Annotated in this window: 54 protein-coding genes, 3 tRNA genes and 1 pseudogene (1 of these 58 running past the window's edge); 28 read left to right on the top strand and 30 right to left on the bottom strand. The window is 64.0% G+C overall.

Annotated elements, in window-relative coordinates:
- The 4 genes in view from yidC to rpmH are tightly spaced (at most 42 nt apart) and all read right to left on the bottom strand, a layout consistent with a single transcriptional unit that may run on beyond the window.
- Window positions 1-905: the 5' portion of a membrane protein insertase YidC gene (gene yidC / locus CXR02_RS01380; protein ID WP_104060346.1), read on the bottom strand. The gene continues 70 nt to the left of window position 1, outside the view; 905 of the gene's 975 nt are visible here — the first part of the coding sequence; its start codon is at window positions 903-905; its stop codon lies off the left edge, out of view.
- Between the two features lie 16 nt (window positions 906-921).
- Window positions 922-1,317: a membrane protein insertion efficiency factor YidD gene (yidD, locus tag CXR02_RS01375; RefSeq protein ID WP_104060345.1), complete on the bottom strand. Its 396-nt coding sequence runs from the start codon at window positions 1,315-1,317 to the stop codon at window positions 922-924.
- Entirely contained in the window at window positions 1,310-1,720 is a 411-nt protein-coding gene (gene rnpA, locus CXR02_RS01370) for a ribonuclease P protein component (protein ID WP_056342732.1), read from the bottom strand. The genes yidD and rnpA overlap by 8 nt, the downstream gene beginning before the upstream one ends.
- A 42-nt stretch (window positions 1,721-1,762) precedes the next feature.
- The gene (rpmH, locus tag CXR02_RS01365; RefSeq protein WP_003800212.1) at window positions 1,763-1,900 is read right to left on the bottom strand and encodes a 50S ribosomal protein L34; all 138 of its coding nucleotides are present in this window, start codon (window positions 1,898-1,900) and stop codon (window positions 1,763-1,765) included.
- A gap of 469 nt (window positions 1,901-2,369) precedes the next feature.
- Between rpmH and dnaA the strand changes: the two genes are divergently transcribed.
- From dnaA to CXR02_RS01310, 12 genes are all read left to right on the top strand, one after another.
- Window positions 2,370-3,791 carry a chromosomal replication initiator protein DnaA gene (dnaA, locus tag CXR02_RS01360; protein ID WP_104060344.1) on the top strand — a complete coding sequence of 474 codons (1,422 nt, stop codon included), beginning with the start codon at window positions 2,370-2,372 and terminating at the stop codon, window positions 3,789-3,791.
- 528 nt (window positions 3,792-4,319) lie between these two features.
- A complete protein-coding gene (gene dnaN / locus CXR02_RS01355; protein ID WP_056342737.1) occupies window positions 4,320-5,444 on the top strand; it encodes a DNA polymerase III subunit beta in 1,125 nt (374 codons plus the stop codon).
- Window positions 5,445-5,546: 102 nt separating this feature from the next.
- The gene (gnd, locus tag CXR02_RS01350; RefSeq protein ID WP_104060343.1) at window positions 5,547-6,431 is read left to right on the top strand and encodes a phosphogluconate dehydrogenase (NAD(+)-dependent, decarboxylating); all 885 of its coding nucleotides are present in this window, start codon (window positions 5,547-5,549) and stop codon (window positions 6,429-6,431) included.
- 45 nt (window positions 6,432-6,476) lie between these two features.
- Complete coding sequence (gene recF / locus CXR02_RS01345; RefSeq protein WP_104060342.1) at window positions 6,477-7,682, top strand: DNA replication/repair protein RecF; 1,206 nt, start codon at window positions 6,477-6,479, stop codon at window positions 7,680-7,682.
- Window positions 7,675-8,232 (top strand): DUF721 domain-containing protein, encoded by a 558-nt coding sequence (locus CXR02_RS01340; RefSeq protein WP_056342749.1) that lies wholly within the window; start codon window positions 7,675-7,677, stop codon window positions 8,230-8,232. Before recF ends, CXR02_RS01340 begins: the two co-directional genes overlap by 8 nt.
- A 373-nt stretch (window positions 8,233-8,605) precedes the next feature.
- The gene (gyrB, locus tag CXR02_RS01335) at window positions 8,606-10,696 is read left to right on the top strand and encodes a DNA topoisomerase (ATP-hydrolyzing) subunit B (RefSeq protein WP_104060341.1); all 2,091 of its coding nucleotides are present in this window, start codon (window positions 8,606-8,608) and stop codon (window positions 10,694-10,696) included.
- 59 nt (window positions 10,697-10,755) lie between these two features.
- The gene (gene gyrA, locus CXR02_RS01330; protein WP_104060340.1) at window positions 10,756-13,434 is read left to right on the top strand and encodes a DNA gyrase subunit A; all 2,679 of its coding nucleotides are present in this window, start codon (window positions 10,756-10,758) and stop codon (window positions 13,432-13,434) included.
- Window positions 13,431-14,102, top strand: a complete 672-nt coding sequence (locus CXR02_RS01325) for a DUF3566 domain-containing protein (RefSeq protein WP_104060339.1) — start codon at window positions 13,431-13,433, stop codon at window positions 14,100-14,102. The genes gyrA and CXR02_RS01325 overlap by 4 nt, the downstream gene beginning before the upstream one ends.
- 99 nt (window positions 14,103-14,201) lie before the next feature.
- Window positions 14,202-14,275 (top strand) — tRNA-Ile (locus CXR02_RS01320).
- Between the two features lie 69 nt (window positions 14,276-14,344).
- Window positions 14,345-14,461, top strand: coding sequence for a DLW-39 family protein (locus CXR02_RS22550; protein WP_210412373.1), 117 nt, complete (start codon window positions 14,345-14,347; stop codon window positions 14,459-14,461).
- Window positions 14,462-14,533: 72 nt separating this feature from the next.
- Window positions 14,534-14,609: transfer RNA gene (locus tag CXR02_RS01315), tRNA-Ala, on the top strand.
- Between the two features lie 87 nt (window positions 14,610-14,696).
- Window positions 14,697-15,641 carry a DMT family transporter gene (locus CXR02_RS01310; protein WP_104060338.1) on the top strand — a complete coding sequence of 315 codons (945 nt, stop codon included), beginning with the start codon at window positions 14,697-14,699 and terminating at the stop codon, window positions 15,639-15,641.
- Window positions 15,642-15,667: 26 nt separating this feature from the next.
- On the opposite strand, the gene CXR02_RS01305 is transcribed toward CXR02_RS01310, so the two are convergent.
- The gene (locus tag CXR02_RS01305) at window positions 15,668-16,543 is read right to left on the bottom strand and encodes a glycosyltransferase family 2 protein (protein ID WP_104060337.1); all 876 of its coding nucleotides are present in this window, start codon (window positions 16,541-16,543) and stop codon (window positions 15,668-15,670) included.
- A 136-nt stretch (window positions 16,544-16,679) separates the two neighbouring features.
- On the bottom strand, window positions 16,680-17,651 hold the full coding sequence (locus CXR02_RS01300) for a hypothetical protein (RefSeq protein WP_104060336.1): 972 nt from the start codon (window positions 17,649-17,651) through the stop codon (window positions 16,680-16,682).
- 155 nt (window positions 17,652-17,806) lie between these two features.
- On the opposite strand from CXR02_RS01300, the gene CXR02_RS01295 reads away from it, so the two are divergent.
- The 3 genes from CXR02_RS01295 to CXR02_RS01285 all read left to right on the top strand — a co-directional run bounded on the left by CXR02_RS01295 (window position 17,807) and on the right by CXR02_RS01285 (window position 20,371).
- A complete protein-coding gene (locus tag CXR02_RS01295) occupies window positions 17,807-18,352 on the top strand; it encodes a peptidylprolyl isomerase (RefSeq protein WP_104060335.1) in 546 nt (181 codons plus the stop codon).
- Window positions 18,353-18,360: 8 nt separating this feature from the next.
- Complete coding sequence (locus CXR02_RS01290) at window positions 18,361-19,242, top strand: rhomboid family intramembrane serine protease (protein WP_104060334.1); 882 nt, start codon at window positions 18,361-18,363, stop codon at window positions 19,240-19,242.
- 655 nt (window positions 19,243-19,897) lie between these two features.
- Window positions 19,898-20,371 carry a carboxymuconolactone decarboxylase family protein gene (locus CXR02_RS01285; protein WP_104060333.1) on the top strand — a complete coding sequence of 158 codons (474 nt, stop codon included), beginning with the start codon at window positions 19,898-19,900 and terminating at the stop codon, window positions 20,369-20,371.
- Window positions 20,372-20,698: 327 nt separating this feature from the next.
- On the opposite strand, the gene CXR02_RS01280 is transcribed toward CXR02_RS01285, so the two are convergent.
- Both CXR02_RS01280 and CXR02_RS01275 read right to left on the bottom strand, forming a co-directional pair.
- The gene (locus CXR02_RS01280; protein WP_104060332.1) at window positions 20,699-21,331 is read right to left on the bottom strand and encodes a DNA-3-methyladenine glycosylase I; all 633 of its coding nucleotides are present in this window, start codon (window positions 21,329-21,331) and stop codon (window positions 20,699-20,701) included.
- A gap of 18 nt (window positions 21,332-21,349) precedes the next feature.
- Window positions 21,350-21,604, bottom strand: coding sequence for a cell division protein CrgA (locus tag CXR02_RS01275; protein WP_104060389.1), 255 nt, complete (start codon window positions 21,602-21,604; stop codon window positions 21,350-21,352).
- A 175-nt stretch (window positions 21,605-21,779) separates the two neighbouring features.
- Between CXR02_RS01275 and CXR02_RS01270 the strand changes: the two genes are divergently transcribed.
- From CXR02_RS01270 to CXR02_RS01265, 3 genes are read left to right on the top strand one after another with little or no spacing between them, the layout of a single operon-like run.
- The gene (locus CXR02_RS01270) at window positions 21,780-22,580 is read left to right on the top strand and encodes a class E sortase (protein ID WP_104060331.1); all 801 of its coding nucleotides are present in this window, start codon (window positions 21,780-21,782) and stop codon (window positions 22,578-22,580) included.
- A 2-nt stretch (window positions 22,581-22,582) separates the two neighbouring features.
- Entirely contained in the window at window positions 22,583-22,753 is a 171-nt protein-coding gene (locus CXR02_RS22245; protein WP_167349826.1) for a hypothetical protein, read from the top strand.
- Window positions 22,750-23,391, top strand: a complete 642-nt coding sequence (locus CXR02_RS01265; RefSeq protein ID WP_056342783.1) for an aminodeoxychorismate/anthranilate synthase component II — start codon at window positions 22,750-22,752, stop codon at window positions 23,389-23,391. The genes CXR02_RS22245 and CXR02_RS01265 overlap by 4 nt, the downstream gene beginning before the upstream one ends.
- 98 nt (window positions 23,392-23,489) lie before the next feature.
- On the opposite strand, the gene pknB is transcribed toward CXR02_RS01265, so the two are convergent.
- From pknB to CXR02_RS01230, 7 genes are read right to left on the bottom strand one after another with little or no spacing between them, the layout of a single operon-like run.
- Window positions 23,490-25,421 (bottom strand): Stk1 family PASTA domain-containing Ser/Thr kinase, encoded by a 1,932-nt coding sequence (gene pknB / locus CXR02_RS01260; RefSeq protein ID WP_104060330.1) that lies wholly within the window; start codon window positions 25,419-25,421, stop codon window positions 23,490-23,492.
- A 15-nt stretch (window positions 25,422-25,436) separates the two neighbouring features.
- The gene (locus CXR02_RS01255) at window positions 25,437-27,104 is read right to left on the bottom strand and encodes a protein kinase (RefSeq protein ID WP_104060329.1); all 1,668 of its coding nucleotides are present in this window, start codon (window positions 27,102-27,104) and stop codon (window positions 25,437-25,439) included.
- Complete coding sequence (locus CXR02_RS01250) at window positions 27,101-28,561, bottom strand: penicillin-binding protein 2 (RefSeq protein ID WP_104060328.1); 1,461 nt, start codon at window positions 28,559-28,561, stop codon at window positions 27,101-27,103. Before CXR02_RS01250 ends, CXR02_RS01255 begins: the two co-directional genes overlap by 4 nt.
- Window positions 28,558-29,946 (bottom strand): FtsW/RodA/SpoVE family cell cycle protein, encoded by a 1,389-nt coding sequence (locus tag CXR02_RS01245; protein ID WP_104060327.1) that lies wholly within the window; start codon window positions 29,944-29,946, stop codon window positions 28,558-28,560. Before CXR02_RS01245 ends, CXR02_RS01250 begins: the two co-directional genes overlap by 4 nt.
- Window positions 29,943-31,571: a PP2C family serine/threonine-protein phosphatase gene (locus tag CXR02_RS01240; protein ID WP_104060326.1), complete on the bottom strand. Its 1,629-nt coding sequence runs from the start codon at window positions 31,569-31,571 to the stop codon at window positions 29,943-29,945. The genes CXR02_RS01245 and CXR02_RS01240 overlap by 4 nt, the downstream gene beginning before the upstream one ends.
- A 2-nt stretch (window positions 31,572-31,573) precedes the next feature.
- The gene (locus CXR02_RS01235; RefSeq protein ID WP_104060325.1) at window positions 31,574-32,056 is read right to left on the bottom strand and encodes an FHA domain-containing protein; all 483 of its coding nucleotides are present in this window, start codon (window positions 32,054-32,056) and stop codon (window positions 31,574-31,576) included.
- Window positions 32,053-32,796, bottom strand: coding sequence for a DUF3662 and FHA domain-containing protein (locus CXR02_RS01230; protein ID WP_104060324.1), 744 nt, complete (start codon window positions 32,794-32,796; stop codon window positions 32,053-32,055). Before CXR02_RS01230 ends, CXR02_RS01235 begins: the two co-directional genes overlap by 4 nt.
- A gap of 331 nt (window positions 32,797-33,127) precedes the next feature.
- On the opposite strand from CXR02_RS01230, the gene CXR02_RS01225 reads away from it, so the two are divergent.
- Window positions 33,128-33,210: transfer RNA gene (locus tag CXR02_RS01225), tRNA-Leu, on the top strand.
- Between the two features lie 156 nt (window positions 33,211-33,366).
- Entirely contained in the window at window positions 33,367-33,822 is a 456-nt protein-coding gene (locus CXR02_RS01220; RefSeq protein WP_104060323.1) for a UPF0158 family protein, read from the top strand.
- Here CXR02_RS01220 and CXR02_RS01215 read toward each other — a convergent pair.
- On the bottom strand, window positions 33,811-34,515 hold the full coding sequence (locus tag CXR02_RS01215; RefSeq protein WP_104060322.1) for a TetR/AcrR family transcriptional regulator: 705 nt from the start codon (window positions 34,513-34,515) through the stop codon (window positions 33,811-33,813). The two genes, CXR02_RS01220 and CXR02_RS01215, sit on opposite strands and share 12 nt — an antisense overlap.
- 142 nt (window positions 34,516-34,657) lie before the next feature.
- Between CXR02_RS01215 and CXR02_RS01210 the strand changes: the two genes are divergently transcribed.
- Complete coding sequence (locus CXR02_RS01210; RefSeq protein ID WP_104060321.1) at window positions 34,658-36,085, top strand: NAD(P)/FAD-dependent oxidoreductase; 1,428 nt, start codon at window positions 34,658-34,660, stop codon at window positions 36,083-36,085.
- A gap of 72 nt (window positions 36,086-36,157) precedes the next feature.
- Window positions 36,158-37,705, top strand: a complete 1,548-nt coding sequence (locus CXR02_RS01205; RefSeq protein WP_258060654.1) for an APC family permease — start codon at window positions 36,158-36,160, stop codon at window positions 37,703-37,705.
- Window positions 37,706-37,718: 13 nt separating this feature from the next.
- On the opposite strand, the gene CXR02_RS01200 is transcribed toward CXR02_RS01205, so the two are convergent.
- The 6 genes from CXR02_RS01200 to CXR02_RS01175 all read right to left on the bottom strand — a co-directional run bounded on the left by CXR02_RS01200 (window position 37,719) and on the right by CXR02_RS01175 (window position 44,464).
- Window positions 37,719-38,423, bottom strand: a complete 705-nt coding sequence (locus CXR02_RS01200; protein WP_104060320.1) for a FadR/GntR family transcriptional regulator — start codon at window positions 38,421-38,423, stop codon at window positions 37,719-37,721.
- A 10-nt stretch (window positions 38,424-38,433) separates the two neighbouring features.
- The gene (locus CXR02_RS01195; protein ID WP_104060319.1) at window positions 38,434-39,561 is read right to left on the bottom strand and encodes a mandelate racemase/muconate lactonizing enzyme family protein; all 1,128 of its coding nucleotides are present in this window, start codon (window positions 39,559-39,561) and stop codon (window positions 38,434-38,436) included.
- A 97-nt stretch (window positions 39,562-39,658) separates the two neighbouring features.
- The gene (locus tag CXR02_RS01190; RefSeq protein WP_181037091.1) at window positions 39,659-41,992 is read right to left on the bottom strand and encodes a bifunctional diguanylate cyclase/phosphodiesterase; all 2,334 of its coding nucleotides are present in this window, start codon (window positions 41,990-41,992) and stop codon (window positions 39,659-39,661) included.
- Between the two features lie 202 nt (window positions 41,993-42,194).
- Window positions 42,195-43,115 (bottom strand): AEC family transporter, encoded by a 921-nt coding sequence (locus CXR02_RS01185; protein ID WP_104060317.1) that lies wholly within the window; start codon window positions 43,113-43,115, stop codon window positions 42,195-42,197.
- A gap of 87 nt (window positions 43,116-43,202) precedes the next feature.
- Window positions 43,203-43,805 carry a hypothetical protein gene (locus CXR02_RS01180; protein ID WP_104060316.1) on the bottom strand — a complete coding sequence of 201 codons (603 nt, stop codon included), beginning with the start codon at window positions 43,803-43,805 and terminating at the stop codon, window positions 43,203-43,205.
- Between the two features lie 53 nt (window positions 43,806-43,858).
- A complete protein-coding gene (locus CXR02_RS01175; RefSeq protein ID WP_258060653.1) occupies window positions 43,859-44,464 on the bottom strand; it encodes a hypothetical protein in 606 nt (201 codons plus the stop codon).
- Between the two features lie 157 nt (window positions 44,465-44,621).
- On the opposite strand from CXR02_RS01175, the gene CXR02_RS01170 reads away from it, so the two are divergent.
- Window positions 44,622-45,002, top strand: coding sequence for a VOC family protein (locus CXR02_RS01170; RefSeq protein ID WP_104060315.1), 381 nt, complete (start codon window positions 44,622-44,624; stop codon window positions 45,000-45,002).
- On the opposite strand, the gene CXR02_RS01165 is transcribed toward CXR02_RS01170, so the two are convergent.
- From CXR02_RS01165 to CXR02_RS01150, 4 genes are all read right to left on the bottom strand, one after another.
- Window positions 45,003-45,287 carry a DUF3883 domain-containing protein gene (locus CXR02_RS01165; RefSeq protein WP_181037090.1) on the bottom strand — a complete coding sequence of 95 codons (285 nt, stop codon included), beginning with the start codon at window positions 45,285-45,287 and terminating at the stop codon, window positions 45,003-45,005.
- A gap of 53 nt (window positions 45,288-45,340) precedes the next feature.
- Window positions 45,341-45,736 (bottom strand): PIN domain-containing protein, encoded by a 396-nt coding sequence (locus CXR02_RS01160; RefSeq protein ID WP_104060313.1) that lies wholly within the window; start codon window positions 45,734-45,736, stop codon window positions 45,341-45,343.
- Complete coding sequence (locus CXR02_RS01155; RefSeq protein WP_104060312.1) at window positions 45,721-45,990, bottom strand: type II toxin-antitoxin system Phd/YefM family antitoxin; 270 nt, start codon at window positions 45,988-45,990, stop codon at window positions 45,721-45,723. Before CXR02_RS01155 ends, CXR02_RS01160 begins: the two co-directional genes overlap by 16 nt.
- A gap of 143 nt (window positions 45,991-46,133) precedes the next feature.
- The gene (locus CXR02_RS01150; RefSeq protein WP_056347429.1) at window positions 46,134-46,538 is read right to left on the bottom strand and encodes a DUF5997 family protein; all 405 of its coding nucleotides are present in this window, start codon (window positions 46,536-46,538) and stop codon (window positions 46,134-46,136) included.
- 123 nt (window positions 46,539-46,661) lie between these two features.
- Here CXR02_RS01150 and CXR02_RS01145 point away from each other — a divergent pair, with 123 nt between their 5' ends.
- The gene (locus tag CXR02_RS01145) at window positions 46,662-47,411 is read left to right on the top strand and encodes a LysR family transcriptional regulator substrate-binding protein (protein ID WP_104060311.1); all 750 of its coding nucleotides are present in this window, start codon (window positions 46,662-46,664) and stop codon (window positions 47,409-47,411) included.
- Window positions 47,412-47,691: 280 nt separating this feature from the next.
- On the opposite strand, the pseudogene CXR02_RS01140 reads toward CXR02_RS01145, so the two are convergent.
- From CXR02_RS01140 to CXR02_RS01125, 4 genes and pseudogenes are all read right to left on the bottom strand, one after another.
- Window positions 47,692-48,165 (bottom strand): annotated as a pseudogene (locus CXR02_RS01140) (recombinase family protein).
- A 242-nt stretch (window positions 48,166-48,407) separates the two neighbouring features.
- Window positions 48,408-49,955 carry a glycoside hydrolase family 32 protein gene (locus CXR02_RS01135; protein WP_104060310.1) on the bottom strand — a complete coding sequence of 516 codons (1,548 nt, stop codon included), beginning with the start codon at window positions 49,953-49,955 and terminating at the stop codon, window positions 48,408-48,410.
- A 217-nt stretch (window positions 49,956-50,172) separates the two neighbouring features.
- On the bottom strand, window positions 50,173-51,231 hold the full coding sequence (locus CXR02_RS01130; protein WP_104060386.1) for a LacI family DNA-binding transcriptional regulator: 1,059 nt from the start codon (window positions 51,229-51,231) through the stop codon (window positions 50,173-50,175).
- A gap of 20 nt (window positions 51,232-51,251) precedes the next feature.
- Window positions 51,252-52,484 (bottom strand): Gfo/Idh/MocA family protein, encoded by a 1,233-nt coding sequence (locus tag CXR02_RS01125; protein WP_104060309.1) that lies wholly within the window; start codon window positions 52,482-52,484, stop codon window positions 51,252-51,254.
- Between the two features lie 153 nt (window positions 52,485-52,637).
- Between CXR02_RS01125 and CXR02_RS01120 the strand changes: the two genes are divergently transcribed.
- From CXR02_RS01120 to CXR02_RS01105, 4 genes are all read left to right on the top strand, one after another.
- A complete protein-coding gene (locus tag CXR02_RS01120; protein ID WP_104060308.1) occupies window positions 52,638-53,591 on the top strand; it encodes a carbohydrate ABC transporter permease in 954 nt (317 codons plus the stop codon).
- A 12-nt stretch (window positions 53,592-53,603) separates the two neighbouring features.
- Window positions 53,604-54,503: a carbohydrate ABC transporter permease gene (locus CXR02_RS01115; protein ID WP_104060307.1), complete on the top strand. Its 900-nt coding sequence runs from the start codon at window positions 53,604-53,606 to the stop codon at window positions 54,501-54,503.
- 71 nt (window positions 54,504-54,574) lie between these two features.
- Entirely contained in the window at window positions 54,575-55,915 is a 1,341-nt protein-coding gene (locus tag CXR02_RS01110; RefSeq protein WP_104060306.1) for a sugar ABC transporter substrate-binding protein, read from the top strand.
- Window positions 55,916-56,000: 85 nt separating this feature from the next.
- Window positions 56,001-56,222: a hypothetical protein gene (locus tag CXR02_RS01105; protein WP_104060305.1), complete on the top strand. Its 222-nt coding sequence runs from the start codon at window positions 56,001-56,003 to the stop codon at window positions 56,220-56,222.
- Window positions 56,223-56,260 lie beyond the last annotated feature (38 nt).

Here is a 56,260-nt window from a genome sequence, read left to right as displayed (position 1 = left end):
GCAGCTGCCTCCGCTTCGGCGTCGGCCTTCTTCCCGCCCAGAATGGGCAGGACCGGCAGGCCCTTGGCAGCCCGGCGCTCGGCGAGTGCCTTGGCGGCGGGGGATCCCGGCGTCGGCATGCGGCGGATGACGAAGAACTGCTGCGCCATGGTCCAGAGGTTGGTGGTGGTCCAGTAGATGAGGACACCGATGGGGAAGTTGATGCCACCCACACCGAACACGACGGGCAGGATGTAGAGCATCATCTTCTGCTGCCGCATGAACGGGCTGGCCATGGCCTCTTCAGACATGTTCTTGGCCATGATCTGCTTCTGCGTGATGAACTGCGACGCTGTCATGGCCAGGATCATCACGATCGACAGGATCCACACGGCGGTCTGGTTGCCGGCGCCGCCATGCAACAGGGAAGCGGAAAGCGTAGCCCCGAAGATGCTGGAATCGTCGAACTGCACCACTTGCTCGTGGCTCATGGCACCGATGCCGGCGCCCTTGGTTCGGGCCGCTGTGATGCCGGACAGAACCTGGAAGAGCGCGAAGAAGAACGGCATCTGGATCAGCATCGGCAAGCAGGCAGAGAACGGGTTGGTCCCGTGCTTCTTGTACATGGCCATCTGTTCCTGCGCCATTGCCTGGCGGGAGAGCTGGTCGGTCTTGCCTTTGTACTTGTCCTGGAGTTTCTTCAGGTCCGGCTGCAGCAGCTGCATGCCACGCTGCGCCTTGATCTGCTTGACGAATACGGGGATCAGGGCGGCACGGATCACCAGCACCAGCCCGATGATGGACAGCGTCCACGTCCAGCCCGAAGCCTCAGGCAGCCCGATGCTGCTCAGGCCCTCGTGGAAGCCCACCATGATGATGGAAACCAGCCACTTGAACGGAAACATGATTGTTTCAAAGAAGTCCATACGATATCCCTATTCGTCAGGCCGCAAGGCGGCCTTCTCCATCAGTCTGAGCAGCCAGGTACTTGTCCGGGTTGTTCAGCACAACAATTGTGGGGGTCCGGTGATCGGGCCAGTGGCGGTGGCCGGCGGGGACATGGTCCACACCGCCGGCATTCCACGGATGGCAGCGCACAAGGCGACGGGCCGCAAGCCAGCTGCCCTTCACCGCCCCGTGGACAGTGATCGCCTCAAGGGCGTACGCCGAGCAGGAAGGAAAGAAACGGCAGACCTGGCCATACAAGGGAGAAATCACCTTGCGGTAGGCCATCAGCAGCAGAATAAGAATGTTTCTGGGCAGGTTCCAGAGGAAGGTGCCCACGGCGGCAGCAACAGGATGAAGGTAGTGGACGACGGCGGCAGTTACCTTACGCACGCTGTGTCCCTTCCTGTGTTGTACCGGTTGAACCGTTTACAGCAGCCCGCGGAAGGCGGCTGCCCAACCGGCTCATGGTTGATTCCAGTGCGGCGTTGTAGTCCGCCAGCAGTTGATCCCAGCTGGCGGCAGCGGACGCAGGCAGCGCCCGGACCACTATGGCGAACCCGGTACCGTACTCGCGCAGCGAGGCAGCACCGGCTTCTCTCAGTCTCCTCTTAACGAGGTTCCTGACCACAGCGTTCCCGACACCTTTGGAAACGATGAACCCGATCCGGCTGGGTTCGTCGGCAGCAATAGCTGCCGCATATAACACTACGTTCCGGCGTCCATTGCGGACACCGGAACGTACAGTTGTTGAAAAATCGGTTGCAGTCCTCAAACGGTTACGGGTGGCCAGCACCTTTAAACTCGCAAAGAAAAGTTAAACCGACGAGTCAGTTATCTAGGCCGACAGTTCGGTGCGGCCCTTGCCACGACGGGCTGCCAGGATGGCACGGCCGGCACGGGTACGCATACGAAGGCGGAAGCCGTGCTTCTTGGCTCGACGGCGGTTATTCGGCTGAAAAGTCCGCTTGCTCACGTTAGTTACTCCAGTGGATCAAAGGTGCGCCCACCCGATCAGTAAAAGGGGAAGAACTGGCCGACGCTAAGTTTTGTATATGCACGCTTCCCCCGGCTGCTCCAACGCGGTGCGTCAGAGAGATTCAGAAGGGGCCAAAAAGCGTACACAAAGGACTTCACAACGTTAGGGCAAAATGCCTGCCAGAGTCAAACCGGGGTACCCCTGGGTCCCTGTCCCCGGCTGTGGTTAACCTGGCCCCACAGCCTGTGGATGAAGCGGCTCACAGGGCCTGTTTTCGAACCACAACGGTGTAATTATCCACAAGCTACTTCCCAGCTATCTTCTGGCCTTTTGTTCCCCTAGAGTGGCTCAGTAGCCGATTATCCACGGACTGTGCATAACCCTGTGGATGAAGCTGAACCAGCATCCTGGTTCGGGACTTGGGGCTGCACGTAATGCAGGCACGCAAGTTTTGAGGAACTAATTGATGACAGTAGACGAAGCCAACCACGCCAATACTGTCGGAAGTTCCTGGCGTCGAGTTGTGAGCCTGCTCGAGCAGGACGACCGCGTTTCACCACGGCAGCGGGGCTTTGTCATCCTGGCGCAGGCCCAGGGCCTGATCGGTTCCACACTCCTGGTGGCCGTTCCCAACGAACTGACCCGTGAAGTCCTTCAGACCCAGGTCAAGGACGCCCTGGACGACGCCTTGCACAACGTTTTCTCCGAAGACATCCGCTGCGCGATCGACGTGGACACGGACCTGGTGCCCATCCACGTTGAGCCGGAACCCGTCGTCGAGCCTTCCTACTCCGCGGACCAGCTGATCGAACAGAAGCCGCAGCCGATGCTGCCGAGCACTTCCCACGAATTCGGCCGTCTGAACCCCAAGTACGTCTTCGATACGTTCGTGATCGGCTCGTCCAACCGCTTTGCCCATGCAGCTGCCGTGGCCGTGGCCGAAGCGCCCGCCAAGGCCTACAACCCGCTGTTCATCTACGGTGATTCCGGGCTGGGCAAGACCCACCTCCTGCACGCGATCGGCCACTATGCCCGCCGCCTGTACAGCGGAATCCGGGTCCGGTACGTGAACTCCGAAGAGTTCACCAACGACTTCATCAACTCCATCCGCGATGACGAGGGCGCCAGCTTCAAGACCACGTACCGCAACGTGGACGTGCTGCTAATCGATGACATCCAGTTCCTGGCAGGCAAGGACCGGACGCTGGAGGAGTTCTTCCACACGTTCAACTCCCTGCACAACAACAACAAGCAGGTGGTCATCACCTCGGATCTGCCGCCCAAGCAACTGGCAGGTTTCGAGGACCGGATGAAGTCCCGCTTCGAGTGGGGCCTCCTCACCGACATCCAGCCGCCCGAGCTTGAGACCCGCATCGCCATCCTGCGGAAGAAGGCTCTCAGCGAAGGCCTCTCCGCCCCGGACGATGCCCTGGAATACATCGCTTCCAAGATCTCCAGTAATATCCGCGAACTCGAAGGCGCACTGATCCGGGTGACGGCATTCGCCAGCCTGAACCGGCAGCCGGTCGATGTTGCGTTGGCTGAGATGGTTCTGAAGGACCTCATCACGGATGACGGCGCCCAGGAAATCACGTCGAGCCAGATCCTGATCCAGACGGCGGAGTACTTCAAGCTCACTATGGAGGAACTCTGCAGCAAGTCCCGGACCCGCACGCTGGTGACCGCCCGGCAGATCGCCATGTACCTCTGCCGCGAGCTCACGGACATGTCCCTGCCGAAGATCGGCCAGGAACTCGGCGGCCGCGACCACACCACGGTGATCCACGCGGACCGCAAAATCCGTGAGCTGATGGCTGAGCGTCGTGTGATCTACAACCAGGTCACCGAACTCACCAACAGGATCAAGCAGCAGCAGCGCAACTCCTAAGCCGTCGCCTCTATACCTTATTAACAGGTGCATGTGGATAACCCTGTGGATACTTAAGGGGACAACCGAGCTTAATGGGCTTAAAACCCTTAAGCCGCCTGTGGATCCGCGAAAACCCAAAAATTGTTATCCCCATCCACAGCCTGTTTAAAACCTGCGTCACCCACAATCCATGAACAGGGCTTAACCGCTGGATCCTGCGGCCGGATCGAGTTATCCACAGTATCCACAGCAGTTATTAACACTACTAATCCCAAGAAATTGATTTCCCTCAAATAACAATCTCGATCCCCACCCCGAACCGGCCCAGGCCCAAGGGCCTCCGGACCCCAGGCGTCCTGACCGGGGATGGGTTAATCAGCCGTCTTCCGGCTAAGCTGTCAGCAGCGCTCCCATCCTCGGGTTTCTTTGTGGTTCAGCACTCGATGAACCATGCAGGCTCCGTTGTTGGGGCGCCACTACTTTTGGGCTCCCTGTGGGAGTTTCCGGTTCAGACAAGGCAGCAGCAATGAAAGGCGGCACCCTTCCGTGAAGTTCAGAGTCGAACGGGACGTCCTGGCAGAAGCCGTCACCTGGACAGCCCGGTCGTTGTCTCCGCGGCCGCCGGTTCCAGTACTGTCGGGCCTGCTGCTGAAAGCTGAGGCCGGTACGGTCAGCCTCTCGAGCTTTGACTACGAGACCTCCGCACGGCTGGAAATCCCCGCGGACATCACCGCCGAGGGAACCATCCTCGTTTCCGGACGCCTCCTCGCGGACATTTGCCGCAGCCTTCCTTCCGCTCCGGTGCTAGTGGAGACCGACGGCAACAAAGTGACGCTGACCTGCCGACGCAGCAGCTTCCACCTGGCCACCATGCCCGAGGCCGAATATCCGCCGCTGCCTGCGTTGCCGGCCATCAGCGGCACCGTCCCGGGTGACGCGTTTGCGCAGGCCGTGTCCCAAGTCATCATTGCGGCCAGCAAAGATGACACCCTCCCCATCCTGACCGGCGTCCGGATGGAAATCGAGGATGACCTCATCACGCTTCTGGCCACCGACCGCTACCGTCTAGCCATGCGCGAAGTGCCGTGGAAGCCCACCACACCGGGAATTTCCACCAGTGCGCTGGTCAAGGCAAAAACCCTCAACGAAGTGGCTAAGACCCTTGGCAACAGCGGCGACATCAATCTCGCCCTTGCTGACGATGACAGCCGCCTGATCGGTTTCGAAAGCGGCGGCCGCACCACCACGTCACTGCTCGTGGATGGCGACTACCCCAAGATCCGCTCGCTGTTCCCGGATTCCACCCCCATCCACGCAACTGTCCAGACCCAGGAACTTGTGGAAGCCGTCCGCCGCGTGTCGCTGGTGGCCGAACGCAACACACCGGTACGCCTCGCCTTCACCGAAGGACTGCTGCACCTGGACGCCGGCACCGGCGAAGATGCCCAGGCCTCCGAAGAACTCGAAGCCCAGCTCTCCGGTGACGACATCACCGTCGCCTTCAACCCGCACTACCTGGTGGAGGGCCTGAGCGTCATCGAAACGAAGTACGTCAGGTTCTCCTTCACCACCGCGCCGAAACCCGCGATGATCACGGCCCAGGCAGACGCCGACGGTGAGGACCAGGACGACTACCGTTACCTGGTCATGCCCGTCCGCCTTCCCAACTAGGTAGCAGAAAACGTCGTTATGGGCGCTCATAACGACACTTAGTGCGACCTAGTTGGGCTGACCGTTCAGCAACAGCCAACCCCGCGCAGAAAAGAGACCCACGTGCATATTGGACTGATCGGCCTTGGCAAGATGGGTTTCAACATGCGCGAACGCCTGCGCAAGGGCGGCATTGAGGTCACCGGTTTTGACCGCAACCCCGAGGTCACCGATGTTGCCTCCGTGGATGAGCTCATTGCGGCCGTTCCGGCCCCACGGCTGATCTGGGTCATGGTCCCGTCAGGCGACATCACCGATGCCGTCGTCACCGAACTCGGGGACAAGCTCAACGCCGGCGACCTGGTGATCGACGGCGGCAACTCCCGCTTCACCGAGGACCAGAAACATGGTGCCGCGCTGGCTGAGAAGGGGATCCGTTTCGCCGACTGCGGTGTTTCCGGCGGAGTGTGGGGCCTCCAGAACGGGTACGGGCTCATGGCTGGCGGCGACGCCGCCGATATTGAGCGGGCACTGCCGGTTTTTGATGTGCTCCGTCCCGAAGGCGAGCGGGCGGACAGCTTTGTCCACGTCGGCGGAATCGGTGCCGGACACTACGCCAAGATGGTCCACAACGGCATCGAGTACGGCCTGATGCAGGCTTATGCCGAAGGCTACGAACTGCTGGCCGCCAAGGACATTGTTGACGACCTGCCCGGTACGTTCCGCGCCTGGCAGAAGGGCACCGTGGTCCGGTCCTGGTTGCTGGACCTGATGGTCAAGGCGCTGGACGAGGACCCGGGACTGGAATCCATCGATGACTATGTCGAAGACTCGGGCGAAGGCCGCTGGACCGTTGAGGAAGCCATTGCCAACGCTGTCCCGGCACCGGCCATCACGGCTGCACTCTTCGCGCGCTTCTCCTCGCGCGAGGAAAACTCGCCCGCGATGAAGATGGTTTCCGCGCTGCGCCACCAGTTCGGCGGGCATGCCACCCGTCCCGCCAAGTAACATCCACCCCGGGACCTGCGGGTTCCGAGAATTGTCGAACACCGCGTGTACCTAGAACACCTATCGCTCACTGACTTCCGCAGCTACGCCCAGGTTGACCTTCCCCTCGAACCGGGGGTCACCGTGCTCGTCGGAGCAAACGGCATCGGCAAAACCAACCTCATGGAGGCCATCGGGTACCTCGCTACCCTCAGCTCGCACCGGGTCAGCTCCGACGCCCCGCTGCTCCGGTTCGGCACGGACCGCGCGCTGGTCCGGGCCCGCCTGGTCCGCGGCGGCCAGACCACGGTCCTGGAACTTGAGATCAACGCCAGCCGCGCCAACAGGGGGCGGATCAACCGCAGTAATCCCGTCCGTGCCAGGGATCTCCTGGGGATCTGCCAGACAGTGCTTTTCGCCCCTGAGGACCTGGCGCTCGTCAAGGGCGATCCGTCCAACCGCCGCCGGTTCCTCGACGAGCTACTGGTCAGCCTCATGCCCCGGCACTCGGCGACCCGCACGGACTATGACCGTGTCCTGAAGCAGCGCAACGCCCTGCTCAAATCCGCCCGGGCCGGAAAATTCACTGCCGGGCACGAGGCCACCCTCGATGTCTGGGACCAGCACATGGCCCGGGCGGGCGCCGAGCTGCTGCACGCGCGGCTGGAACTGGTGGAACTGTTGAACCCGCACCTGGCCAAGGCGTATGCGCAGCTCACGGATGGGTCCAAGGACGCCAACGCCGTCTACCGGTCCACCCTCCAAAACCTGTTGGACGACGACGACGGCGGCGCGGCAGCGGGTGCCGGTGGCGGTTCGTTGACGGATGGGTCCGCCGCTGCCGAAGATCTGCGGGACCTCACCGTTGAGGACCTCACCGGCCGCTATGTCCAGGCCTTTGCAGCCTCTCGCCGCAAGGAACTTGAACGCGGAATCTCCTTGGTGGGGCCGCACCGGGATGAGCTCGAACTGATCCTCGGCGAAGCGCCCGCCAAGGGGTACGCCTCGCACGGCGAAACCTGGTCGCTGTGCCTCTCCCTCCGGCTCGCCTCCTACTACGTAATGCTCGATGACGCGAGGACCGGTGGGTCTGCACCGATCCTCATCCTCGACGACGTTTTCGCCGAGCTGGATGTGGGGCGCCGGCGTAAACTGGCGGCAATAGTCTCCGGCGCGGAACAGGTCCTGGTGACCGCCGCCGTTGACGCCGATATCCCGGAGGAACTCTCCGGCCGGCGGGTGAAGGTCATCCCGGGAGGAATCAATGAATAAGGATGAAAAGGGCGGGCTGCAGCCCGGCCGGGATCCTGACAACATCGACGCGCCGCAGGCTGCGCTGAACCGCATGCGTGAGGCCGCGGCCGCACGCGGCGAAATCCGCCGGAAGGCACCCCCCAAGGCCGGCGCCGCCAAGACAAAGGGTGGGATCCGGGATACCCGCGGTTTCAGCCAGTTCCATTCCACCGGCCGTGATCCGCTGGGGCTTGGCAAAGTGGTGGGACGCCTCGTGGCCGAACGCGGCTGGAGCTCGCCGGTAGCGGTGGGATCGGTCATGGCAGAGTGGGCCACGCTGGTTGGTCCGGAGATCTCTGCGCACTGCACCCCGGAGAGCTTCACCGATACCACCCTTCACGTGCGCTGCGACTCGACGGCCTGGTCCACGCAGCTGCGGCTGCTGAGCAACAGCCTGCTGGAGAAGTTCCGCACGGAACTGGGCGATGGCGTGGTCACCAGCATCCAGGTGCTCGGCCCGTCAGCACCCAGCTGGCGCAAGGGCGGACGCACCGTCAACGGCCGCGGGCCGCGCGATACCTACGGTTAGCCGCCGCCGTCGACTCTTGAATATTCGTCCGGCGGCGTGTAGGGCGGGCTAACGCCCTTGGGGCGTATAGGAACCCGGAGATGGGACCTCGAGGGCGCCCTAGGCGGGGTCAATGGCCTCGCATCGGCACATCAAGGTCCCGCGACGCCCGCCGGAATGCGGGTTTGCAGCGCATTTCACGATAGAATCGCAGCAGATAACTGGGCGCCGGTGAAACGTTGACTGAGTCCGTTTTCCGCACGCTCTCCGCAGGCGGACTTCGGTCCTGCACGTCGACGTATCCGTCAGTGCCATCAGCTTGTGCCTGTTGGCGGATGCTTTCCCTGGAAGGCCGACGCCGGCCATCATCGAAAAAGAGGAGTCGACAGCACCTGTGGCTAACGACAATACAGATACCCAGGCAGTGGACCGCGCAACGGAGGACGTACCTACCCCCGATACGCCGGCGGAGGCCGTGACACCCCGGGAATACGGCGCAAGCGACATCACCGTACTTGAGGGCCTCGAAGCCGTCCGGAAACGCCCGGGCATGTATATCGGCTCCACCGGGCCGCGCGGCCTACACCACCTGGTCTATGAAGTGGTGGACAACTCTGTTGACGAGGCGCTGGCCGGGTACTGCACGCACATCGAAATAGTCCTGCAGGCCGACGGCGGCGTAAAGGTTGTTGATGATGGCCGCGGCATCCCCGTGGACATGCATCCCACCGAGCACAAGCCCACCGTTGAAGTGGTTATGACCATCCTGCACGCGGGCGGCAAGTTCGGCGGCGGCGGTTACGCAGTCTCGGGCGGCCTCCATGGCGTGGGTATCTCCGTGGTGAACGCGCTCTCCAGCAGGGTGGACACTGAAGTCCGGCGGCAGGGCAACGTCTGGCGGATGTCCTTCGCCGACGGCGGCAAGCCCCAGGGCGGGCTGGTCAAGGGCGAAGAAAGCGCCACCACCGGCACCACCCAGACCTTCTACCCGGACGCGGGAATCTTCGAATCCACGGAATTTGATTTCGAGACGCTCCGCGCCCGCTTCCAGCAGATGGCCTTCCTGAACAAGGGCCTGCGGATCACGCTCACGGACGAGCGCACAGCAGCATCGAACGCGGACGCCAATGAGGACCTCAACCTTGACGTCGTGGTCACAGAAGGCGAAGTCACCGCTGAGCACCGCACCGTGGTGTACCAGTACGACGACGGCCTGCTGGACTATGTGAAGCACCTGAACTCGGGCAAAAAGGTTGATGTTGTCCACGAGGACGTCATTTCCTTCGAAACCGAGGACACGGAACGGCACATCGCGCTGGAAATGGCGATGCAGTGGACCAACGCGTATTCCGAGAGCGTCCACACCTACGCCAACACCATCAACACCCACGAGGGCGGCACCCACGAAGAGGGTTTCCGCGCGGCGATGACCTCCCTCATCAACCGCTACGCGCGGGAGAAGAGCATCATCAAGGAAAAGGACGACAACCTCACCGGTGACGATATCCGTGAAGGCCTCACGGCGGTCATCTCGGTGAAGCTGGCCGAACCGCAGTTCGAGGGCCAGACCAAAACCAAGCTCGGCAACTCCGAGGTCAAGGGCTTCGTCCAGCGCGTGGTCACCGACGGCCTGGGCGACTGGCTGGAACGCAACCCCGGCCCCGCCCGCGATGTCATCCGCAAGGCCATTTCCGCGGCCCAGGCCCGGATGGCCGCCCGGAAGGCCCGTGACAATGCGCGCCGCAAGAGCCCGCTGGAATCCTTCGGGATGCCCGGCAAGCTGTCCGACTGTTCCTCGAAGGACCCCGCCCGCTGCGAGGTGTACATCGTGGAGGGCGACTCCGCCGGCGGTTCCGCCAAGCGAGGCCGCAACCCTGAAACCCAGGCCATCCTGCCGCTGCGCGGCAAGATCCTGAACGTGGAGCGGGCCCGGCTGGACAAGGCCCTGGGCAACACCGAGGTCCAGTCCATGATCACCGCGTTCGGCACCGGCATCGGCGAGGACTTCGACCTCAGCAAGCTCCGGTACCACAAGATCGTGCTGATGGCCGATGCCGACGTTGACGGCCAGCACATCACCACGCTGCTCATGACGCTGCTGTTCCGCTACATGCGCCCGCTGATCGAAAACGGCTACGTGTACCTGGCGCAGCCCCCGCTGTACCGGATCAAGTGGTCCAACGCGCCGCACGACTACGTCTTCAGCGACAAGCAGCGCGATGCCAAGCTCCTGTCCGGGCAGGCCGCCGGCCGCCGTATTCCGAAGGACAACGGCATCCAGCGCTACAAGGGCCTGGGCGAGATGGACTATACCGAGCTGTGGGACACCACCATGGACCCGGACCACCGGACCCTCCTGCAGGTCACCATGGACGATGCCCTGGCAGCGGACCAGACCTTCTCCACACTGATGGGCGAAGACGTGGAGTCCCGCCGAAACTTCATCCAGCAGAACGCCAAGGACGTCAGGTTCCTGGATATCTGACCGGTTCACCGAGTAGATATTCCAAGTCCGACATATACCTGAAACGGAAAATATAAACGATGAGTGACGAGACACCCGAGAACCCGGCGGAATCCGCCGATCTTCCGGAAACCGTTCTTGAAGGCGACGTGCTGGTTGACCGCGTGGAGCAGGTGGACCTGCAGACGGAAATGCAGCGCTCGTACCTGGACTACGCCATGGCCGTTATTGTGGGCCGTGCCCTTCCCGACGTGCGCGATGGCCTCAAGCCCGTGCACCGCCGCGTGCTGTACGCAATGTTCGACGGCGGTTACCGGCCGGAACGGTCCTTCAACAAGTGCGCCCGTGTGGTGGGCGAGGTCATGGGCCAGTACCACCCCCACGGCGACACCGCGATCTATGATGCGCTGGTCCGCCTGATCCAGGACTGGACCATGCGCTACCCGCTGGCCCTGGGCCAGGGCAACTTCGGTTCGCCGGGCAATGACGGTGCCGCCGCCCCGCGGTACACCGAAACGAAAATGTCCCAGCTGGCCATGGAGATGGTCCGGGACATCGACGAGGAAACCGTCGACTTCCAGGACAACTACGACGGCAAGAACCAGGAACCCACCATCCTGCCGGCGCGTTTCCCCAACCTGCTGGTCAACGGCTCCTCCGGCATTGCCGTGGGCATGGCCACCAACATTCCGCCGCACAACCTCCGCGAAGTAGCTGACGGCGTCCAGTGGTACCTGGCAAATCCGACGGCCAGCCGCGAGGAACTGCTCGAAGAGCTGCTGCTCCGTATTAAAGGACCCGATTTCCCCACCGGCGCGACCATTCTCGGTCACAGGGGCATTGAGGACGCGTACCGGACGGGCCGCGGCTCCGTGACCATGCGCGCCGTGGTCAACGTCGAGGAACTCCAGGGCCGTACGTGCCTGGTTGTCACCGAACTGCCCTACCAGGCCAACCCGGACAACCTGGCCATCAAGATCGCCGAACTGGTCAAGGACGGGAAGATCTCCGGCATTGCGGACCTCCGCGACGAGACCTCCGGCCGCACCGGCCAGCGGCTGGTCATTGTGCTCAAGCGCGACGCCGTGGCCAAGGTGGTGCTGAACAACCTGTACAAGCACACCGACCTGCAGAGCAACTTCTCCGCCAACATGCTGGCCATCGTGGACGGGGTGCCGCGCACGCTGAGCCTGGACGCCTTCATCCGCCATTGGGTAACGCACCAGCTGGACGTCATTGCGCGCCGTACCCGGTACCGCCTGCGCAAAGCCGAGGAAGAGGCGCACATCCTGCGTGCCCTCCTGAAGGCACTGGACGCGCTGGACGAAGTCATTGCGCTCATCCGTGCGTCCAACACCACCGAAGCCGCGCGTGACGGACTGATGCAGCTGCTGGACATCGACGAACTGCAGGCCCGGGCCATCCTGGACATGCAGCTGCGCCGCCTGGCGGCCCTGGAACGCCAGAAGATCCAGGACCGCCATTCCGAACTTGAGGCCCTGATCGCCGAGTACAACTCGATCCTTGCCTCCGAGGAACGCCAGCGCGAAATCATCAGCACCGAGCTGGGCGAGATCGTGGCCAAGCACGGCGATGACCGCCGCACCAAGATCCTGATGGGCTTCGACGGCGACATGTCCATGGAGGACCTGATCCCCGAAGAGGAAATGGTTGTCACCATTACCCGCGGCGGTTACGTCAAGCGCACGCGCAGCGACAACTACCGGTCGCAGCAGCGCGGCGGCAAGGGCATCAAGGGCGCCCAGCTCCGCGGCGACGACGTGGTGGAGCACTTCTTCGTGACTACCACCCACCACTGGCTGCTCTTCTTCACCAACCTCGGCCGGGTCTACCGGGCGAAGGCGTACGAACTGGTGGAGGCCGGCCGTGATGCCAAGGGCCAGCACGTCGCCAACCTGATGGCCTTCCAGCCGGACGAGCACATCGCCCAGGTCCTGGACATCAGGGACTACCAGCAGGCCCCTTACCTGGTGCTGGCCACCAAGCGCGGCCTGGTCAAGAAGACCCGACTGGAGGACTACGACACCAACCGCTCCGCCGGCGTCATCGCGATCAACCTGCGTGACGAGGACGAGCTGGTTTCCGCCCAGCTGGTCTCCGAAACGGATGACCTCATGCTGGTGTCCCGCATGGGCCAGTCCATCCGCTTCACCGCCACGGACGATGCCCTGCGTCCCATGGGCCGGGCCACGTCCGGTGTCACCGGCATGAAGTTCCGCGAGGACGATGAACTGCTGGCGGCCGACGTCGTCACGGACGGTTCGTTCGTCTTTGTGGTCACCGAAGGCGGGTACGCCAAGCGCACCGCGGTGGAGGAATACCGCCTGCAGGGCCGCGGCGGCCTGGGCATCAAGGTGGGCAAGTACCAGGAGGAACGGGGCCACCTTGTGGGCGCCCTGATTGTCCAGGAAGAAGACGAGGTTCTGGTGGTCATGGAAGGCGGCAAGGTTGTCCGTTCATCCGTGGCCGGCGTACCTGCCAAGGGCCGCGACACCATGGGTGTTATCTTCGCGAAGCCGGACAAGAATGACCGCATCATTGAGGTGGCCAGGAACAGCGAACGCGGCCTCGAGGGCGAAGAATCCGTGGACGATGACGTAACGTTGGCTGAAGAGGCCGGGTCCCCCGAGGGATCCGCAGGGTCAGCAACAACGGCAGAAACATCACCGGCTGTTGAGTCAGAGGACGCCTCCGGCGACGCTGAGCCGAACGAAGACTACACCGGAGGTAACGAGTGAGTAATCCCGACTCATATCCCAAGCCGAGCAGCAATGTCCCCGGCGGAACGCCGCCGCCCGCGGCCGCACCCCGGGTGAACGCCCCCGTCCGTCCGCAGCAGCGCCCACCGGCCCCTGCGGGCGCGCCGGGGCAGCGGCCGGCCGTTCCCGGCCAGCGCCCTGCGCAGGATCGGGTTCCGGCAGGCCAGACGGGCCAGCGTGCCGGCCAGGGCAGGCAGGCGGCAGCACAGGCCAGCCAGCGCCCAGTGCAGGGCCGGTCTCCGCAGGCCCAGCCCGGCCTGGTCAAGCCTGCACCCAAGGCCAAGGTCAGGCGTGCACGGCTGCTGGTCAGCAAGGTGGATCCCTGGTCCGTCCTGAAGATGGCGTTCCTGCTGTCGGTGGCGCTGGGAATCGTCACCGTCGTGGCCGCAATCGTCCTCTGGACTGTCCTGGACCTTACCGGAATCTTTGACCAGGTGGACAGCCTCTTGGGTACCCTGTCAGGCTCCGAAGGCGGCGGGTTCGAACTGAAGAAGGTCGCATCCCTGGGCCAGGTGGCTTCCTTTGCCACGATTATCGCCGTGGTGAACGTTGTCCTGCTGACGGCGCTGTCCATGCTGTCAGCGGTGCTTTACAACATCTCCGCAACGCTTGTTGGCGGCATCGGCGTCACCCTCACGGACGACTGAAAACCCATAATTTCACCGGAATTTCTCCGGCGAAATGCCTCGATTTGAGATCGGGCCGGGATGTGCTGTAAAGTCATGTCTCGGCCCGATGAGGCATCGGGGCGTATAGCTCAGGCGGTTAGAGCGCTTCGCTGATAACGAAGAGGTCCCAGGTTCAAGTCCTGGTACGCCCACGGAACCTGTGCAGGTTCGAAGGAAGATTCGGTTTGCTTCACGGTAGGCAGGATCGGAACGGGGAGCATGTGAAGAAGTTGCTGGTACTAGCAGCTGCGATCGCAGGCGTCCTGCTCTACAGGAAAGCACAGGAATCCGAGGCCCGGAAAACAGTCTGGAGCCAGTCGACCGACAAGGTCGAATAGGCCGGATTCCCGGACCGGGAGCTTGCAAAAGGCTCCACGGTTCTAGGGTATGATTGACGGGTTGCTTCTTATGGGGGCATGGCGCAATTGGTAGCGCACCTGCTTTGCAAGCAGGGGGTTCGGGGTTCGAGTCCCCGTGCCTCCACCATAAGGAAAGTCCCGGACAGCTGAAAAGCTGTCCGGGACTTTGTCGTTAAGGCGGCACAGTGTTAATCCAGAACAGTAGGGTTGAACGGTGAACTTTCTTATTGCGGCCGTGGGCGTCCTTGGTGTGGCGTCGTCCGGGCCGTTGATCGCCGCAACCCTCGGCGCCACCACCGTCAGTGCCCTCGCCATCGCCTTCTGGCGCAACGCCATCGGGGCCGCCGTCATGGCCACTCCCACCGTGGTCCGCGAACCCCGGCAGTTCGGCCGGATCACCGGCCCTGAGTTCCGCTGGTCGCTGCTCGCCGCCGTCGCCCTGGCCCTGCACTTTGCCTGCTTCATCACATCCCTCCAGCTGACGTCCGTGGCTGCCGCCACCGCCCTGGTCTGCCTGCAGTCGGCCTGGATCGCGGTCTTCCAGCTCCTTCGTGGCACCAGGCACCGCTGGCAGGTGCTGGCAGGGCTGGGGATCGCCTTTGGTGGTGTTGTCACCATCACCGGGTTCGACATGGGATCCTCGCCGGACGCGCTCCTGGGTGACCTGCTGGCTGTCGCCGGTGGGGCCCTGGCCGGCCTCTACACGCTCGCCGGCGGCAAGGCCCGCCAGACCATGACCACGGGAACCTACACCACGCTCTGCTACGGGATGTGCGCTGCCTTTGTGGCGGTGCTGGCGCTCTTCAGCGGCCAGCCGCTGGTGGGGTTCGACGCCGTTGGCTGGGTGGGGATCCTGGCCATCACCGTGTGTGCCCAACTGGTGGGCCACACAGCCTTCAATCACCTGCTGGCCACCATGAGCCCGCTGCTGGTGTCGATGATCATCCTGCTGGAGATCCCCGGCGCAGCCGTGCTGGCCGCGGTCTTCCTGCACGAGACACTGCCCGCAGGCACCTACGGCGGGCTGGGGCTCATCCTCGTGGGCCTCGCCGTCGTGGTTCTGGGACAGCGGTCAGGCTTCAGGAAACGGCGCGAAGGTTCCGTCGCGCGTGGGGATGAACCGCCGTCGGACCGTCTGGCTGAACTCGGAACGGACTGAGGCCCCGCAACAGCCGGAAACCGGGCCTATTGTCCGCCGCGGCGGACAGACTGGGCGGTGTTGACCGTGTGGATGGCCCGCAGGAGCTTCGCCGGGAAGTAGACCGAGAAGAACACCACCATGGGTGCCTTGAGGGCCATTTTCTTGACGTTGTGCGCCTTGTACGTGCGGTCGAAGCGGGTCACGTAATACCGGTAGTCCCGCGGTGAATCCTCGAGCCGGCGGGCGGACATCCCGGACACCATCTGGGGCCAGTACTGAACCTTGAGTTCGTGGTCGGCGAGGTGCAGGGAGAGGTCGATGTCCTCGTGCATCTCGTCCTTCTCGTCCCGGCAGGTTTCGTCCCGGATGGTTTCCCATGCCGTAGCCCGCAGGGCCATGTTGGAGCCGAACAGGAAGTGGTACTGGTGCTTGGCGAGCTTGAGCATCAGCTGACGCATCTTGTCGTCTGCCTTGAGCCCGAATCGCCGCATCGGCATGTCGTAGTAGACCACGGGTCCGGTGGCTGCCTGGACTGACGGATCAAGAAACGCCTTCTGGACCTGCTCCACCCAGTCCGGCTCGACAACGGAGTCGGCGTCAATGCGACCCAGGACGTCGCCGGTGGCATGGTTGAGGCCAAAATTTCGGGTGGGAATCAGGCCCTGGTCCCGGTCTTGGCTGAGCAGGATGATGGGACTTTCCGGATACTCCAGCTGCATCTGCGCCACGATGGCGGCGGTGCGGTCAGTGGAGAGGTTGTCCACCACGATGATTTCGTGGGCCGGCACCGACTGGTACACCGCAGCGATGAGACACTGCCGGATGACACTTTCCTCGTTGTAAGCCGGGATGACAATGGACACGAGTGGCAGCTGTGCTGCGTCGTTCAAGGCGTCCCCAGAGGGTTTATCGGCTGACATCAGTTCAAATTTAGCACCGATCAGGGTTCGTCCCGCCAGCGACTGGGTCCAGCCCGGACAAACACTGGGAAAACACTGAAGGGGCCCCGCACCAGGCGGAGCCCCTTCAGTGTGCGCCGCGAGGGCGCCGGAAGTGCTAGTTGCTGCTCTTGTCCGCGGAACCGTTCATGTTGGCCGCAATGTTCTTGATGGCGGTCTTGGCATCGGTGGACGCCTTGGCTGCTGCGTCTGCCGATTCATCGGCGACGTGCTTGGCCTTCTCGGCCGCGTCCTCGGCGTCCGCGGCAACATCCTCTGCCTGGCCGGCCGCGGCGTCAGCGGCTGAACCGGTGGCGGCTGCAGCCTTGCTGGCTGCGTCCACGGCCGTGTCCTTGGCGTCGTTGACGGTGGTGGCAGGCACCGGCGCCGGAGTAGGGGTGACCGGAGAAGGGGTCTTCCACGGGTCTTCCACGGGCTTGGAGGCCTTCCAGGCGGCGACGCCGGCGGCGACGGCTGCGGCGATGATGCCGAACACCAGCCAGCCGCGCTTCTTGGGCTTCTGCGGCTGGGCGATCTGGACCCCTACGGCCTTACCGGCTTCGTGCGCGGCGGCCTTGAGCTGCGTGCCGGCCGTCTGTGCCTGCTCCTGGAGGGAATGCACGACGCCGGAATCGGCAAGCCGCTGGGCGACGGCGTCCACGTGGGACGGCGCGCTTTCCAAGGTGCGGTGCACGGCGTCGGACGCGTGGCCGATCTGGTCCGAAAGGCGCGGCAGGTATTCCACCACCACACGGTCCCGGGCGTTCTGGATAACGGGAGTGGCCTTGTCCAGCGCTTCGTACAGGCGCGGAGTGGCGACCTCAACGGCGTCGTGGATTTTCGGGGCGAGCTGGGCGAGCCCCTCCTGGATGCGCGGCGTCACTGTTGCGACGCCGTCGGCAAGGTTGTGGGCCGCGGTCTTGAGCCCCTCCTGGATTTTGGGAGATGCGGTGTCCAGGCCATGCTGCAGGCGGGGAACTGCCCAATCCACTGCTGCTTCCACGCGGGGGGATGCCCAGTCCTTGGCGCTCTCAACTGCGCTGTTGACTGACTGTTCAAGGTCACGGGCAATACGATCCGATTTCTTCACAACTACCTCCCGATTAATGTGACGGTTCTGTTGTTAGCCTACGTGCCTTGACCTGCACGGGCTATTCTTCCCGCGGATTTACACCTGATTTCACCCAGCGCGGAACTGCCGGTCCAGCCCCTTCCACGTTGACCTGCCGTGAAAGAATAGGCGGCATGACTGCAATCGCAACTGCAAAAGCAACCATCCACACGAGCCTCGGCGACATCGTCGTTAATCTCTTCGGCAACCATGCGCCGAAGACGGTCAAGAACTTCGTTGGCCTGGCCACCGGGGAGCAGGCCTGGACCCACCCGGAGACCGGTGAGGACAAGACGGGCACGCCGCTGTATGACGGCACCATCTTCCACCGCATCATCAAGGACTTCATGATCCAGGCCGGCGATCCGCTGGGCCGCGGCGTGGGCGGACCCGGCTACAAGTTCGACGACGAAATCCACCCCGAACTCAGCTTCAACGCCCCCTACAAACTGGCCATGGCCAACGCCGGCATCCGGGCGGGCAAGGGCACCAACGGTTCGCAGTTCTTCATCACCACCATCCCCACCGACTGGCTGCAGGGCAAGCACAGCATTTTCGGTGAGGTTGCTGACGAGGACTCCAAGAAGGTCGTCGACGCCATCGAGGGCGTCCGCACCGGAATGGGCGACCGCCCGGTTGAAGACGTCACCATCAACAGCATCGACATCGAACAGCTCTAACCCATCACATGAGCTACGGAATTCCGGCGGCCGAGCCGTCCGCGCAGGTTCCGGTGTGCCCCAGGCACCCGGACCGGCCCTCCTATGTGCGCTGCCAGCGCTGCGGCCGCCCAGCGTGCCCGGATTGCCAGCGGGCGGCCGCCGTCGGATTCCAGTGTGTTGACTGCGTCAACGAAACAAAGCGCACGACGCCGGCGGTCAAGACTGTCTACGGCGGCGCCGTGGCAACCGGCAAACCCATAGTGACGTTTGGAATCATCGCCCTGTGCGCGGTGATGTACGTTCTGCAATGGGTGGTCCCCGGTGAGTGGATCTACCAGAACCTGGCGTTCGCGAATGTTTTTGCCACTCCCGAATTCGGTGAGTTCGAACCGTGGCGGATGCTGACGGCGGCGTTCCTGCACTCCCAGGGATTCATCCTCCACATTGTGCTGAACATGTACATGCTGTGGATTTTCGGCCAGGCACTCGAACCGCTTCTGGGCCGGGTCCGCTTCCTGGCGTTGTATCTCATCTCTGCCATCGGAGGGTCTGTCGGCTATCTCTTGCTGACCCCCGGCTACGTGCCTGGCGTGCCTCTTGCCGGAGTGGTGGGCGCCTCGGGGGCGATCTTTGGACTCTTCGGGGCGATGCTGCTGGTACAGCGACACCGCGGCGGGGATACGCGGCAGCTGTGGATCCTGATCGCCATCAACGGCGTGATCGGATTTGTGGTCCCCCAGATCGCCTGGCAGGCCCACCTGGGCGGGCTCGTCACAGGAGCCCTGTGCGCTGCCGTCATTGCGTACGCACCCCGGGGCCCGCGGCAGCGCCTGCTGCACGCCGCCGGACTGGCCGGAGTGGTTCTCCTGCTGGCCCTGGCAAGCTGGCTCCGCGTCACGGCCGGTTGACCGTCCGGGTCCTCAGGCCCAGCTCCAACAGACCACTTAGACCCCGGTGTCCCAACGGACACCGGGGTCTTTTCTGTGCCTGGTGAGGCCTCCGCATCGCGCTGCCCGTTCACTTGCTGCGTGCGTCCCGGCGTGCGAGGAGCCTGTGGTCCGGCTCAGGCCCATGACGACGGCGCCGAAGTTATCCACAGGGGTTATCCACACTGTTGGTAACTTACACGGGTGTAGTTCAGGATTTCGATGAGCTCCTGCTCCCGAGTGTCCGCCCTTTTGCCGGATTTCATCATCCTGTTGTCCACAATTGTGGACAACACCTGGGGATGCGCCTGTGGTTAAGTGGAAAAACGCGCCATTTGAGCCCGCCTTGTGGATATCCTGGCCATTTCCCGCGCGGGGGACCCATAGGAAGGGATCCGGGCTGCCCGTATCAACAGGGTTATTCACAGTGTTAACAACTTACAGACATGTAGTTAACCTTCGGTGTTTCCCCGACTGGGGCACCTGAGGGCTCCGCTCGGGCCGTCCTGTGGATTGTTGTCCACAACTGTGGATAACTTGTGGGTAGTCAAGTGTTAGTAAGTGGATAACACGCGTCTGTGCGAGGGTGTTCCTACGCAGCATCGGACCCAACAAGCTTCCAGCCAGGAGGACCGCCTTGAGCGCCACCGCAACAACCCAGCACATCTACCTCGACAAGCAGCACCCCGCGGCATGGCGCGCTCTCAACGGTCTGGGGCTGAAAGTGCGCGAAGCCGCCGACGCGGCCGGGATTGACCGCAAGACCCTAGAACTGCTCAACGTGCGGATCTCCCAGATCAACGGCTGTGCCTATTGCCTCGACATGCATGTACGGGACGCCATGGAGGCCGGGGAGAGCCAGCAGCGGCTTGCTGTCCTGCCGGCGTGGCGGGAGACAGCCCTGTTCACGGACAAGGAGCGGGCTGCCCTTGCCCTGGCAGAATGCATCACCGAACTGCCGGACCACCGGACAACCGAGCTTGAGGAAGGATATGCGCGTCAGCACCTCAGCGCCGATGAATTTTCGGCGGTCAGCTGGCTGGTGATCACCATGAATGCCTTTAACCGGGTGTCCATCACCAGCCACCATCCGGTCCGCCGGGATCGCTGACCGGGCCCAGAACCGGTAACGGACCACGCAGGACACGGGCAGGGCAACTGAGTTTGCCCGGGCCTTTGGCGGACTGCCGGGTGTGCCTCCGGGTGGTGACACCAAGGACGCCGTGGTCGGGTCAGTGTGAATTATCCACAGCCAATCCACACTGTTAATAACTGTCCGTCCCAGCGCTTTGGGTCCGGTCCCCTGCGCCATGGCCTGCACGGGCGGCTATCGGTTCCGGCGCCGGGAAAAGTTATGCACATTGTGGATAACTTTCCCAACAGCTGTGGACAACAGGCGCCGGCGGGGCATCCGGTCAGCGCCCCGCGGAGCGGCAGGTCAGCCGGTCCAGACGCCTGAGGATCCGCGCCGGTGGCTGTCCAGAAGATGGGTGTCCACCATTCCGATGGCTTCCATCAGCGCGAACATGGTGGTGGGGCCAACGAACGAGAATCCCTGCGTCCGCAGCGCCTTGGAGAGCGCCACCGATTCCGGTGACTGCGTGGGGATCTCCGCGTGCGTGACCGGCTGGGGAGTGGTCTGGGGCTGGAACTGCCACACGAAGTCAACCAGGCCTTCCCGCTCGCGCAGCGCGATGGTGGCCCGGGCATTGGTGATGGCGGAACGGATCTTGAGCCGGTTGCGGATGATGCCAGGATCCTGGAGCAGGCGCTCAACATCCGCTTCCGTAAAAGCGGCAACAGCGTCCGGCTGGAAGTCGAGGAAAGCCTGACGGAAGGCGGGGCGCTTCCGGAGGATCGTTGCCCACGAGAGACCTGCCTGGAAGCCCTCAAGGCAGATGCGCTCGTACAGGCCTTGTTCGTCCCGGACGGGCAGGCCCCATTCGGAGTCGTAGTACTCGCGCAACAGCGGATCCGCGGCGGCCCACGGCGGACGGGCGAGGCCGTCGCCGCCCAGGACAGTTCCGTCCACACCCTCGTTTAGGGGCTGGGCGGCGGCAGCGGGAGTCATGCGGGTCCTGCGGTCAGGTCAGGAACGCCAGCGCGTGGTCATCAGGAAGCCGATGATGGCAATGCCGAAGCCGGCCACGATGTTCCACGATTCCCAGGCCTGGACAGGAAACCGGCCTTCGCTGATGTAGAACGTGATGATCCAGAAGAGCCCGATGATCATCAGGCCGAACATCACCGGCTTGAACCAAACAGCGTTGGGCTTATACGCCTGCGCCCCGGAAGCGGGCTGCGCGGCGGTGGAAGTCTTCTTGCGAGGCTTTGACTCGGGCACGGGCTCTCCTTGGCGGACTGGAGCAAGCTCGGCGCCGCGGGCTTGATATCCTGCAAGAAGGAAGTTGCCAGCGGTCTGCGCGATCTTGGTCAAATCTGGATTCTTACTAGCAGTCAATTCTAGCCGTAGTTCAGGGCATTCAAACGCCCATCGCGGCCACCCCGGAGGAGAACGCGTGGTAGTGCAGGAGAAGGCGAGGCGCGCCGCTACGCGGCCCGCCCGTGCGGCCCCCGTCCGCGCTTCCATTCTGCGTGGCACAGTGCAGGTGCTCGGCGAGCTGCTCATCACGGCCGGCGTTATCCTCCTGCTCTTTGTGGGCTGGCAGCTGTGGTGGACCAACATCGAATCCGACGCCAAGCAGAGTGCCGTCATCAAGGAGTTCGCCCAAGGGCTGGGCGGCGCGGTGCCTGCAAACCCGGAACCGGATCCATCGGCAGCGCCCGTGGATTACGGCACCCCGGCCGTTGCCGCGGCACCAGGCCATGCCGGCACCATCGGCATCATGTATATCCCCCGCTTTGGCCCCAACTACACCCGGCCCATCGTGCAGGGAACCACCGGGGATGTCCTGGATACGCTGGGGCTTGGCCATTACGCCAACACCGCCATGCCCGGCGCCGTCGGTAACTTCGCGGTGGCCGGCCACAGGCAGACGCACGGTGCCGTCCTGGACAATATCCACACCCTTGTCCCGGGGGACAAAATCTACGTCCAGACGAAGGACGGCTACTACATCTATGTCTTCCGCAACAACCAGATTGTGATGCCGTCCCGGACCGATGTCCTGGAACCGGTCCCCACCCGACGCGGCGTCACTCCCACCGAAAGCTTCCTCACCATGACCAGTTGCAATCCGCGCTTCGGCGCCGAGGAACGCATCATCGCGTACGCGCTGCTGGACAGCTGGCAGCCTGCCTCGGCGGGCCCGCCGGCCGAGATCGCCGCCCAGGTGGCCGCAGCCGTGGGAGGAAACTGAGTATGTACGGCTGGATTTTCCGCCACCTGCCGGGCCCCCTCTGGCTGCGGATCCTCACGTCGCTGGTGCTCATCGCCGGCGCACTGATCCTGATGGTTCAGTTCCTGTTCCCATGGATGTCCGGGTTCACCGCATTCACCGACTCAACGATTGGTTCTGCAAGCCAGCCATGACCACAACCAAAATCCTGGTCGTAGACAACTACGACAGCTTCGTTTACACCTTGGTGGGCTACCTCCAGGAACTCGGCGCCGAGACCACCGTTGTCCGCAACGACGACGTGACCCTCGCTGAGGCCATCGAGATGGCACAAACGCGCGACGGCGTCCTCATCTCACCCGGTCCGGGAAACCCCGCCGAGGCGGGCGTGTGCATTGAGCTGATCAAGTGGTGCGGGGCGAACAACAAGCCGATGTTCGGTGTGTGCCTGGGCCATCAGGCCCTGGCCGAAGCCTATGGCGGCACGGTGACCCACGCGCCGGAGCTGATGCACGGCAAGACCTCGCTGGTGGAGCACAACGGCACCAGCGTCTTCGCCGGGCTCCCCTCCCCCGTGACAGCGACGCGCTACCACTCGCTGGCAGCGGTAAGGGACACCATCCCCGACGTCCTGGAGATCACCGCCGAGACCGCGACCGGCGTCGTGATGGGCCTGCAGCACCGCACTGCACCGCTGTGCGGGGTGCAGTTCCACCCGGAGTCGGTCCTGACCGAAGGCGGCTACCAGATGCTGGGCAACTGGCTCGAGTCCCTGGGAATGGCGGGAGCAGCCGCTCGTGCCGCCACTCTGAGCCCGCTCATCCAGCACTGACCGGCACACACGAACAACGCGGGGTCACTTCGCGCCCATGTTCCCCTTCGGGATGGGCGCGAAGTGACCCCGCGTTGCTTTAGGGAGCGGGTGGAGGCTTAGCCCTTTTTAGTGGGTGTGGGCGTGGCCGTTGGCGATGGTGGAGGGGCCGGTTCCTTGGCCACCACAATATTGATCGTCTTGCCCTGATCGACGGCGGCGTTCACCGGGTCACTTTGATCCGTCACCCGGCCCGCCTCCACCTCGGAGTTCTCCACTTCCTGGACGTTGGGGACCAGGCCCAGTTCCTTCAGCGCCGTTTCCGCCTCGGCACGCGTGCGGCCACGCAGTTCAGGCATGGACACCTTGCCGGTGGAAATCACGATCTCCACCGTGGTGCCCGGGCCTACCATCTGGCCCGGTGCGGGGCTGGTGGTAATCACCCGGCCGCCGGGAACGGTGGCGCTGTTGGCTGTGGTGGTGGAAGGGGCTCCCACGAGTCCTGCCTGGCGCAGGATGTCCCGCGCCGCGGCTTCTGTCTGGCCCGGAAGGTTCTCCGGAATCTTGACGGCGCTTGGGCCTTCAGAGATATTCAGGATCACCTCCGCATTGGGGTCAAGCGAGGTTCCGGCCACAGGGTCAGTGCCGATGGCCGTCCCGCTGGGTATGGTCTCGTGCTTGTTCCGTTTGATCTGCGGCCGCAGGTTGGCACCATAAAGTTCCTGCAGGGCCGCCGACTCCGTCAGGGCCGCCACCGCCGGGACCGCCACCTTGGGCGGCGCTGGAGCGGGCTGGTTCACGACGTTGTACAGCCAGAGACCGCCGCCGCCAAGAACCAGCAGGGTGAAGATCACCAGTGTGGCAACCCACGTACGACGACGGGACTTCTGCCGGGCGGTCCGCTCACGTTCCGGCGCGAAGCCCAAGGGCAGTTCATCGATATCCGACTGTCCCCGGGTGGCAGCAGCCATGACCGGTTCGCCGTCAGTCCGGGTGTCGTCCGCATTGCGCGGCCGGCCGGTGGGGGCATCGTCCAGGAAGCCCGCCCCGGTGAGCCCGAATGCCTCTGTCACGGGCGGGCGTTCCGGCGTCGGGACGTGGTCGTTGGGGTCGGTGGGGGCTTCGGTTGCGGCCAACGCGGGAACGGACACGCCCGCCCGGGCGGCGCGCAGCGCACGCCGGAAGGCGGCCGCGTCCTGGAAACGGTCCGCCCGGTTCTTCTGCAGAGCCTTGGCCAGGACACTGTCCAGGGCGGCCGAGACCTCCGGGTTCACGCTGCTTGCGGGCTCCGGGATTTCCCTGACGTGCTGGTACGCCACGGACACGGGGCTGTCACCAATAAAGGGCGGGCGGGCGGTGAGCATTTCGTACAGCAGGCACGCTGCGGAGTAGAGGTCGCTGCGCGCATCCACTGTTTCGCCCCGGGCTTGCTCGGGCGAGAGGTACTGGGCAGTGCCCACCACGGCCTGGGTCTGCGTCATGGTGGCGGATGAATCGGCGATGGCCCGGGCGATCCCGAAGTCCATGACCTTCACGGAATTGGAGCCTTCGCAGTACATCACGTTGGCGGGTTTGATGTCCCGGTGGACGATGCCCGCCTTGTGGCTGTATTCAAGGGCAGAAAGCACTCCCAGGCAGAAGTCGATGGCCTGGTCAATGCCGACTTCCTTGGCCCGGATCAGGTCGCGGATGGTCCGGCCCTCAACAAACTCCATCACGATGTAGGGCACCCGGACACTGTCCTCCGAGCCATCCGGAACCGTATGTTCGCCCGTGTCGTAAATGGCGACGATGGACGGATGGTTCAACGCCGCCACGGACTGCGCTTCCCGTTTGAAGCGCGCCTGGAACTGCGGATCACGGGCCATATCCGGGCGGAGAAGCTTGATAGCAACGGTCCGGCCAAGACGGGTATCCACTCCGCGGTGGACATCCGCCATCCCCCCGCGGCCGATGATTCCGCCGAGTTCGTAGCGGCCGCTGAGGACACGCTGGTTATCCACCGGGAGGCTGTCCTCCCGGTGGAGCGGGGTGCGGGCCGAATCACTCACTGTCAATCCCGACCGCTACGGCGCGCAGGTAGGAGGCAATCCCGGCAGCTGGCCAGGGTTGCATTTGGGGAGGGTGGACGTTGGCTCAGCAGAGGCGGCCGGCGAGGACGGCGGAGCGGTCGGCATGCTGGCCGGGACCGGGACGGCGTAGGTCACAGTCACTTCAGCCCCCTTGGGCACGGTGCCCGTGGGGTTGACCTGCAACACCGTTCCGGCGGCAGAAGTACTCTGCTGCGGGATGACCCGGACGGACAGGCCCATGGTTTCCAGCGTCCCCTGGACCTGACGGTAGTCCTTCCCGAGGTAGGCCGCCGAAATGATGTCCACCGTGGTGGGCGTGGGCGTTGGCGTGGGCGCGTCGGTGGTCCGGGTGGGGGTCGGCGTAGCGGACGCCGAGGTCTTTGTCGGGCTGGCGCTGGTGGACGGCGGGTTGCTGGACGCCGAGTTAGTGGTGGTGTTGGCCGGATTAAAAATCCCCTGCTGCGTCAGGAAGAACCCAACCAGCGCGAACAGGACCAGCACGATCAGGGCGACCAGTGGCCACGTCCAGGGGCTGCGGCCGCGACGGTCGGGCTCGTCGGCCGGCTCGTCGTCGTACTTCTCTTCCTCCTGCACCCAGCTGCGCTCCGCGGCCAGGGCGTCCGCGCGCGAAAGCGTGCTCCCGGCTCCCGCGGCCGCGGCGCCGACTGCAGCGCCGCCGGCAGCGGCACCCAGCACGGGCAGGGCGGACGTCGACGTCGTGTTGCTGTCCTTCTGGGCGATGACGCCGGTGGGTGCCGTGGCAATGTCTACCGGCGCAGTAATGGGGCCCGTGGTTGCCTCGAAGAGCAGCATGCCGGGAACCGCTGCGTGCGCGGCGTCAATATCGCCGTTGCGGATGGCCTCGGCGGCTTCGGACAGCTTGATGGCGTTGGCCGGGCGGTTCTTGGGGTCCTTGGCCAGCATGGACATCAGCAGCGCGCGGACCGGTTTGGGGAGAGTCTCCGGAAGCGGCGGCGGGGCGTCGTTGACCTGGGCGAGGGCAATGGCGATCTGGGATTCGCCGGAGAAGGGCCGGTGCCCGGTGAGGCACTCGTAACCGATCACGCCGAGTGAGTAGATGTCCGAGGCGCCGGTAGCGGTCTGGCCGGTGGCCTGCTCGGGGGCGAGGTACTGGGCGGTGCCCATTACCTGGCCTGTCTGTGTCAGCGGGACCTGGTCGGCCAGGCGGGCGATGCCGAAGTCGGTGACCTTTACCCGGCCGTCGGGTGTGATCAGCAGGTTGCCCGGCTTGATGTCGCGGTGGACCAGCCCCTGGGCGTGGGCGACGGAAAGGGCGCGGGCGGTCTGCGCCATCATGGACAGAGTCCGGTCCGGGGACAGTACCTGCTCGTGCTCGATGATGCTGCTCAGCGGCTGGCCCGGAACGAGCTCCATGACCAGGTAGGCGGAGCCATCCTCCTCGCCGTAGTCAAAGACATTGGCGATGCCCACGTGGTTCAACAGGGCGGTGTGGCGTGCTTCGGCACGGAACCTCTGGAGGAAACCGGGGTCACCGGTGTATTCCTCCTTCAGTACCTTGATGGCGACAATCCGGCCCAGGACCTGGTCCTTGGCCTTCCAGACCTCTCCCATCCCGCCGATCGCAATCCGCGTGGTCAGCTGGAATCTGCCGCCGAGGGTGATTCCCGTTGTAGGCCTCACTTATTCAACACCGCCTCAAAAATCTTCTTCGCGTTCGGACTGGTTAGCTGTGCGCCGGTGGTGATGTCTACGCCTTCCATGACGATGGTGACACTCACCTCCGGGTTGTTCGCCGGGGCAAACCCGGTGAACCATGAGTTGTTCAGGCCGTTGCCCAGTTCAGCGGTTCCGGTCTTCCCGGCCACTTGGACACCGGGGACGGCCGCCCCGCGGGCTATGCCCTGGCTCACCGCACTGGTCATCCATTCGGTGATCTGGCGGGCAATTTCCGGGGTGGTGGACGTCCGGAGCGCTTCAGGCTGGGCCTCGTCAATGACCCTGAGATCCGGGGACCGCACGGTCTTGACCAGACTGGGGCTCATCTGGACGCCGTTGTTGGCGATGGCCGCGGTCATCAGGGCGATTTGCAGCGGAGTGGCGCGCACGTCCTTCTGGCCGATGGCGGACTGGGCCAGGCCCGGCCCGTCCAGGTCATCGGGGAAGCCGCCGCCTTTGGCGTATGCGAGCTTGAGCTGGTCGCCCAGATCCTCGCCGAAGCCGAATTTTGCGGCCTGCTCGGCGATGGCGTCGCGGCCCAGGTCGAGGGCAATGCTGGCGAACGGCGTATTGCAGGATTGCTGCAGGGCGAAGGCAAAGCTGGCCGTGTCCTGGGTGTAGCAGTTGCCTCCGGCGTAGTTGGGCAGTTTGTATTGGATCCCCGGGAAGGGCATCTCGGCCGGGTTCGGGAGCACGCTGTCCTTGTTGTACTTCCCGGAGGCGAGGGCCGCCGCGGTATCCACCAGCTTGAAGACTGATCCCGGAGCGAGCAACTCGCCCGTGGGTCCGCTGACATTCTGGTTCAGGTTGATGCCGGGGACCTTGACCAGCTCATTGATGTTGGTCGTTTCGGCGTTCGCGTCCTGGGTGGCGATCAGATTGGGGTCATAGGACGGTTTGGACACCATGGCCAGGACGGCGCCGGTCTTGGGGCTGGTGACCACAATGGATCCCCGCCGGCCGTCCGGGATGAGGTCGTACGCGAGCTTCTGGATGGCGGGATCGATGGTGAGTTCCACCGAGGCGCCCTTCGGCTGGTTGCCCAGGAAGAGCTGGCCGATCCGGTCGAAGAACTGCTGGTCTGAGCTGCCGGCCAACTGGGCGTTCATGGCAACTTCCAGGCCGGTGGCACCGTAGTTCTTCGAGAAGTAGCCCGTGATGCCTGCATAGAGTGCCGGCTGTGCGTAGGTCCGCTGGAACTGGCAGACCTCGGAGGTACCTTCCACCGATTCGGCCACGGGGTCCCCGCCCACGATGATGGCGCCGCGGTCGTTGCAGTAATTCTGCAGAATGGCGCGCTGGTTCAGGGGGTTGCCCTTGAGGTCATCGGCACCCACCACCTGGACGAAACTGATGGCGCCGAAGATCAAGGCAAACATGGCGATCGCTGCCACCCAGGAATTACGGATTGCTTGGTTCACGCTTGTTTCACCGCCTCGGTGGGAGTATCAATTCCTGCAGGTTCCGCGGCGCCGCCGGGAGGAAGTGGTGTGGTGTCCACCGGTCCCCTCGCCGTATGGGAGATCAGCAGGAGCAGGCCAACGATGATCCAGTTGGCCAGCAGCGACGAGCCGCCGGCGGCAAGGAACGGCGTGGTCAAACCGGTCAGCGGGATCAGTCGTGTGACTCCGCCGATCACCACGAAGCACTGGAGGGCGATGGCGAAGGAAAGCCCGCAGGCCAGCAGTTTCCCAAAGGCATCCCGGGTGCCCAGCGCGGCCCGGAACCCTCGGGTGAACAGCATGACGTACATCAGCACTACGGCGAACAGTCCGATCAGGCCCAGCTCCTCGCCGATGGACGCGATGATCATGTCGCTGTTGGCGAAGGGGACCAGGTCCGGCCGGCCCTGGCCCAGGCCGGTACCCACCAGGCCGCCGTTGGCCATGCCGAAGAGTCCCTCGATGACTTGCCGGCTGCCGGTCTCGTAAACTTCCGGGCTGAAGGCGTTCAGCCAGCCATAGATGCGGACTTCGACATGGGAAAACACCTGGGCTGCCACGAAGCCGCCGCCCAGGATGAGGCCCAAGCCGATAACCACCCAGCTGATACGGCTGGTGGCCACGTAGATCATCACGATGAACAGGCCGAAGAACAGCACGGAAGACCCGAGGTCGCGCTGGAAGATCAACACGCCGATGCTCACCAGCCAGGCGGTGATCATGGGCCCCATGTCCTTGAACCGGGGGAACTGCAGCGGGCCGATCTTGCGGCCGGCCAGCAGTATGAGGTCGCGGTTGGAGGAAAGATAACCGGCGAAGAATATAGCCAGCGTGATCTTGGCGATCTCACCCGGCTGGAACGTCATGGGACCCATCCGGATCCAGACCCGGGCGCCCAGGATTTCGCCGGCCGAGATGCCGGGCACCAGCGGAAGAATCAGCAGGAGCGCGCTCACAGCCAGCGTGATGTAAGTGAAGCGGCGGAGCACCCGGTGGTCCTTGAGGAACCAGATCACGCCAATGGCCACTGCCATGGCGATCAGGGTCCAGCGCAGCTGGTTGTTGCCGGTGTCCTCCCCGGGGGCGTCAAGGCGGTGGATCATGGCAAGACCCAGACCATTGAGTGCAACCACCAATGGAAGTATTACCGGATCGGCATATTTTGCCCGAACCCGCAGGACCACGTGGAAGACCAGGGCGGCCACCGCGAGGAGGCTGGACTGGAACCAGAAATCGGAGTCGAACGCTTTCGCCTGGTCAACGCCCACCAGCATGTTGGCGCCGATGCCCACAGACAGGGCGAGGATGAGCAACAACAGTTCCACGTTGCGCCGGGGCTTGGGGATGGTGCTGAGCTGGCTCACTGGCCCCCCTCACAGACGGTAGTGGGGGTGGGTGAGGCGGCCGGGGCAGGTGCTGCCGCCGGAGCGGCTGGGTCCGGCGATGGGGCAGGCGCGGTGGGTGTTTCAGCGGGCGCCGTTGCTGGCGCCGGAGTGGGCGTCAGGCACTCATCCGGCGGAGCAATGGTGCCGGTGCCTTCGAGGTTCTTCACGATCCGCTGGGCGTCGTAGAGGTCACGCGCGGGCACTGTCTGCCGGACGCGCTGCTGGGAGAACTGGGGCAAGGAATCCATCCGGATCTCTGTAACGGCTTCGAGGGTTGAAAGCTGGATGGGACCAAGCCGCTGGGACACACCGTTGAAGATGGCCACGCGGGAATCGTGTTCCCCGATGTAGTAGCGGGTCTGGGTCCAGGCATAGCCGAGCCAGAGGCCCAGTGTCAGGACCACCAGCACGGACGCGGCGATGGACATGGTGACCCAGCGGCGGGGTTTGGGCCGTCCCAGGACGTCATCTACCTCAGCAACTGGGGCGTCGGCCTTGTGCGTCAGAACGGTGGCGGCCCTCCGGGCCACGGTGCGGCCGGCGATGGTGGGAATGGAGCCGGACTCGGCAGCAGTGGCCGCAGCACCGACGAGTTCGTGCGGGCGCGATGCGAGTTCCTGCCGCAGCACTTCGGCCGAAAGATGCTCGCCGAGATGGGGGTCGGTGGAGGGCGGCGGTTCCGCGGCAGCTGGCTTTTCGGGGGCTTTGTCGGCGGCGGGCTTTTTGTCGTCGGCCTCGGTGTCCGGTGAAGCGCTGGCGGCGTCGCCGGCCGCGGCGGGGGCTTCGGTGAGCAGCTGCGAAGGAATGATGTCGACGGCGGCGGTACTGACGTCGTCGGACGTTTCCTCGGTGATTTCCACCATGACCACGGTGACGTTGTCCGGTGAGCCGGCTTCCAGCGTGAGGTTGACCAGGGTTTCGACGCACTCACGCAGGTCTTTTGTCTCGCGGACGGTCCGCTCCACCACGTGTCCTGCCACATAGTTGAGCCCGTCCGAGCACAGCAACCAGCGCTCCCCGGGTTTAACGTCCAGGGTGTCCAGATCCAGCTCGGGGCTGGCATCGACGTCGCCCAGGACGCGCATGAGGACGTTTTTGTGCGGGTGGGTTTCGGCCTCTTCGGGCCGGAGCCGGCCCTCATCGATCAGCCGCTGGACGAACGTGTGGTCCACACTGACCTGTTCAAACTCGCCATCACGCAGGCGGTACGCCCGGGAGTCGCCGATGTGCGCGAAGTGCAGCTTGCCCTCGGCGAGCAGCAGGGATGTGACAGTGGTGCCCATGCCGGCGAGCTTGGGGTTGATGTGCACAAGCTCGGATAGCAGGGAGTTGGCCGTCTGGATCTCGTCGGCGAGGACTGTGCCGGCGTCGCCGTCGTAGTCGCCATGATCGAGGTGCAGCATGTCCAGCACTGTGGCGGCGGAGGCAACATCGCCGCCCGCGTGGCCGCCCATACCGTCCGCGACCACTGCCAAATGGCGGCCGACGTACGCCGAGTCATCATTCTTGGCCCGGATGCGTCCCACATCCGAGCGCGCGGCGTAGCGCATGATGAGGGGCCGCTGGACGGGGGTGGCCCCGCCGGCGGGAATGTCAGCGGCCATGGCTACGGCCTCAATTCGATGACCGTCTTGCCGATCCTCACGGGTACACCAAGCTCAACGGGCAGAGCCCGGGTAAGTTGCTGGTCGGCCAGGTAGGTGCCGTTGGTGGAGCCAAGGTCCTCGATGAACCATCGACTGCCTTGCGGGAACAACCGCGCGTGGCGGCCGGAGGCGTAGTCGTCCTCAAGTACCAGTGTGGCTTCCTGAGCGCGGCCCAACAGGATGGGGCTGGCGGCCAGGGGGATGGTGGTTCCCTTGAGCGGGCCTTCGGTGACCACCAGTTGGTGGGCCGGCTGCTTGAGCGGCTGCGGCGGAGCCTCGGCCAGTCCCGGGTTCTTGCGGACCTGACGGGCGGTGGGGGTGCCGGCGGCGGCTTTGCGGCCCACCATCAGGTCCCTGCGCATGGCCGAAACGATGCTGAAGATGAGGACCCAGAGCAGGATCAGGAACCCAAACCGCAGGGCGGTGATGGTCAGGTCGCTCATGGGCGGCCCCCAGGGTTGGCGGGAAGCAGGCGGAAGATGATCTTTGTCCGTCCCATCGTGATGGTGGAGCCGTCGGTCAGTTCGGTGCTGCCTGCCAGTTTATGGCCGTTGACGTAGCTGCCGTTAGTGGAGCCGAGGTCCACAGCGCTGGTGACGCCGCTGGCGGTGCGGATCTCAAGGTGGCGGCGCGAGACGCCGGTGTCGTCAATCAGGATGTCGGCCTCGGAAGACCTTCCCAGGACGATGGAGGGGGCATTGAGGGAATAGCGCTGACCGTCGATGTCTAGGACGGGCTGCAGCCGTACAGGCGGGCGGCTGGGGGCTGCTGGCAGGTTGGGCCTGGCCGACGCGACTCCGGGGCCGGCCTTGGACTTCTCAGTAGAGGAGACGATCTCGAAGTTGCCAGCGCGAAGATCCTCGGACCGGCGGAAAGAGATCCGCACCGAGCCCTGCAGGGTGTAGCCCTGGCTCCGGACGTGGTTTATGACGACGTCGCAGAGTTCTTCGGCCAGCGGCGTGCCCCAGTCCTGAGCCCTTCTGAAGTCGTCGTCACTGAGTTGGACGTCGAAGACGTTGGGGGCCAGTGTGCGGCCGGCGGCGATGGTGAGGGCTTTGTTGTCAACCTCGCGGCGGAGCCGGCTGGCGATTTCCACAGGTTCAACCTGGGCGCGCGAACCGGTGGAGAAGACACCGCGGACGGCTTTTTCGATGCCGCGCTCGACCTTGTCCAGCAATCCCATGGTCCTTCTCCTTTCCCCCCGGCTGCGGGGCAGTTTTCGTTCCGGAACTCAGCCAACCATGCAGTTCAGAACCCAGCGGCCTGCCTGGCAGTGGCAGGCACTACTACATCAGATACTACTGGGCAGGCCTGTGAATGACCTTAATCCACAACGGCCGGGCCCCCGGAAAAGTTCACTGGTGGTTCCCGGCCGGCCCCCTCCCGGCGGGGAGTTTGACCCCTCCCGAGGCTCAATTGGTGTTTTGCCGCCGATGTCCGTTATGCTTGATCTCGCTGCTTTTACAAGGTTGCGGATCCGGTAAACCGGCCGTAATTCATGGAAAAGAAGTTGCGCGCGAGTGGCGGAACGGCAGACGCGCTGGCTTCAGGTGCCAGTGTCCGAAAGGGCGTGGGGGTTCAAATCCCCCCTCGCGCACGCAATCAAGGGAACCCCGGTCTTCGGACCGGGGTTCCCTTCTTTAACGCTGGGGCGGTCCTTAGCGCTGGGCCCCGAATCCGGCATGCCGCGGGCGTAACTGTGGGTATAGCATGCGAGTGACACCCGCTGGATGATGCGGCCGGAGGACTGCTCATGCTGACATTGGGCGCAATTGATATGGAAATGCTGCAACTCGCCCTCGATTCCCCGTCCGACTGGGATTCCAGGTACTGGTTCGACCCCCGCACGGGAGAGACCAGCTTCTGGCTGAGGGACTCGCTTGACGAAGCCGAAGAGTCCGAGGAAGACCTCGAAGCAGGCGGCGCCATCCTAGTTGAACCGATAAGACCGCATGAGGCCTACCGCGACATGGAATCGTTCATCGCGGATGTGCAGGATGAACGCGCCAAGGACCTGCTCTGGCGCGCAATAGACGGCAAGGGAGCATTCCGGCGTTTCAGGAATACGCTCGCAGAGTTCCCCGAGCTTGAGACCCGATGGTTCTCATTCCATGACCGAGCCATGCGGCGGCGCGCCATAGAGTGGCTGGCGGCAGCTGGTGTAGTGGAACAGGGAGAGGCTGAGAACGCCCTGCGCTTACTCCCGTAACGCCCCGAAGCCCGCAATAAGGGCCTCAAGCCCCAGGCTGAACGCCACGTCTGCAGGTTTCTCGTGCCCCAGCGCGGCCAGGCTCCGGACGGCACCCGTGAAGCTCGGCGTCGATTCCGCCATGCTGCCGGAATCGAAAATGTCGGCTGGGGCCGTGACGTCGTAGGCGGATCCGAAGATGAAGGATTCCAGGGCCACGATGGCGGACACGATCCGCTCCTCCGGGAATCCGGCCGCCCGGAATCCGGCGCTCACGGTCTCATACATGGCGAGGGTCTGCGGTGCGTCAGTCACGGGAAGGACTGCGATGACGGGAATCAGGGGCGTGTGCTCCGCGAAGACGTCCCGGTAACTCCAGGCCCATTTCCGCACCGCGGACTCCCAGGGGTCCGCCCCGAATGCGGTCACGTCCACCAGGGCTGTCAGGTGGTCTTCCACGAGCAGGAGCACGTCCCGCTTCGATTCCACATGGTTGTAGAGGGCCGACGGCGCCACGTGCAGTGAGCGGGCCAGGGCGGCCATGGTGAGTCCGTCGTAGCCCTGCTTGCTGATGAGCCGCAGGGCCGCCGCCGTGATGCCCGCCAGGTCCAGGACAGCCGCGGCGGGCCGCCCCGCGCGGCGCCGTGCCGCACCGGTTTGCGGCACGGGTTCGCGTTCCGTGGCAGTTCGTGAAGCGGCTGGTGATGCCGGCATTGCTGGCCTTTCTGCGGGCAGATGTCTCCAGCATTATTCCACCCGGCTCTTCCTTGCGGACCGCAAAACAGCTATAGTTCTAATAAATGAATGACATTCATTTAGTGGTTCGTGTCACTCGACCGGCCATAGAGAGGACATCATGCTGAATCTTGACCGTGACGTTGTGATCGTTGGCGCCGGACCCTCCGGGCTCACCGCTGCCTGCGAGCTGAGGAAGGCTGGCCTCAGCGTGGCAGTGCTGGAAGCACGGGACCGCGTAGGCGGCCGAACCTGGACCGACACCATTGACGGGGCCATGCTGGAAATCGGCGGCCAGTGGGTCTCCCCGGATCAGACCGTACTGCTGGACCTCCTGGACGAGCTCGGACTGAAGACATACTCCCGCTACCGGGATGGCGAGTCCGTCTACGTCGGCGCCGACGGGAAGAAAACCCGCTACACCGGTGATTCCTTCCCGGTGAGCACAGCCACCGGGGCGGAAATGGACAAGCTGATCGGCATTCTGGACGGCCTCGCCGCGGAAATCGGCGCCACCGAGCCGTGGGCCCATCCCAAGGCCCGTGAACTGGACACCATCTCCTTCCACCACTGGCTGCGCCGGAACTCCAACGACGAGGAGGCCTGCAACAACATTGGCCTGTTCATCGCCGGCGGCATGCTCACCAAGCCCGCGCACGCGTTTTCGGCACTGCAGGCGGTCCTGATGGCAGCCTCCGCCGGGTCCTTCAGTCACCTCACCGACGAGGACTTCATCCTGGACAAGCGGGTCATCGGCGGGATGCAGCAGGTGTCCCTGCTGCAGGCAGCGGAACTGGGTGCCGACGTCGTACTTAACAGTCCGGTGCGCACGGTCCGCTGGGAGGATGCCGGGGAAGGCGGGCACCGCGTCAGCGTTGTCTCGGAGCGCGCCACCGTGAATGCGCGATTTGTGATCATGGCGGTGCCACCGAACCTTTACTCACGCGTCTCGTTTGACCCGCCCCTTCCGCGGCGGCAGCACCAGATGCACCAGCACCAGTCGCTGGGCCTGGTGATCAAGGTCCACGCCGTCTACAGCACGCCGTTCTGGCGTGAAGACGGGCTCTCCGGCACAGGCTTCGGTGCCGGTTCGCTGGTCCAGGAGGTCTACGACAACACCAACCACGGTGATTCACGGGGAACCCTGGTGGGATTCGTTTCGGATGAAAAGGCCGACGCCGTCTTCGAGCTGAGTGCCGAGGACCGCCGCCGCGCCATCCTGGAATCGATTGCCGGGTTCCTGGGGGACAAGGCACTGGAACCCGAGGTCTACTACGAATCCGACTGGGGTTCCGAGGAATGGACCCGGGGCGCGTACGCCGCGAGCTACGATCTGGGCGGCCTGCACCGTTACGGCAAGGACCAGCACACTCCTGTGGGCCCGATCTACTGGTGCTCCTCGGACCTCGCCGCCGAGGGCTACCAGCATGTTGACGGAGCCGTCCGCATGGGCCAGCGCACAGCGGCGCGCATCGTGGACGCGGCAGGCGTTGCAGCCAAAGCGGGCGCATCCGCTGCGGCACATATGGCCGCGGCCGCCGTCGACTGACAGCACCAGCACCAGCACACCAGCACGAGCTCCAACCCATTCAGCGTCGAATGAACTACGAGAGGCAAGGCCATGAGTCCCAAAGAAGTGACAGTACAGCCACCCAGCGGCCTGGACCAGGGCCTGGCAGAAAAGGGCCTGAGCGGGAAGGGCCTGAAGGCGGGCGCGGTGGGATTGCTGGGCGCCGTCGTGATCGGTGTCTCCTGCATCGCGCCTGCGTACACGCTGACCGCGGCGCTGGGGCCAACGGTTTCGGAAGTGGGGGTCCAGCTGCCGGCGATCTTCCTGGTGGGCTTTATCCCCATGATCCTGGTGGCGTTCGGCTACCGCGAACTGAACAATGCCATGCCCGACGCCGGCACCTCGTTCACGTGGGCATCGCGCGCCTTTGGTCCGTGGATCGGCTGGATGGGCGGCTGGGGGCTGATTGCGGCCACCATCATTGTGCTGTCCAACCTGGCGGCGGTCGCCGTCGACTTTTTCTACCTCATGCTGGCCCAGCTGTTCGGGAACCCGGAACTGGGCGAACTGAGCAAGAACCTGCCGCTGAACATCGCCACCACCTTGGTGTTCATCGCCCTGGCTTGCTGGATTTCCTATCGGGGCATGGAGGCAACGAAGGGCGTGCAGTATGTATTGGTGGCGTTCCAGCTGCTGGTGCTGGGCTGGTTTGCTGTAGCTGCCTTCAGTCACGTGGCCAACGGCTCGGCGTTTGATGCGACCGCCATTTCGCCGGACTGGTTTAACCCGTTCGCGGTCGGATCCTTCTCAGCCTTTGCTGCCGGGGTTTCCCTCTCCATCTTCATCTATTGGGGCTGGGACGTCACTCTGACCATGAACGAGGAAACCAAGAATCCGGAGAAGACTCCGGGACGGGCGGCAACCGTCACCGTAATAGTGATCGTGGCGATCTACATGACCGTTGCGCTGGCCACTCTGTCCTTTGCAGGGGTGGGCGAAACCGGCCTGGGCGCCGGGAATCCGGACAACCAGTCGAGCATCTTTGCTGTCCTCTCCGGGCCGGTGATGGGACCGTTCGCCATTCTGATGTCCCTGGCCATCCTGAGCAGTTCGGCCGCCTCGCTGCAGTCCACGTTTGTGTCGCCGGCGCGGACCATGCTGTCGATGGGTCACTACAAGGCACTCCCGGGCCGCTTCGGCAAGGTCAGCCCGCGCTTCAAGTCCCCGAGCTACGCCACGATCGCCGCGGGCGTTGCCGCCGCAGCTTTCTACGTCATCACCCGGACCACCTCAGAGAACGCACTCTGGGACACCATCACCGCGCTGGGCATGATGATCTGCTTCTACTACGGCATCACCGCCCTGGCTTGCGTCTGGTACTTCAGGGCGCAGGCGTTCACCAATGGCCGCGCCTTCTTCTTCAAATTCCTGGCGCCGCTCCTGGGTGGAGTCATCCTGCTGGTGATGTTCTTCAAGACCGCCAGTGATTCCATGGACCCCGAGTACGGCTCCGGATCATCCGTGGGCGGGGTGGGGATGGTGTTCATCCTGGGCATGGGCGTGATCCTGCTGGGTGTGGTGATCATGCTGGTGATGTCCCGGCTGCGGCCTGAGTTCTTCAAAGGCCAGGTGCTGGCCCGCGGCCGCGAGCGGCGCTGAGTGCGGGAGGGGCCTAAGCGGGCGGGCGTACCGAAGCCGTGAACCGCCGTCGGGAATTTGCGAGGTGGCTGCGCATGGCGGCTGAGGCGGCGGTCTCATCGCCGTCGGCGATGGCGGCAGCGATGGACCGGTGCTCGTGCACCACCTGGTCAAAGTGGTCCCGGGCGTAATGTTCGACGCCGGTGAGCAGCCGGGTGCGCGGCATCGCGATCATCGTCTGGCCCAGTGCGGCCAGGCAATCTGAGTAGAAAGGGTTGCCGGAGGCCGCCGCGATGGCGCGGTGGAACTCGAAGTCGGCCTTCATGGCGTGGCCGGGGTGGTCGGCGCTGGCGGCGAACTGTTCCAGGGCAGCATTGACCACCCGGAGCTGGCGGTCGGAGTGGTTGCGGGCGGCCAGGGCCGCAGCCTCGGACTCCACTCCCAGCCGGAATTCCAGCACGTGGAGGCGGTCTTCAACGCTGGCGACGGGTCGGCTGCCCGGAACCGGCTGGGGGCCCTCGTCGGGCGGGGTCAACGCGAAGCTTCCCCGCCCGCGTTCGGTTTCGACCAGCCCTTCGGCCTGGAGGCGCGTCAGTGCCGAGCGCACCACAGTGCGGCTGACGCCGAAGTCGACCATCAGCGCATTCTCGCTGGGAAGCTTGTCGCCGGGTTGGATCACGCCGTCCACGATGCGGGTGCGAAGGTCGGCGGCGAGGTCCGCGGTCAGGTTCCGGCTCATGCGTTCAAGGTTACGCGCCGAACTCCACGGACTCGGTGGTCCAGGCGCGGGCCTGGTCGCTGAGGGTCACGCCCAGGCCGGGACGGTCCGGGACCGGCATGTGGCCGTTCTTGGTTTCGAGGCGCTCGTTGAACAGCGGATCCAGCCAGTCGAAGTGCTCCACCCACGGTTCCCGCGGGTACGCCGCGGCGAGGTGCAGGTGGATCTCCATGGCGAAGTGCGGCGCCAGGCCAAGTCCGCGTTCGTCCGCGAGGGCGGCGAGGCGCAGGAACTGGGTGATGCCTCCGACGCGGGGTGCGTCCGGCTGGATGATGTCGCAGCCGTTGGCGTTGATGAGGTCCTTGTGTTCGGCCACGGACGCCAGCATCTCGCCCGTGGCGATGGGGGTGTCCAGGACGTTGGCGAGGTGCGCGTGGCCCTCAAAGTCGTAGGCATCGAGCGGCTCTTCGATCCAGATGAGGTTGTACTGCTCCAGCTGGCGGCCCATGCGCAGGGCGGTGGCCCGGTCCCACTGCTGGTTGGCGTCCACCATCAGGGGAACATCCCAGCCGATGTGTTCGCGGATGCCGGCCACGCGGCGGAGGTCCTCGGCGCTGTCCGGCAGGCCGACCTTGATCTTTATGCCGCCGAGGCCTTCCTCCAGGAGGACCGTGGCGCGGTCCTTGACCTCTTCGAGGGAGGCGTTGAGGAAGCCGCCGGAGGTGTTGTACGTCTGGACGGAGTCCCGGTAGGCGCCCAGAAACTTGGCCAGAGAGAGGCCGGCGCGCTTGGCCTTGAGGTCGTAGAGTGCGATGTCGATGGCGGCCAGGGCCTGGGTGGCCACACCCGAGCGGCCCACGGAGGCGCCGGCCCAAAGCAGCTTGGTGTAGATCTTGCCGATGTCGTTGGGGTCCTCGCCGAGGAGTCCCTGCGCGACCTCCTTGGCGTGGGCGTACTGGGCTGGGCCGCCGGCGCGCTTCGAGTAGCTGAAGCCGATGCCGCTGTGGCCCAGTTCCGTGGTGATCTCGGCGAACAGGAACACCACTTCGGTCATGGGCTTCTGGCGGCCGGTGAACACCTTGGCGTCGCTGATGGGGACGGCCAGCGGCAGCCGCGCGGTGGAAAGCTTGACGTGCCGGATGACATCGACGGTACTCATGGTTGCTCCTCGAAAGCAGGCTGTCCGGGCTGCATTGCCCTCCTACTTAGAGTACAAGTATCCAACTTGTATCACAAGTATGCCGGCCCCTGCACTTTCAGGGTGTGCGGCGCGCGCCTTCGGCAGTCCGGTCAGGGTAGAGAATGGAAAAAGGGCCCGTCCGTGGTTGTTGACGTCGGTCGGCGAGCCATGCGTCCAGTTCGGTGGCGGGAACGGGCTTTGACATAAAGAAGCCTTGTGCCACGTCGCAGCCATAGTCGCTGAGGGCGCGGTATGCGTCTGCGTTTTCCACTCCTTCGGCGGTCATGTCCAGTCCGAGGCTGTGGGCCAAGTCAATGGTTGAAACTACCAGGGCCGTGGCGCGGGAATCTTCGGTCATGGACAGGATGAACGACTTGTCGAGTTTGAGTTCGTCGATGGGAAGTTCCCGCAGGTAGGACAGGGAGCTGTAGCCCTTGCCGAAGTCGTCGACGGCGATCCGGACGCCCATGGCGCGCAGCGTGGCCAGCACCCTGCAGGCGCGGTCGCGGTCAGCCACCAACAGGTCTTCCGTGATCTCCACTACGAGGACGGAGGGTGATAATCCGTGTGCGGAGGCCATGGCGTCAATCTGGGCCGGCAAGCCCGAGTCGATGATTGAAGGTGCGGAGAGGTTCACTGCCACGGTCAGCGGCTGGCCCTCTGCCGCCCAGGCTGCCGCTTGGTCCATGGCCTTGCCCAGGACGACGCCCGTCAGGCCCGGCATGAGTCCGGCTTCCTCGAACCGTTGCAGAAAATCATCGGGCTCCAGAAGCCCCAAGTCCGGATGCTGCCAGCGGACGAGGGCCTCCACGCCGCGGACGTCCCCCGTGTCGAGATCGATCTTTGGCTGGAAGTGCAGGAGCAGTTGGTCTTCACTCAATGCGTCCTTCAGCGTCTGCAGGGGGTGGGTCTGCTTTAGGCCGGAGGTGACCTCGCCGCCGTCGTAAACGAAGTGCCCGCTATGCGTCGACTTCGCCCTGTACATCGCCATGTCAGCCCGACGCAGCAGCATCGTCAAGTCCTGCCCTTGGTCCGGGTGACACGAAATGCCAATGCTGGCATTGACGTGCACCGTAACACCGCCCAGATCATATGGTTCGGCCAGTGCCGCCCTCAACTTCACGGCAACAGCCCGTGCCTCGTCAACACCGCAGTTATCGACATGAATGACGAATTCGTCGCCTCCCATTCGCGCCAGCAGGTCGGCAGACCGAAGCTGCCCGGACAGACGCCCGGCGACCTGGGCGAGGAGTGTGTCGCCGACGTCGTGGCCGAGGCTGTCGTTTATCTCCTTGAACTTGTCGAGATCCAGCAGAAGCACTGCACTACGGCGTCGCCCGCTTGAGGCAAGACGGCTCGGCACCTCCGTGTAGAGGGCCCGCCGGTTCGGAAGCCCGGTCAGCTCATCAGTGCGAGCCTGATGCCGCATGTCGGCCAGCCGGATCCGCTGCCGGAACACCAGCGGCAGCGCCGCCAGCGCCAGAGTCAAGCTGGCCAAGACAACAGCGACCAGGGCCACGCGTACCTGCGTTCCCAAAATCAAAACAAACAGACTCGCGACAGTCGCCAGGGCAGGAACAGCCTGGGACGGAACTGTAAAGGTCTCCCTGCGCAGCGGCTCATTGCGGCCCTGCATAACAACCCAGGCGCCGATCATGGCGAGGCCCAGCGCCCATGAAGCGTCCAGGGGGGTTCCGACGACATAGAGACTGTCTAACTCCAGCAGGGCATAGCCGATGTCGGCGCCGGTAAACGTGAACAGTCCCAGGACCAACAGGGCCCATCCCCGTCCGATGCTGCGTCCTGTGGTGGCTGTGATCCCAATCACCGCAGCCACCAGGAGGAGATCCAACAGGGGATAGGCGGCGCCGAGAGCCATGGCCAGGGAACGCGGGCCGTCGAGGACCGCGCTGAGGATGGGATCCAGAACCACCGCGAGAACGGCTGAAGCCCCCAGGGCCCCGACGACGGCGTCGAGGACGACGGGCCATGTCATGTCTGGCAGGCGACGCCGTATGACCACGGCCAGGGTGGCCAGCATCAACACGTAGAAGCCCGTGTAGCCCACGTCGGCAGGGGAGGGCAAGGGCACATCCGCGCCGCCAGCAGACATTAGGACGTAATAGGTGTCCCCTGCAGCCGTGCAGGATATTGCCCCTGCAGCGAGGATCATCTCCAGTCGCCTGCACTTCGTGCGGTGAACCACCAGCCATCCGACCGCTGCGGGAACCCAGACCGTTAGCAGGGCAAGGAATCCGTCCACGAACGGACTGAAGTCCTCACCCGGGCGAAGAGCAAGACCGATTGAATACACCCCGGCCACCGTCACGAGCCCGAGGCTCCACCACCGGGAACTACTCACGTCGATCCCGGTGGAACCCGACCGACCAACGGGCTGTTCGGCAGTCATGCGATCTCCATCTAATTTGTCGCCTGTCATCGCTATTCGACGACAGGCTTCGATCGCTGGAAATGAAGTCAATCGAGGGTTTGGGTCCACTATGCGGTAACAACGACGGAGGTCAACGCAACGACGCGCGGAAACATTCAGTGCCACTCGTCGGTCCCGTTTTTGGACGTCCGGTGGGACAGTTGGAAGATCTGCCCCGTCGCTATCCCACCAACCAGGCGACGGCCAGGAGTGCCACCACGCTCAGCACGGTGGTGCACAGGATGACGTCGCGCGCTACCGTCATGCCGCGGCCGTAGGGGGAGGCAAAGAGGAACACGTTCTGGGCGGTGGGAAGTGCAGCCATGATCACGCTGGCCAGGAGATGCTGGCCTTCCAGCCCGAAGACAAAGCGGCCAAGAACCCATACAGTGAGCGGCATCCCGGCGATTTTGAAGAACGTTGCCACGAGGGTTTCGGTCCGGCCGTCGTCCTTCTGCAGCGGCGCGCGGCCGGCGAGGGACAGGCCGAAGGCCAGCAGGACCATGGGCACGGCCCCGCCGGCCAGCATGTCGATCGGCTTCTGCAGCAGGTCCGGCGCGGTCCAGCCGGTGAGGGCGACGGCCACGCCCAATGCGGACGCGATGATCATGGGATTGCCGAACGGCTGCAGCAGCATCTTCTTCCACGAGATTTTTCTACCGGAGACAAGCCCCAGGACAGTCAGGTAGAACGGCGCCATCACCAGGAGCTGGACCAGGAGCACGGGCGCCACGTGCTGCGCCGTCCCCACGGCGTACAGGGACACCGGGATACCGATGTTGTTTGCGTTTGCGTAGCTGCTGGCCATGGCGCCGACGGCGGTCTCAGCAGCAGGGCGCCGGAAGAACAGGAAACTCGCCAGCCAATAGAGAAGCCCCACTATCGCTGCGGAGAGCAGCGCGAGCGGGGCATCGGTTCCCAGGGCGGCGCGGATATCGCTGCCGGCAACCACCGTGAACAGCAGCGCCGGGTTCGTGACGTAGTAGGCGGTTCGGGTCAGCGCGCCCTGGACTTCCGGCCCTAGGATCCGCAGTCGGGCCGCGAAATAGCCCACGGCAATGACGACGGAGACGATCAGGATTCCGGAAACAACGCCGCCCACAGGCCGCCCTTCTATTTAGCTGTTGGAGGTTCCGCACGGCCGACCCCTGCGCTCACGCCGGAAACTCCGACTACTAAATACCGTAGGCTACGGCGCCACTGTCAGCGCTGCGAGGACGGCCGGGAGCAGCACGTCATTGCGGCCCCAGACGGGATCCAGGATTTCCACGTACCAGGAGTCGGCGAGCAGGAGCGCCAGCGTTTCGTTGGTTTCCTCCGCCCAGTCCTGGATCTGCTCTTCCTGCACCGGAGTCTCGCTGGAGCCGAGGACGGTAACGACCTCGTCGCCGTCGAGCGTTACCGGGATGGCGGCGCTGCTGGCCTCGCCCGGGGCGTGCGCCACAGTCACCAGCTCAGTCCGGGTGGAAAGGGCCAGGAGCTCCACGGCCGCCTCTGCACTGCAGAAGCCGGTCACGTACTGCCGCTGGGCGGAGCTGCCGGTCCGGAGACCAGGCTGGGACTCCTTGGTGAACAGCCCGTTCCTGTTGAGGGCGGCAAGCTCGGTGGCGATCGGTTCTGTTTCGTCGTCGTAGCGGACCGTAAAGGTGGCGGCCTGGTATTCGCTATGGCCCTCCAGCCACCGCGCCGTCAGTTCCCCGGCAGCTTCCAGGGTGATGGCCTGCCGCCAGGCCCCCTTATCCTCCAGGCGCCTGCCGAACTGGTCACGGACGTCCGCTTCTGTGGGTTCCATCCTCGGATGCTACGGCGCCCCGCGGCCGGACTCCAGTGGCGGCGACACAGCAGTTAATGTCCGACGGCGGTGATTCCGGCGGGGATCCCGGCAGCACGTTCCGCCGCGGCAAGGGCAGCGCCAAAGCGGACGACGGCGGGAGCGTACCCTTGGTGCGGCACCGCCCGCAGCTGCTCTGCCTCCCTCATGGCCCGGATCAGCGCGGACGTTTCGGGCAGCCGGACATCCGTCATGGCGGGGTAGTCGATGCAGCTGGCAGGGTCCAGTTCATAGCGGCTCCACCGGGCCAGGAGTGCGTCATGTTCAGCCTGCGCCGCGGTGTTTACGGGCCGGTCCAGCCGCAGCTGCCGGCGGCGTTCCTGCCACGCCAGGATCTGGGGGCTGCCCCGGTAGGCGGCCACGCCCGCCCCTGCGCCCAGCGCGGCGAGGACCACCCCAAACCAGGGTGACGCGAGCGTGGGAATAAGGATGGCCGGAAGCGCCACGGCAGAGCCCATAAACACGTCCCAGAACACGGGGTCCGGGGCGCGGACGGCAGGGGCCGGCGTCGAATGCCGGCGGACAGCCAGGACGGTGGCAGCCACCGCGCACACCAGCACTGCACCCCAGAAACTCAGCTGCAATGCTCCAAACAGGACGGATTCTGCAAATGCCGGCACTGCGGCACCTCCCCGCGTCAGGCCCGGCCCAGGATTCCGGGTTGCTCCTTCCATTGCAGCCCCTCCGGCCACCGGGGTCAATGGCAGGACCTCCTGCACCGGCGGGGAATCCGCGCTGGAGGTTCCCGCACCTGCCGCGGGCCGGTAGCTTGGGACCATGAGACTGAAAATGTGCAGCATCCATGTCCAGGATCCGGCCGCCGCCCACACGTTCTACACGGAGACCCTCGGGTTCGAGACCCTGATGGCGATGCCCGAGTACAACCTCTTCATCATCAAGGATCCCGGTGCTGACGCCGGATCAGTGGGGCTGCTGCTGGAGCCCAGCGACAACCCGATCGGCGCGAACTACATGAATGCCCTGCACGACGCCGGGATCGCGGCCATCACGTTCGGGGTTCCGGATGTGCAGGCCGAATACGACCGGCTGGTGGCTGCCGGCGTGACTTTCCAGGGCGAACCGTCAGAGGATCCGTCCGGGATCAGTGCAGTCTTCGACGACCGGTGCGGCAACTTCGTGCAACTGCACCAGGACTGATTAGCCGGCCTTCGGCGCGGCGAGGAATGTGCTTTCCTGAAGTTCACACGTGGTATGGATGCTGCCTGGCAGGTGGTACCAGCGGGGTGCGGGGCCGAAGTTGAAGACTCTGATGAGGTGAAAGACCTCAGCCTGCTCTTGGGAAAGCTGTAATTCGTTGCGGCACACGAAGAACGGCGTCTCGGCGCGCGACTTTGTGGTTTTGACCTCCAGGAGCCGTTCTTTTCCGCTCTCTTCGAAGGACAGGATGTCGTACCCGAGGCCATCGCGGCGGGTCTTGGACACATGCTCAACCGACTCCACCTGGCCCGGAATGGGTTGGATTGTCAGTTCCGCACTCAGTCGCCTGCCTCCAGGATCTCCACCACATCTTCGACCAACTCGAAGTCCCTTGCGTTGCGGGTGATCAACGGGATGCCAAGAGAGTGGGCTTGCGCGGCGATCATTATGTCCTTACTCCTGGCATGTTGGGGCCTCAGGCGCTTGACCCGCGCAGCCAGCTCGCCATAACTCTCGGCGGCATGCTCGTCAAAGAGAATCCAGTCCATCAGTTCCCGCCAGACGGCAAGGCGGTGCACCCGGTTCCGGCGGATCTCCTCAGACGCTGACGATCGGATTCCGAATTGGAGCTCCGCCAGCGAGATGATGCTCGAGCCGAGTACCGAGCCGGCCGGCCACACGGCCGGTGGTGCGATCAGGACATTCGTGGCAAGGAGGATCACGGGGTTGTCCACGGATCAACCAGGGGATCGGCATCTCTTGATTCTTCATGTTCCACCAGCCATCCGGTCTGGTCTGCGCCGAGCTCGGCAAGCTTCAGGGCAATGGCCACTTCAGCGGCTGAAGTCCACTTCTTGCGATGCGTTACAGGTGAGATCACTGCAACCGCACGGCCTTGGAGGGTTATTTCTAGAGTGGCTCCGTGCTCGACCCGCTCAATGACAGCCCTCGGATTTTGTTTGAGTTCCCGAACCCCTACCTTGTCCATGGCTGCATTCTCCGCTTGATGTAGCCCTTGTTCTACGATTGGCAACGAAAGGAACAACAAAGGCCTGTCCGCGGATCCGAATCGTGAAGGTTCGGATCCGCGAACAAGCCTAGGAAAAGCGCTGGCTACTCAGCCAGCGGGAGTTACTCGGCCTGGGCGCGGGCTTTCTTGGCGTCCTTTTTGGCAGCCTCGTCCTTGACGCGCTGGGCTTCAGTGCGGACGGCGGCGTGGGTGGAGCGCTCGGCGACCAGCCAGGCCGGGGGAGCCTGCAGCAGCGCGGTGATTTCCGCCGTCGTCAGCGCTTCCTCAACACCGCCGCGGGCCAGGCCGCTGATGGAGACGTTCAGCTTCTGGGCCACCACGGGGCGGGGGTGCGGGCCGTTGCGGCGGAGCTCCGCGAGCCACTCCGGCGGGTTGGCCTGGAGTTCGGCGAAGTCGGCGCGGCTGATGGTTGAATCCTGGAACTCCTGCGGTGTTGCCGGCAGGTAGATGCCAAGCTTCTTGGCAACGGTGGCCGGCTTCATGGACTGGGAGTTTGCAGAGGTCATGGTTCAAGGGTATCTGGCTGCCTGCCTGAAAGGCACCAATACAGCACCACCTCGGTACCAGTCCTGAGCCAACCCCGCACCAGTTCCGGCATTGCGGGGCCGCGCGGGCGGTACTGTGAAGACGTGCCCGCAGACAATGAATCCCCCCAGAACGCCAGCCCCGACGAATCGCCGGAGCAGGAGGCGCCCCGTGTGCTCCGCTTCGCCTATGTGGCCGGCGTGACCCCGGGCAAGTGGATCCGCCGCTGGGAAGAGCGCGTGCTGGACATCCCGCTGGAGTCGTTTATGTCCGACGACGGCGCCCAGCTTTCCGTCTTGAGTGACGGTTCCGCGGACCTCAGCTTTGTCCGGCTTCCGGTGGAACGGGAAGGCCTCAACGTGATCCCCCTGTATGAGGAGCAGCCCGTGGTGGTGGCGCCCAAGGGGCACGAGATTTCGGTGTTTGAGGAAGTGGCCCTGGCCGACCTGTCGGCAGAGACGTTCCTGGACGTCGCCGAAATGGGTGGCCCGGAAGCGGCCATGCAGGTGGTGGCGTCCGGCGCGGGCCTGGTGATCCTGCCCATGTCCGTGGCCAGGCATTTCAACGTCAAGGACACCGTGGCCCGCCGGCTGACGGGTGCCCCGGTCACGGAGATCGCGCTGGCCTGGCCCAGCGATTCCTCGGACGACATCATCGAGGAGTTCATCGGGATTGTCCGCGGCCGCACCGCCGCGAGCTCCCGGCAGCCCTCCGCCCAGCAGGAAAAGCCCAAGAAGGAACCGAAACCGGACCGTCGCGGACCTGCCGTCAAGAAGCCGAAGGTGGCCCAGCGCTACGCCCCGAATCCGGACAAGGGCCGCGGCAAAGGCTCACGCAAGAAGGGCAAGCGCTAGTCCTCACCACTCGTTGCCTTGGACTGCGACGACGCGAATACTCCACGATTCTGCGTCGCTCTTGGCTGAGTTGGTCCACGTAGTTTCTGATTTGAAACTTGTCTCCGGCGGTGGCACCGCACTTATCCACTTTGGAGCGCGGAACTAGTTCCGACTGTCTCTGGGAGCATGGTGCGGCAGAGTTTTACGTGTCAAAGCTTGGCTTGGCGCAGGAATTGGAACCTCGTTTCGCGGCTGATTAGGTAGTCGCGGGCAAGAGTGGATTTTGGAACTCCCTCGGCTATGTACGAGCTCGGCGGCCCGCTCTCGGAGTGAGGGTCTTCTTGCGTCCGCGGTAGGCGCCTCGTTGTTGCGCCAGAGTGATGCCCTGACGCTGGCGTTCCTTGATAAGGGCGCGCTCGAATTCGGCGAAGGTGCCCATCACCGAGAGCATGAGGTTGGCCATGGGGAGTCCTTGCTGGTGAAGACCAACTGTTCCTTGACGAACTCCACGCGCACGCCTTTACAGGTCAGGCCTGGACCACGGAACGCAGGTCATCAAGGTTGGGGGGAGCCGGTCCATGCCATGGACCACGACGGTGCCTCCGTCGCGAGTTAAGCGCTGCAGTTCGGCCAATTGGGGCCGGAGTGTGTCGCGACCGGAGGCCTTGTCGCTAAAAATCCGGTCCACGGCTTGGCCGTCGAGCTGGCGCTGTTCGTTCTGGTCCAGCGTGCTGACCCTCGTATACCCGATTCTTTGACCTGCCACCCGCATTCACCGAAGCTGTCAGGATTGAACCTAAGACTTTCCAAAAGGTATGCCTAGAAATGGAACTTCGGATCCTATTCTGACAGCCACTTCGAGTGGTGCCTGACGTCAGGTTGTCAGTTTCAGCGTCTGCACGGAATGTCAGAAGCCGTCTGCACTACTGCAAAGACGTCCTTGTTTGGGGGCGTGCCGGCATCACCGAAGGCACACTCTGAGCCTTGGAAGCCCCACTCATTGGTCATTAATCGCTACCGACTCAGGACCAATGGCTCTGCGTTTCGCATTGATGGTCCCGCGGGGCGCGTCACTTTCAGGCTGGGGGCGGTGGCGGTCCCTCGTTTGGCGTAGAGGGACAGGCGGGTGCTGTCCGGCCCGGGAAATATAAGGCCTGTCATGGTGACTTGGCGGTTTTGGGCGAAGACTTCCACTGAGCAGTGGTCGATGAAGAGGGTGAGAGTGTAGGAGCCGTCCGGGGCCGGTTTCAGTGGGGCTGTATCGGTGGAAGCAAATGCGTCATGGAATTCTGTGTTGCCGGAGCTAGTCCGGTCCATGATGAGCCGGTTGGTGGAGGGGCGGATGCCGATGCGTGTGCCGTCGGTGCCGTTGCCTCGAATGATGAGTCCGAATTCCTCTGCGGATTCCGGGATGAAGGTCACCTCGATGATCTCTACCGGTGCTCCGGCGTGCAGGTGGCGTATTCCTTCATCTAGTGCAAGAGCGGACCAGGTGTTCACGGACAGTGAGTTGCCGGTTCGGTATTCGTCGGCGACCCGTTGGGCCAGGCGGGGCTGGCCGTGGTCTGTGACCAGGGACATTTCGCGTACGAGTGACATGGAACTGCGCCATGGCCAGGTCGGGATGGCGGCGCCGTATTGCCAGTTGTTCATCCAGCCGACCATGAGACGGCGCCCATCGGGTGCGTTGTTGAATGAGACGGCCGCGTAGTAGTCACGTCCCCAATCGAGCCAGTGGTAGGCGTCGAGCTCGTCCGTTTGGCTGCCGCCGTCGGTGACGGTTGTTTCGGAGGTGAAGGCCACGCCGTCGAAGTGGCCGACAAAGTATTGACCGCCGGACCCGCCATTGGGCCCTCCGGGGTTGAGGTTCACGGTAAGAATCCACTTGGTCTGCTCTTCGTCGCCGTCCAGCGGCAAGGGGAAAAGGTCAGGGCACTCCCAGACGCCGCCGGTGGCGTTGGCGGGTCCGAAGCTGCTGAGGTAGTGCCAGTCCCGAAGGTTATCGGAGCTGTAGATGACCACTTTGTGCTCCTCGGCTTCGACGGCCACCATGACCCAATAGCTGCCGGGGGAACCGTCGTAGCGGAACACCTTCGGATCGCGAAAATCTGCGGAATTCCTGTCAAGAACGGGGTTGCCCTGGTGCTTCGTCCAGGTGTAACCGCCGTCGGAACTCCAGGCCAGGGACTGGGCCTGTGTGCCCCGGCGGGCTGAACTGTCTTTGTATGCGCTCGTGTAAATTGCCACGAGTGGGGAGGTGGTTCCGTTTCCGAGGCCGCTGGTGTTGTACTGGTCGATGACGATGCTGCCGGAATAGATGTCCTCTTCGGCGTCGCAGAGGATGGCCACGGGCTGCTCGTCCCAGTTGACCAGGTCCACCGAGGTGGCGTGGCCCCAGGACATGTTGCCCCAAACGTTCCCGAAGGGGTTGTTCTGGTAATAGAGGTGGTAGATGCCCTCGTGGTAGACGAGTCCGTTCGGGTCGTTCAGCCACGTGTTCTTGGCCGTGTAGTGGATGGCGGGCCTGAAGATGTCATCCTCGTGGGCGTGAATGGCAGTCATGACGTTGGGTGCCTAAGGGGTAATCGGTGGGGTACGCCGCGGGCAGGTGGCAGCCGCGGCGGCTGCCGGGTGAGTTCCGGGCAGCAAGGAACGCACTCGCCGGTGGGCGGTTGCGTACGGACGTCGGCCCCGGAGGGGCGGGTTCTCCCAGTGTTGGGAATGCCGGCCCCTCCGGCAGGTGATCGCCTTTAGCGCAGCCGGAGAGGCTGTGTATGTGTCAGTGGCAGCCGCAGGATGCGCGCAGTACCAGCTCGGCCGGGAAGATTTTGGTTTGGGTTTCCTGTCCGGGCTCCGGAGTTAGGAGAGCGTTCACGGCGGCCTGCGCCAAGTCTTTTATGGGTTGGGCGACTGTGCTGAGCCGGGGCCAGGTGTATTCAGATTCGGGCGCGCCGTCGAAGGAGAACACGGCGAGGTCCTCCGGTAGCCGGAGGCCGGCCTCGTGGAGGGCGCAGAGGAGACCCGCGGCCTGTTGGTCGGAGCTGACGAAGACGGCGGTGGGCCGCTCGCTGCGGGCCAGCAGCTCCTGTCCGGCACGGTACCCACCCTCGCGGTTGAACGGTGCCCTAACGATGGGGCCCTCCGTGAGGCCGGCATCCTGGATCCCCTGATGCCATCCGACCTCGCGTGCGTCAAGCTCACTGTCGGCATTGCCGCCCATGACCAGCCCGATGCGTTCGTGGCCGTGGCTAATGAGGTGCTCGACCGCCATGCGTGCCCCGTCTTGGAAGGCCACTCCGACGGAGTTGGGACCGTGGCCTCCCGCGCCGTGTTTCATGACGGCGGGACTGCCTGCTGTGGCGAGGTCGGTGGCGTGGTTCAGGAGCACGGCGGGGATGTCTGCCTGTTCAAGATCCATCAAATCGGGTTCGAACAGCAGGCTGCAGAGGAACAGGCCGTCCACCCTCCGTGCGGCGAAGTTCTTGATGAGGCGGCGCTCTGTGCGGAGCGAGTCCTGGGAGTCCGCCAGCAGGAGGGTGTAGCCCCGCTCGGCCGCGGCGTTTTCGACGGCGCGGGCGAGCGAGGCGTAGAACGGATTCATGGCATCGGAGACGATCATGGCGAGCATCTCACTGGAACCCAAGGCAAGTGCCCGGGCTGCCGCGTTGGGCCGGTAGCCCAGCGCCCTGATTGCCTGCCGCACCTTGGCCTCGTTCGCAGGAGAAACGGCCCTGGGCCCGCCGTTGACGACGTAGCTGACGACGGCGGGGCTGACCCCTGCCAGCCGGGCGACGTCGTCGCGTGTGGTGGGCTTGGCTTGTGAGGTGGGGTGCGGCATGGCAACCATGCTAGCGGCGATTACTTGGCGGATTCGCGGAGTGCCGGGCGGGGCAGCTCTGCTGGGGCGTCGCCGAAGTCGGGCACCGGCAGGCGTTCGCCGCCGCGCAGGGCCGACTGGTGGGCAGCGATGCCGGGAAGTGTGTAGCGGGCCGCTTCCCAGGCATTGACCGGAGGCAGGGTGCCGGTGTTCATGGCGGTGACGAAGTCGTCCACGAGGAAGTGGTGGCTGCCCTCGTGGCCGTTGGGCAGGCCGCGGAACTCCGCCGGCAGGCGACCGGTGTCGTGCACTGACGCCATGCCGGAAACAAAGGCATCACGCAAGGCAGGAGCCACATTGGCCAACATGGGGTCATCCATGTCCATGGTGGCCTGAGTCTCAAGCTCACCACTGATGTCTGTCACAGTGTGCTTGTCCTGCCAGACGCTGACCAGCGCGAGCTGCTCCATGCTGGCCTCGGTGCCGAAGTAGCGGAACCGGGATTCGCGGATGTGGGACGGGTAGCCCACGCGGCGCATCTCGTTGATCCGCATGGCGCCGCCGTCGTTCATTTCGAAGAGTGCGGTGGCGTTGGAGCAGTCGTTGTCGAACATGCTTACATCGCGGTCAAAGACGCCGTCCTGACGCTGATCCTTAACGCCGATGCAGCTCACGCTCACGGCGTGGGAGCCGGTCGCTCCGAGCACACCGCCCACGGAATGGGTCGGGTAGAGCATGGGCGGGTAGCTGGCAGTGCTCTTCCAGTTTTCTCCGCCGCTGTACTGGTAGGCGTCGTAGAAGCCGAGGTCCATGTCGTGGATGTAGTCGCCCTCGGCGTAGAAGATCCGGCCGAAGGCGCCTTCGGCCTGTTTCTTGCGGGCGAATACTGTGGCGGGGTTGTAGTAGCTGGTTTCACCCATCATGTAGGTCAGGCCGGTCTCCCGGACCGCCTCGATGATTTCTGCGATCTCCGCTTCGGAGATCGCCATGGGGACAGCGGAGTAGACGTGCTTGCCGGCCCGCAGGGCCTGCACCACCAGGGGCCCATGGGTCCAGCGCTGGGTGAAAATTGCTACGGCGTCGACGTCGCTTTCAAGCATTGCCTCAAAGCTGTCCAACGTCCCTGTCGCGCCGAGGATGCTGCTTTGTGCCTCTGCACGCTCAGTGATGAGGTCGGTGAAGTAGATGTCTGAGATTCCGGGGTGGGCAGCGAAGAGTTTGGCGAATACGCCTGCGAACTGTCCTGCACCAACGATTCCAATTGAAGAAGTCATGGAAAAAGCATGCGGTAAAAATCTACGCGCGTCAACATCTTTATAAGATGTCCAGATAAACCTTTGATTTGAAGGGAAGTGGTTGCATTATTTCCTGCAACGCGCGTAGAGTAGCGGTCAGTTGTTACCTACCTCACAGGAGAGGGATCAAAGATGACCACCATTACCAAACATCGGGGCAAGTCCGGTCCGGCCCCGCGGCCCAAGGCCGGTAAAGCTCCCAAGCAGAGCCTGGTCCGCCGCCTTGGCGACCTGAAGGTCGCGCTGCTGTTCATCCTCCCGGCATTGATCGGTCTCGTGGCCTTTTGCTTGGTCCCTACCGTCCGCGGCGTCTACCTGAGCTTCACCGAGTACAGCATCCTCGGCGAGCCCGAATGGATCGGCGTCGACAACTACACGGCGATCTTCAAGGATGAGCTCTTCTGGAACGGGATGGCCGTGACCCTCCAGTACGTGGGTCTCAACATGGTCCTGCAGTTCGCCATCGCCTTGGGCCTGGCGCTGTTGATGCACGGTGTGGCGAAATCAACCTTTGTCCGCGGCGCGCTGCTACTGCCGTTCTTTGTCGCGAATGTGGTCGTGGCCCTGCTCTGGTTCTGGATGCTGGACTACCAGATCGGCATCGTCAACGAGATCATCAGCTGGATAGGGCTTCCCCGCGTCGCCTTCTTCGGCAGCGAACAGTGGGCAATCCCAACTATCGCCGTCGTCAACGTCTGGAAGCACATGGGCTACACCGCCCTGCTGATCTTCGCCGGCCTCCAAGCCATCCCCCAGCATGTCTACGAAGTGGCTTCCCTGGACGGCGCGTCGCCAACGAGGACGTTCTGGAGCATCACCCTGCCGCTGCTGCGCCCGGTCCTGGCACTGGTCCTGGTAATCAGCGTCATCGGCTCCTTCCAGGTCTTCGATACCGTCGCGATCACCACCAACGGCGGCCCGGTCAACGCCACCCGCGTCATCCAGATGTACATCTACCAAAAGGCCTTCGCCGAATCGGACTTCGGCTACGCCTCGGCCCTGTCCGTCGTTCTCTTCGTGATCCTCGCCCTGGTGGCCTTCATCCAGATGAAGTTCCTCAAGGGCAATGAATCGGATCTGGACTAAGGAATCCCAGCCATGACTACCCAAACCCTTACCCGCAAACCAACCAACTGGCGCCGTATCGGTGCCTGGGCGCTAGTCGTCCTTGCACTCATCGCCACCATCCTCCCGTTCCTCTGGATGATTCGTACTGCGTTCTCCACCAATGGATCGCTGGCCTCCAACTCCACGAACCTCCTGCCGGCAGACTTCTCCTGGGGCGCGTTCAAGCGTGTCTTTGGAATGCAGTCCACCGAGGAAGCCCTCGCCGAAGGCGGTTCCGGTGCAGCCATCGACTTCTGGGTGTACCTGCGCAACTCGATCCTCTTTTCCACCGTAACAACAGCGTCCCAGGTCTTCTTCAGCGCCCTTGCCGCCTACGCCTTCGCCCGGCTCCGCTGGCCCGGACGGGAAAAAGTCTTCGCCCTGTTCCTGGCCACCATGATGATTCCGGGCATCTTCACCGCTCTGCCCAACTTCCTCCTCATCAAGAACTTGGGCCTGCTGAACACGTTCGCCGGCCTAACGCTGCCCTTCCTGTTCATGTCCATTTTCGCCATCTTCTTCCTGCGGCAGTTCTTCCTCAGCATGTCCCGCGAAGTGGAGGAAGCAGCAAAGCTCGACGGCGCCAAGCACTGGCGCATCTTCTTCCAGATCGTGCTTCCGAATGCAGCCGCCCCGCTGGCCACCCTCACGCTGCTGACGTTCGTGGGGCAATGGAACGAGTACTTCTGGCCACTGCTGGTCGCCAATGATGAGAACGCCCGGGTCCTCACCGTGGGCCTGGGTGTCTTCAAATCACAGTCCCCGCAGGGCGCCCCGGACTGGTCCGGGCTGATGGCAGCCACCATCGTTGCCGCACTGCCGGTCATCATCCTGTTCATCGCCTTCGGCAAGAAGGTGGTCAACTCCATCGGCTTCTCCGGCATCAAATAAGCCGCAGACTCCAACCACTTCTCCCCTCACACCCCACCCGGGCAAGCTCAGCCCTCCTCGAAAGGTCAATCATGAAGAAAACCATCGGCGCCGTTGCTACCGCCGCGGCCATCGCCATTTCCCTCTCCGCCTGCAGCGGCGGCAGCACCACCTCCACCGAGGCCAAGGGCGAAATCAACTACTGGCTCTGGGACGCCAACCAGCTCCCCGCGTACGAACAGTGCGCCGACGACTTCACCAAAGCCAACCCCGACATCAAAGTCAAGATCACCCAGCGCGGCTATGGCGACTACTGGACCACCCTGACCAACGGATTCGTCGCCGGAAACGCCCCGGACGTCTTCACGAACCACCTCACCAAGTACCCCGAAATCGCTTCGAAGAAGCAGCTCCTCCCCCTCGACGACGCCGTCAAGAACGACAAGCTCGACATGGACATCTACAACGAGGGCCTCGCCGACCTTTGGGTCGGCCAGGACGGCAAGCGATACGGCCTGCCCAAGGACTGGGACACCGTGGGCATGTTCTACAACACGGCCATGACCGACGCCGCCGGGCTCACCGCCGAGCAGATGGCCAACCTGGACTGGAACCCGAAAGACGGCGGCAGCTACGAAAAGGCCATCGCCCACCTCACCGTGGACAAGAACGGCAAACGCGGCGACGAAGCCGGCTTCGACAAGAACAACGTCGCCGTCTACGGCATGGGCCTCGCCGGCGCGGGCTCCGGCCAGGGCCAGGCCGAATGGAGCTACCTCACCGGCACCACCGGCTGGACCCACACCGACAAAAACCCCTGGGGCACCAAGTTCAACTACGACGACCCCAAGTTCCAGGAAACCATCTCCTGGTGGGCCGGCCTGGTCGACAAGGGCTACATGCCCAAGCTTGAAACCACCGTCGGCGCCAGCATGTCAGACATCTTCGGGGCCGGGAAGGCCGCCATCAACGTCAACGGCTCCTGGATGATCGGCCAGTACACCAGCTACAAGGGCATCAAAGCCGGCATCGCCCCGACACCCAAGGGACCCAACGGCAAGCGCGCGTCCATGTTCAACGGCCTGGCCGACTCGATCTGGGCCGGCACCAAGAACCCGGCTGCTTCCGTCAAGTGGGTCGAATACCTCGCCTCCACCGACTGCCAGGACGTCGTAGCCTCCAAGGGCGTAGTTTTCCCCGCCGCCAAGAGCTCCTCCGAAAAGGCCGCCGCGGCCTTCGAGGCCAAGGGCGTCAACGTCAACGCCTTCACCACCCACGTCAAGGACGGCACGACCTTCCTCTTCACCATCACCGAGAACGCGACAAAAGTCGATGGCCTCATGGCGCCGGCAATGGACGCTGTGCTGTCGGGCAAGAAGGACGCCAGCAGCCTGACCGAGACCAACGAAAAGGTCAACGCCCTCTTCAAGTAACCATCCGACGCCGGTGGAAGGGGCGGACCTCTTCGGTTCCGCCCCTTCCACCCGCCCGACAACGATCCACCCCTACAGGACCACCATGTATACCAATGCATCACATGAAGACCTCCTCCACGTTCAGGTCCAGAAACGCAGCCAGTTAGACGAACAACTGGACAAAGCCGTGACCATCCTCGCCGAACGTGCCCCGCTCTGCGGCCGCCAAGGGATCCTCGTTGCCCGGCGCTCCCCCCGGGACTTCACGCTCCAGCTCCACCCCGATGTCCCGTACGGAACCATCCAGGAAACGCAGGAATGGTAACCCGCAACGGGAACAGCCTCCCCTGGAAACCATGACCA

The organism is Arthrobacter sp. 4R501 (genome assembly GCF_002929755.1).
Classification (GTDB): domain Bacteria; phylum Actinomycetota; class Actinomycetes; order Actinomycetales; family Micrococcaceae; genus Arthrobacter.
The sequence above is the reverse complement of the archived record's forward strand: the minus strand, read 5'-3'. Positions and strand labels throughout refer to the sequence as shown.

Bases quoted from the DNA above. Each gene is read 5' to 3' on its own strand.
- dnaA (WP_104060344.1), top strand. From the start codon at position 2,370: ATGACAGTAGACGAAGCCAACCACGCCAATACTGTCGGAAGTTCCTGG.
- CXR02_RS01340 (WP_056342749.1), top strand. From the start codon at position 7,675: ATGAATAAGGATGAAAAGGGCGGGCTGCAGCCCGGCCGGGATCCTGAC.
- gyrA (WP_104060340.1), top strand. From the start codon at position 10,756: ATGAGTGACGAGACACCCGAGAACCCGGCGGAATCCGCCGATCTTCCG.
- CXR02_RS01305 (WP_104060337.1), bottom strand. From the start codon at position 16,543: ATGTCAGCCGATAAACCCTCTGGGGACGCCTTGAACGACGCAGCACAG.
- CXR02_RS01295 (WP_104060335.1), top strand. From the start codon at position 17,807: ATGACTGCAATCGCAACTGCAAAAGCAACCATCCACACGAGCCTCGGC.
- CXR02_RS01290 (WP_104060334.1), top strand. From the start codon at position 18,361: ATGAGCTACGGAATTCCGGCGGCCGAGCCGTCCGCGCAGGTTCCGGTG.
- CXR02_RS01280 (WP_104060332.1), bottom strand. From the start codon at position 21,331: ATGACTCCCGCTGCCGCCGCCCAGCCCCTAAACGAGGGTGTGGACGGA.
- CXR02_RS22245 (WP_167349826.1), top strand. From the start codon at position 22,583: ATGTACGGCTGGATTTTCCGCCACCTGCCGGGCCCCCTCTGGCTGCGG.
- CXR02_RS01265 (WP_056342783.1), top strand. From the start codon at position 22,750: ATGACCACAACCAAAATCCTGGTCGTAGACAACTACGACAGCTTCGTT.
- CXR02_RS01240 (WP_104060326.1), bottom strand. From the start codon at position 31,571: ATGGCCGCTGACATTCCCGCCGGCGGGGCCACCCCCGTCCAGCGGCCC.
- CXR02_RS01235 (WP_104060325.1), bottom strand. From the start codon at position 32,056: ATGAGCGACCTGACCATCACCGCCCTGCGGTTTGGGTTCCTGATCCTG.
- CXR02_RS01230 (WP_104060324.1), bottom strand. From the start codon at position 32,796: ATGGGATTGCTGGACAAGGTCGAGCGCGGCATCGAAAAAGCCGTCCGC.
- CXR02_RS01220 (WP_104060323.1), top strand. From the start codon at position 33,367: ATGCTGACATTGGGCGCAATTGATATGGAAATGCTGCAACTCGCCCTC.
- CXR02_RS01215 (WP_104060322.1), bottom strand. From the start codon at position 34,515: ATGCCGGCATCACCAGCCGCTTCACGAACTGCCACGGAACGCGAACCC.
- CXR02_RS01210 (WP_104060321.1), top strand. From the start codon at position 34,658: ATGCTGAATCTTGACCGTGACGTTGTGATCGTTGGCGCCGGACCCTCC.
- CXR02_RS01205 (WP_258060654.1), top strand. From the start codon at position 36,158: ATGAGTCCCAAAGAAGTGACAGTACAGCCACCCAGCGGCCTGGACCAG.
- CXR02_RS01200 (WP_104060320.1), bottom strand. From the start codon at position 38,423: ATGAGCCGGAACCTGACCGCGGACCTCGCCGCCGACCTTCGCACCCGC.
- CXR02_RS01195 (WP_104060319.1), bottom strand. From the start codon at position 39,561: ATGAGTACCGTCGATGTCATCCGGCACGTCAAGCTTTCCACCGCGCGG.
- CXR02_RS01190 (WP_181037091.1), bottom strand. From the start codon at position 41,992: ATGACTGCCGAACAGCCCGTTGGTCGGTCGGGTTCCACCGGGATCGAC.
- CXR02_RS01180 (WP_104060316.1), bottom strand. From the start codon at position 43,805: ATGGAACCCACAGAAGCGGACGTCCGTGACCAGTTCGGCAGGCGCCTG.
- CXR02_RS01170 (WP_104060315.1), top strand. From the start codon at position 44,622: ATGAGACTGAAAATGTGCAGCATCCATGTCCAGGATCCGGCCGCCGCC.
- CXR02_RS01155 (WP_104060312.1), bottom strand. From the start codon at position 45,990: ATGGACAAGGTAGGGGTTCGGGAACTCAAACAAAATCCGAGGGCTGTC.
- CXR02_RS01150 (WP_056347429.1), bottom strand. From the start codon at position 46,538: ATGACCTCTGCAAACTCCCAGTCCATGAAGCCGGCCACCGTTGCCAAG.
- CXR02_RS01135 (WP_104060310.1), bottom strand. From the start codon at position 49,955: ATGACTGCCATTCACGCCCACGAGGATGACATCTTCAGGCCCGCCATC.
- CXR02_RS01130 (WP_104060386.1), bottom strand. From the start codon at position 51,231: ATGCCGCACCCCACCTCACAAGCCAAGCCCACCACACGCGACGACGTC.
- CXR02_RS01125 (WP_104060309.1), bottom strand. From the start codon at position 52,484: ATGACTTCTTCAATTGGAATCGTTGGTGCAGGACAGTTCGCAGGCGTA.
- CXR02_RS01120 (WP_104060308.1), top strand. From the start codon at position 52,638: ATGACCACCATTACCAAACATCGGGGCAAGTCCGGTCCGGCCCCGCGG.
- CXR02_RS01115 (WP_104060307.1), top strand. From the start codon at position 53,604: ATGACTACCCAAACCCTTACCCGCAAACCAACCAACTGGCGCCGTATC.
- CXR02_RS01110 (WP_104060306.1), top strand. From the start codon at position 54,575: ATGAAGAAAACCATCGGCGCCGTTGCTACCGCCGCGGCCATCGCCATT.
- CXR02_RS01105 (WP_104060305.1), top strand. From the start codon at position 56,001: ATGTATACCAATGCATCACATGAAGACCTCCTCCACGTTCAGGTCCAG.